Source organism: Anaerococcus sp. NML200537 (assembly GCF_026131715.1).
In the GTDB taxonomy this organism is placed as follows: domain Bacteria; phylum Bacillota; class Clostridia; order Tissierellales; family Peptoniphilaceae; genus Anaerococcus; species Anaerococcus kampingae.
In genome coordinates, this window is record NZ_JAMXSL010000014.1 from 1 (window position 1) to 50,158 (window position 50,158).

General features: G+C 36.0%; 71 protein-coding genes, 1 tRNA gene and 3 pseudogenes. 7 read left to right on the forward strand and 68 right to left on the reverse strand.

The features are described from left to right. The coding region (locus tag NH288_RS05300) for a hypothetical protein (protein ID WP_265213679.1) at positions 1-195 on the forward strand (195 nt) is incomplete at its 5' end. 120 nt (positions 196-315) lie between these two features. Here the strand turns inward: NH288_RS05300 and uvrB are convergent. The 7 genes from uvrB to mgtA form a co-directional block, all read right to left on the reverse strand. Continuing rightward, positions 316-2,274: an excinuclease ABC subunit UvrB gene (gene uvrB / locus NH288_RS05305; protein ID WP_265213681.1), complete on the reverse strand. Its 1,959-nt coding sequence runs from the start codon at positions 2,272-2,274 to the stop codon at positions 316-318. 136 nt (positions 2,275-2,410) lie between these two features. Continuing rightward, positions 2,411-4,273 (reverse strand): heavy metal translocating P-type ATPase, encoded by a 1,863-nt coding sequence (locus NH288_RS05310; protein ID WP_265213683.1) that lies wholly within the window; start codon positions 4,271-4,273, stop codon positions 2,411-2,413. Beyond that, positions 4,274-4,498 (reverse strand): cation transporter, encoded by a 225-nt coding sequence (locus NH288_RS05315; protein WP_106461547.1) that lies wholly within the window; start codon positions 4,496-4,498, stop codon positions 4,274-4,276. A gap of 13 nt (positions 4,499-4,511) precedes the next feature. Continuing rightward, positions 4,512-4,850: an ArsR/SmtB family transcription factor gene (locus tag NH288_RS05320; RefSeq protein WP_106461546.1), complete on the reverse strand. Its 339-nt coding sequence runs from the start codon at positions 4,848-4,850 to the stop codon at positions 4,512-4,514. A 176-nt stretch (positions 4,851-5,026) separates the two neighbouring features. After that, positions 5,027-6,334, reverse strand: a complete 1,308-nt coding sequence (locus tag NH288_RS05325; RefSeq protein WP_265213684.1) for an aspartate kinase — start codon at positions 6,332-6,334, stop codon at positions 5,027-5,029. A gap of 215 nt (positions 6,335-6,549) precedes the next feature. Then, positions 6,550-7,323: a hypothetical protein gene (locus NH288_RS05330; protein ID WP_265213685.1), complete on the reverse strand. Its 774-nt coding sequence runs from the start codon at positions 7,321-7,323 to the stop codon at positions 6,550-6,552. 131 nt (positions 7,324-7,454) lie between these two features. Further along, positions 7,455-9,986: a magnesium-translocating P-type ATPase gene (gene mgtA, locus NH288_RS05335; RefSeq protein WP_265213686.1), complete on the reverse strand. Its 2,532-nt coding sequence runs from the start codon at positions 9,984-9,986 to the stop codon at positions 7,455-7,457. A 297-nt stretch (positions 9,987-10,283) separates the two neighbouring features. Between mgtA and NH288_RS05340 the strand changes: the two are divergent. From NH288_RS05340 to NH288_RS05350, 4 genes and pseudogenes are all read left to right on the forward strand, one after another. Further along, positions 10,284-10,391, forward strand: a pseudogene (locus NH288_RS05340) (DNA-binding protein); the annotation flags it as partial. Positions 10,392-10,411: 20 nt separating this feature from the next. Then, positions 10,412-10,540 (forward strand): annotated as a pseudogene (locus tag NH288_RS11390) (XRE family transcriptional regulator); the annotation flags it as partial. Positions 10,541-10,555: 15 nt separating this feature from the next. After that, a complete protein-coding gene (locus NH288_RS11395; protein ID WP_410035291.1) occupies positions 10,556-10,636 on the forward strand; it encodes a hypothetical protein in 81 nt (26 codons plus the stop codon). Continuing rightward, entirely contained in the window at positions 10,620-10,880 is a 261-nt protein-coding gene (locus NH288_RS05350; RefSeq protein WP_234025878.1) for a hypothetical protein, read from the forward strand. Before NH288_RS11395 ends, NH288_RS05350 begins: the two co-directional genes overlap by 17 nt. Before the next feature lie 137 nt (positions 10,881-11,017). Here NH288_RS05350 and NH288_RS05355 read toward each other — a convergent pair whose 3' ends face one another. The 61 genes and pseudogenes from NH288_RS05355 to NH288_RS05650 form a co-directional block, all read right to left on the reverse strand. Beyond that, entirely contained in the window at positions 11,018-13,138 is a 2,121-nt protein-coding gene (locus NH288_RS05355; RefSeq protein ID WP_265213688.1) for a heavy metal translocating P-type ATPase, read from the reverse strand. A gap of 19 nt (positions 13,139-13,157) precedes the next feature. Then, on the reverse strand, positions 13,158-13,607 hold the full coding sequence (locus tag NH288_RS05360) for a CopY/TcrY family copper transport repressor (RefSeq protein ID WP_265213689.1): 450 nt from the start codon (positions 13,605-13,607) through the stop codon (positions 13,158-13,160). Between the two features lie 115 nt (positions 13,608-13,722). Beyond that, positions 13,723-13,818, reverse strand: a pseudogene (locus NH288_RS11400) (relaxase); the annotation flags it as partial. 282 nt (positions 13,819-14,100) lie between these two features. Further along, positions 14,101-14,232, reverse strand: coding sequence for a hypothetical protein (locus tag NH288_RS05365; protein WP_265213690.1), 132 nt, complete (start codon positions 14,230-14,232; stop codon positions 14,101-14,103). A 134-nt stretch (positions 14,233-14,366) separates the two neighbouring features. Beyond that, positions 14,367-15,590, reverse strand: coding sequence for an IS110 family transposase (locus NH288_RS05370; RefSeq protein WP_265213691.1), 1,224 nt, complete (start codon positions 15,588-15,590; stop codon positions 14,367-14,369). A gap of 469 nt (positions 15,591-16,059) precedes the next feature. After that, positions 16,060-16,800, reverse strand: coding sequence for an SH3 domain-containing protein (locus NH288_RS05375; RefSeq protein WP_265213692.1), 741 nt, complete (start codon positions 16,798-16,800; stop codon positions 16,060-16,062). Between the two features lie 38 nt (positions 16,801-16,838). Beyond that, a complete protein-coding gene (locus NH288_RS05380; RefSeq protein ID WP_265213693.1) occupies positions 16,839-17,282 on the reverse strand; it encodes a phage holin family protein in 444 nt (147 codons plus the stop codon). A gap of 53 nt (positions 17,283-17,335) precedes the next feature. Next, the gene (locus tag NH288_RS05385) at positions 17,336-17,554 is read right to left on the reverse strand and encodes a hypothetical protein (protein WP_265213694.1); all 219 of its coding nucleotides are present in this window, start codon (positions 17,552-17,554) and stop codon (positions 17,336-17,338) included. After that, positions 17,554-17,856, reverse strand: coding sequence for a hypothetical protein (locus NH288_RS05390; protein ID WP_265213695.1), 303 nt, complete (start codon positions 17,854-17,856; stop codon positions 17,554-17,556). Before NH288_RS05390 ends, NH288_RS05385 begins: the two co-directional genes overlap by 1 nt. Positions 17,857-17,899: 43 nt before the next feature. Then, complete coding sequence (locus NH288_RS05395) at positions 17,900-18,403, reverse strand: hypothetical protein (protein WP_265213696.1); 504 nt, start codon at positions 18,401-18,403, stop codon at positions 17,900-17,902. 18 nt (positions 18,404-18,421) lie between these two features. Further along, a complete protein-coding gene (locus NH288_RS05400) occupies positions 18,422-18,919 on the reverse strand; it encodes a hypothetical protein (RefSeq protein ID WP_265213698.1) in 498 nt (165 codons plus the stop codon). A 21-nt stretch (positions 18,920-18,940) separates the two neighbouring features. Beyond that, positions 18,941-19,435 (reverse strand): hypothetical protein, encoded by a 495-nt coding sequence (locus tag NH288_RS05405; RefSeq protein WP_265213700.1) that lies wholly within the window; start codon positions 19,433-19,435, stop codon positions 18,941-18,943. After that, positions 19,432-20,595 (reverse strand): collagen-like protein, encoded by a 1,164-nt coding sequence (locus NH288_RS05410; RefSeq protein WP_265213702.1) that lies wholly within the window; start codon positions 20,593-20,595, stop codon positions 19,432-19,434. Before NH288_RS05410 ends, NH288_RS05405 begins: the two co-directional genes overlap by 4 nt. Positions 20,596-20,623: 28 nt before the next feature. After that, the gene (locus NH288_RS05415) at positions 20,624-20,800 is read right to left on the reverse strand and encodes a hypothetical protein (RefSeq protein ID WP_265213704.1); all 177 of its coding nucleotides are present in this window, start codon (positions 20,798-20,800) and stop codon (positions 20,624-20,626) included. Then, the gene (locus NH288_RS05420) at positions 20,801-20,995 is read right to left on the reverse strand and encodes a hypothetical protein (protein ID WP_265213706.1); all 195 of its coding nucleotides are present in this window, start codon (positions 20,993-20,995) and stop codon (positions 20,801-20,803) included. 12 nt (positions 20,996-21,007) lie between these two features. Then, positions 21,008-23,767: a phage tail spike protein gene (locus NH288_RS05425; RefSeq protein ID WP_265213708.1), complete on the reverse strand. Its 2,760-nt coding sequence runs from the start codon at positions 23,765-23,767 to the stop codon at positions 21,008-21,010. Further along, positions 23,768-24,598: a phage tail family protein gene (locus NH288_RS05430; protein ID WP_265213710.1), complete on the reverse strand. Its 831-nt coding sequence runs from the start codon at positions 24,596-24,598 to the stop codon at positions 23,768-23,770. After that, positions 24,588-28,580: a phage tail tape measure protein gene (locus NH288_RS05435; protein WP_265213712.1), complete on the reverse strand. Its 3,993-nt coding sequence runs from the start codon at positions 28,578-28,580 to the stop codon at positions 24,588-24,590. Before NH288_RS05435 ends, NH288_RS05430 begins: the two co-directional genes overlap by 11 nt. Further along, positions 28,577-28,909 carry a hypothetical protein gene (locus tag NH288_RS05440; RefSeq protein ID WP_265213714.1) on the reverse strand — a complete coding sequence of 111 codons (333 nt, stop codon included), beginning with the start codon at positions 28,907-28,909 and terminating at the stop codon, positions 28,577-28,579. Before NH288_RS05440 ends, NH288_RS05435 begins: the two co-directional genes overlap by 4 nt. 26 nt (positions 28,910-28,935) lie before the next feature. After that, positions 28,936-29,307, reverse strand: a complete 372-nt coding sequence (locus tag NH288_RS05445; protein ID WP_265213716.1) for a tail assembly chaperone — start codon at positions 29,305-29,307, stop codon at positions 28,936-28,938. A gap of 50 nt (positions 29,308-29,357) precedes the next feature. Further along, positions 29,358-29,876, reverse strand: coding sequence for a phage major tail protein, TP901-1 family (locus tag NH288_RS05450; protein WP_265213718.1), 519 nt, complete (start codon positions 29,874-29,876; stop codon positions 29,358-29,360). A gap of 9 nt (positions 29,877-29,885) precedes the next feature. Beyond that, positions 29,886-30,152 carry a hypothetical protein gene (locus NH288_RS05455; RefSeq protein WP_265213719.1) on the reverse strand — a complete coding sequence of 89 codons (267 nt, stop codon included), beginning with the start codon at positions 30,150-30,152 and terminating at the stop codon, positions 29,886-29,888. Positions 30,153-30,254: 102 nt separating this feature from the next. Beyond that, a complete protein-coding gene (locus NH288_RS05460) occupies positions 30,255-30,605 on the reverse strand; it encodes an HK97-gp10 family putative phage morphogenesis protein (protein WP_265213721.1) in 351 nt (116 codons plus the stop codon). Beyond that, positions 30,602-30,895 (reverse strand): hypothetical protein, encoded by a 294-nt coding sequence (locus NH288_RS05465; protein WP_265213723.1) that lies wholly within the window; start codon positions 30,893-30,895, stop codon positions 30,602-30,604. The genes NH288_RS05460 and NH288_RS05465 overlap by 4 nt, the downstream gene beginning before the upstream one ends. After that, entirely contained in the window at positions 30,892-31,227 is a 336-nt protein-coding gene (locus NH288_RS05470; protein WP_265213725.1) for a phage head-tail connector protein, read from the reverse strand. The genes NH288_RS05465 and NH288_RS05470 overlap by 4 nt, the downstream gene beginning before the upstream one ends. Before the next feature lie 19 nt (positions 31,228-31,246). After that, positions 31,247-32,128 (reverse strand): hypothetical protein, encoded by an 882-nt coding sequence (locus NH288_RS05475; protein WP_265213727.1) that lies wholly within the window; start codon positions 32,126-32,128, stop codon positions 31,247-31,249. 11 nt (positions 32,129-32,139) lie between these two features. Then, entirely contained in the window at positions 32,140-32,736 is a 597-nt protein-coding gene (locus tag NH288_RS05480) for a DUF4355 domain-containing protein (protein WP_265213729.1), read from the reverse strand. Between the two features lie 70 nt (positions 32,737-32,806). Continuing rightward, a tRNA-Trp gene (locus tag NH288_RS05485) sits at positions 32,807-32,883 on the reverse strand. 84 nt (positions 32,884-32,967) lie between these two features. After that, positions 32,968-33,180: a hypothetical protein gene (locus tag NH288_RS05490; RefSeq protein WP_265213731.1), complete on the reverse strand. Its 213-nt coding sequence runs from the start codon at positions 33,178-33,180 to the stop codon at positions 32,968-32,970. Positions 33,181-33,211: 31 nt separating this feature from the next. Beyond that, entirely contained in the window at positions 33,212-33,388 is a 177-nt protein-coding gene (locus NH288_RS05495; RefSeq protein ID WP_265213733.1) for a hypothetical protein, read from the reverse strand. Next, positions 33,388-34,305, reverse strand: a complete 918-nt coding sequence (locus NH288_RS05500; RefSeq protein ID WP_265213735.1) for a minor capsid protein — start codon at positions 34,303-34,305, stop codon at positions 33,388-33,390. The genes NH288_RS05495 and NH288_RS05500 overlap by 1 nt, the downstream gene beginning before the upstream one ends. Further along, positions 34,244-35,674 carry a phage portal protein gene (locus tag NH288_RS05505; RefSeq protein WP_265213737.1) on the reverse strand — a complete coding sequence of 477 codons (1,431 nt, stop codon included), beginning with the start codon at positions 35,672-35,674 and terminating at the stop codon, positions 34,244-34,246. The genes NH288_RS05500 and NH288_RS05505 overlap by 62 nt, the downstream gene beginning before the upstream one ends. Next, a complete protein-coding gene (locus NH288_RS05510) occupies positions 35,671-36,936 on the reverse strand; it encodes a PBSX family phage terminase large subunit (RefSeq protein ID WP_265213738.1) in 1,266 nt (421 codons plus the stop codon). Before NH288_RS05510 ends, NH288_RS05505 begins: the two co-directional genes overlap by 4 nt. Beyond that, positions 36,920-37,390, reverse strand: coding sequence for a terminase small subunit (locus tag NH288_RS05515; protein ID WP_265213740.1), 471 nt, complete (start codon positions 37,388-37,390; stop codon positions 36,920-36,922). The genes NH288_RS05510 and NH288_RS05515 overlap by 17 nt, the downstream gene beginning before the upstream one ends. A 70-nt stretch (positions 37,391-37,460) precedes the next feature. Beyond that, positions 37,461-37,652 (reverse strand): ribbon-helix-helix domain-containing protein, encoded by a 192-nt coding sequence (locus NH288_RS05520; RefSeq protein ID WP_265213742.1) that lies wholly within the window; start codon positions 37,650-37,652, stop codon positions 37,461-37,463. A gap of 1,063 nt (positions 37,653-38,715) precedes the next feature. Further along, complete coding sequence (locus NH288_RS05525) at positions 38,716-39,180, reverse strand: hypothetical protein (protein ID WP_265213744.1); 465 nt, start codon at positions 39,178-39,180, stop codon at positions 38,716-38,718. Then, positions 39,180-39,518: a hypothetical protein gene (locus tag NH288_RS05530; RefSeq protein ID WP_265213746.1), complete on the reverse strand. Its 339-nt coding sequence runs from the start codon at positions 39,516-39,518 to the stop codon at positions 39,180-39,182. Before NH288_RS05530 ends, NH288_RS05525 begins: the two co-directional genes overlap by 1 nt. Further along, positions 39,511-39,864: a hypothetical protein gene (locus NH288_RS05535; protein WP_265213748.1), complete on the reverse strand. Its 354-nt coding sequence runs from the start codon at positions 39,862-39,864 to the stop codon at positions 39,511-39,513. Before NH288_RS05535 ends, NH288_RS05530 begins: the two co-directional genes overlap by 8 nt. Continuing rightward, positions 39,865-40,239 (reverse strand): MazG-like family protein, encoded by a 375-nt coding sequence (locus NH288_RS05540; RefSeq protein WP_265213750.1) that lies wholly within the window; start codon positions 40,237-40,239, stop codon positions 39,865-39,867. Beyond that, positions 40,236-40,430, reverse strand: a complete 195-nt coding sequence (locus NH288_RS05545) for a hypothetical protein (RefSeq protein WP_265213752.1) — start codon at positions 40,428-40,430, stop codon at positions 40,236-40,238. The genes NH288_RS05540 and NH288_RS05545 overlap by 4 nt, the downstream gene beginning before the upstream one ends. A gap of 2 nt (positions 40,431-40,432) precedes the next feature. Beyond that, positions 40,433-40,627: a hypothetical protein gene (locus NH288_RS05550; RefSeq protein ID WP_265213754.1), complete on the reverse strand. Its 195-nt coding sequence runs from the start codon at positions 40,625-40,627 to the stop codon at positions 40,433-40,435. Between the two features lie 2 nt (positions 40,628-40,629). Further along, positions 40,630-40,839: a hypothetical protein gene (locus tag NH288_RS05555; RefSeq protein WP_265213756.1), complete on the reverse strand. Its 210-nt coding sequence runs from the start codon at positions 40,837-40,839 to the stop codon at positions 40,630-40,632. Further along, positions 40,836-41,000, reverse strand: a complete 165-nt coding sequence (locus NH288_RS05560; protein ID WP_265213757.1) for a hypothetical protein — start codon at positions 40,998-41,000, stop codon at positions 40,836-40,838. Before NH288_RS05560 ends, NH288_RS05555 begins: the two co-directional genes overlap by 4 nt. After that, positions 40,993-41,406, reverse strand: a complete 414-nt coding sequence (locus tag NH288_RS05565; protein ID WP_265213759.1) for a YopX family protein — start codon at positions 41,404-41,406, stop codon at positions 40,993-40,995. Before NH288_RS05565 ends, NH288_RS05560 begins: the two co-directional genes overlap by 8 nt. Continuing rightward, positions 41,407-41,763, reverse strand: a complete 357-nt coding sequence (locus NH288_RS05570; protein ID WP_265213761.1) for a hypothetical protein — start codon at positions 41,761-41,763, stop codon at positions 41,407-41,409. A gap of 206 nt (positions 41,764-41,969) precedes the next feature. Then, complete coding sequence (locus NH288_RS05575; protein WP_265213763.1) at positions 41,970-42,320, reverse strand: DUF1064 domain-containing protein; 351 nt, start codon at positions 42,318-42,320, stop codon at positions 41,970-41,972. After that, complete coding sequence (locus NH288_RS05580; RefSeq protein ID WP_265213765.1) at positions 42,320-42,517, reverse strand: hypothetical protein; 198 nt, start codon at positions 42,515-42,517, stop codon at positions 42,320-42,322. Before NH288_RS05580 ends, NH288_RS05575 begins: the two co-directional genes overlap by 1 nt. Beyond that, a complete protein-coding gene (locus tag NH288_RS05585) occupies positions 42,517-42,678 on the reverse strand; it encodes a hypothetical protein (protein WP_265213767.1) in 162 nt (53 codons plus the stop codon). The genes NH288_RS05580 and NH288_RS05585 overlap by 1 nt, the downstream gene beginning before the upstream one ends. Continuing rightward, complete coding sequence (locus NH288_RS05590; RefSeq protein ID WP_265213768.1) at positions 42,675-42,863, reverse strand: hypothetical protein; 189 nt, start codon at positions 42,861-42,863, stop codon at positions 42,675-42,677. The genes NH288_RS05585 and NH288_RS05590 overlap by 4 nt, the downstream gene beginning before the upstream one ends. Before the next feature lie 15 nt (positions 42,864-42,878). After that, on the reverse strand, positions 42,879-43,340 hold the full coding sequence (locus NH288_RS05595) for a single-stranded DNA-binding protein (RefSeq protein ID WP_265213770.1): 462 nt from the start codon (positions 43,338-43,340) through the stop codon (positions 42,879-42,881). Continuing rightward, the gene (locus NH288_RS05600) at positions 43,333-43,506 is read right to left on the reverse strand and encodes a hypothetical protein (protein ID WP_265213771.1); all 174 of its coding nucleotides are present in this window, start codon (positions 43,504-43,506) and stop codon (positions 43,333-43,335) included. The genes NH288_RS05595 and NH288_RS05600 overlap by 8 nt, the downstream gene beginning before the upstream one ends. Then, positions 43,503-44,255, reverse strand: a complete 753-nt coding sequence (locus NH288_RS05605; RefSeq protein WP_265213773.1) for a phage replisome organizer N-terminal domain-containing protein — start codon at positions 44,253-44,255, stop codon at positions 43,503-43,505. The genes NH288_RS05600 and NH288_RS05605 overlap by 4 nt, the downstream gene beginning before the upstream one ends. Beyond that, positions 44,256-45,149 (reverse strand): recombinase RecT, encoded by an 894-nt coding sequence (locus NH288_RS05610; protein ID WP_265213775.1) that lies wholly within the window; start codon positions 45,147-45,149, stop codon positions 44,256-44,258. Between the two features lie 9 nt (positions 45,150-45,158). After that, the gene (locus NH288_RS05615; protein WP_265213777.1) at positions 45,159-45,398 is read right to left on the reverse strand and encodes a hypothetical protein; all 240 of its coding nucleotides are present in this window, start codon (positions 45,396-45,398) and stop codon (positions 45,159-45,161) included. Next, positions 45,391-46,326: a YqaJ viral recombinase family protein gene (locus tag NH288_RS05620; RefSeq protein WP_265213779.1), complete on the reverse strand. Its 936-nt coding sequence runs from the start codon at positions 46,324-46,326 to the stop codon at positions 45,391-45,393. The genes NH288_RS05615 and NH288_RS05620 overlap by 8 nt, the downstream gene beginning before the upstream one ends. Beyond that, complete coding sequence (locus tag NH288_RS05625; RefSeq protein WP_265213781.1) at positions 46,323-46,586, reverse strand: hypothetical protein; 264 nt, start codon at positions 46,584-46,586, stop codon at positions 46,323-46,325. Before NH288_RS05625 ends, NH288_RS05620 begins: the two co-directional genes overlap by 4 nt. Beyond that, entirely contained in the window at positions 46,583-46,768 is a 186-nt protein-coding gene (locus NH288_RS05630) for a hypothetical protein (RefSeq protein ID WP_265213782.1), read from the reverse strand. The genes NH288_RS05625 and NH288_RS05630 overlap by 4 nt, the downstream gene beginning before the upstream one ends. Positions 46,769-46,848: 80 nt before the next feature. Beyond that, positions 46,849-47,109: a hypothetical protein gene (locus tag NH288_RS05635; RefSeq protein ID WP_265213784.1), complete on the reverse strand. Its 261-nt coding sequence runs from the start codon at positions 47,107-47,109 to the stop codon at positions 46,849-46,851. Between the two features lie 8 nt (positions 47,110-47,117). Continuing rightward, complete coding sequence (locus tag NH288_RS05640; protein WP_265213786.1) at positions 47,118-47,339, reverse strand: hypothetical protein; 222 nt, start codon at positions 47,337-47,339, stop codon at positions 47,118-47,120. A 13-nt stretch (positions 47,340-47,352) separates the two neighbouring features. Then, on the reverse strand, positions 47,353-48,132 hold the full coding sequence (locus NH288_RS05645; RefSeq protein WP_265213788.1) for a phage antirepressor KilAC domain-containing protein: 780 nt from the start codon (positions 48,130-48,132) through the stop codon (positions 47,353-47,355). Positions 48,133-48,198: 66 nt separating this feature from the next. Then, positions 48,199-48,414 carry a helix-turn-helix transcriptional regulator gene (locus tag NH288_RS05650; protein WP_265213790.1) on the reverse strand — a complete coding sequence of 72 codons (216 nt, stop codon included), beginning with the start codon at positions 48,412-48,414 and terminating at the stop codon, positions 48,199-48,201. Positions 48,415-48,586: 172 nt separating this feature from the next. Between NH288_RS05650 and NH288_RS05655 the strand changes: the two genes are divergently transcribed. Further along, positions 48,587-49,192: a LexA family protein gene (locus tag NH288_RS05655; protein WP_265213792.1), complete on the forward strand. Its 606-nt coding sequence runs from the start codon at positions 48,587-48,589 to the stop codon at positions 49,190-49,192. Positions 49,193-49,238: 46 nt separating this feature from the next. Next, entirely contained in the window at positions 49,239-49,856 is a 618-nt protein-coding gene (locus NH288_RS05660; protein ID WP_265213794.1) for a DUF5067 domain-containing protein, read from the forward strand. Positions 49,857-50,158: the final 302 nt, after the last annotated feature.

Genomic DNA, 50,158 nt, shown 5'->3' on the forward strand with positions numbered 1-50,158 from the left:
CTTGCTAATTTATTTAAACTTATTTCGCCTTCTTCGTATTCTTTTATTACTTTTTTCTTTAATTCTAAACTATATTTTTTCATTGCAGCCTCTTTTCTAGCTACAACTTTTGGGGAGTCCTACACCCATGCGAAAGGGTCCTTGGCTCTCCCCCTTTGGCGAAGTCATCAGCTTGATGACAAACATTTATTTTAAGACAAAATTACGAAGGATAATAGTAAATAATAATCTCATATTGTATAAGAAAAGAAGGGGTTCTAGGGGAAAATCCCCTAAAATATTCTAATCTTGGATTAGAAATATTCTTATCTTGGATTAGAAATTCTCTCTCATTTTTTTAATTTGGTCTCGTAATTTTGCTGCTCTTTCAAAATCAAGCTCTTCTGCAGCCTTGTACATTTCTGCTTCCATGTTTATTAGGATTGTTTCTATTTCTGCCCTGTTTATTTCTTGGATTTCTTCTACATCTTCTGCTTTTTTGGTTACTTGGATTATTTCGCCTATGTTTTTCCTGATGGTGGTTGGGGTAATATTGTGTTTTTTGTTGAAGGCTTCTTGAATTTTTCTTCTACGCTCTGTTTCATCTATTGCCTTTTGCATGGATCCTGTGATGCGGTCGGCATACATTATTACCCTGCCTTCTGAGTTACGGGCGGCCCTTCCTATGGTTTGTATTAGGGAGGTTTCGCTTCTTAAAAAGCCTTCCTTGTCGGCATCTAGGATTGTTATTAGGGATACTTCTGGTATATCTAATCCCTCTCTTAGGAGGTTGATGCCTACTAATACGTCAAATTCTCCCAACCTTAGCTCTCTTATTATCTCGCTTCTTTCGATGGTCTTTATGTCTGAGTGGAGGTATTTGACCTTGATTTGCTTTTCTGTTAAATAGTCTGTGAGGTCTTCGGCCATTTTCTTGGTTAGGGTTGTGACAAGGACCCTGTCTCCCTTATCAATTGTCTTGTAGACTTCATTTATAAGGTCATCTATTTGATTTTCTGTTGGTCTTATTTCTACAAGTGGGTCTAGTAGTCCTGTTGGCCTTATTATTTGCTCTACAATCTTGCCCCCTGTTTTTTCCATCTCGTATGGGCCTGGTGTTGCTGAGACGTAAATTGTCTGGTTAATTAGCTTTTCAAATTCTTCAAATTTAAGCGGCCTATTATCTAGGGCTGAAGGTAGTCTAAATCCGTAATCTACTAGATTTTGCTTTCTGGACCTATCCCCTGCATACATACCTCCTACTTGAGGAATTGATACGTGGGACTCATCTACCATTAGGACGAAGTCTTTTGGAAAATAGTCGATTAGTGTGTAAGGCCTTGACCCCCTTGGTCTTTGAGATAGGTGGGCTGAATAATTTTCAATCCCTGAGCAAAATCCGATTTCCTTGAGCATTTCTATGTCATATCTGGTTCTTTGTTCAATTCTTTGGGCTTCTAAGAGTTTATTTTCGCTTTCAAATTCCTTGATTCTCTCTTCTAGCTCTTCTTCAATTGTAACTATTGCCCTTTCAGTCTTCTCGCTTGTGGTAGCGTAGTGGCTGGCAGGATATATATAGCCGTGGGAAAGCTTTGATAGAACCTTGCCTGTTAGGGGATCAAATTCTGAAATCTGATCGATTTCATCTCCAAAAAATTCAACCCTGATAGCCTTTTGGTCAAAACCTGCTGGGTAGATATCAAGGATATCGCCCCTAGCCCTAAAGGTCCCCCTGTCAAAGTCCACGTCATTTCTCACATATTGGACGTCAATAAGCTTTTTCATTACCCCTGCCGGGCTTATTTCTTGGCCAGGTCTTAGGGATACGACTAGCTTTTTGTAATCAATCGGATCTCCCAGACCATAAATACAGGAGACAGATGCCACAATTATAACATCTCTACGCTCAAAAAGAGCCATGGTCGCAGAGTGGCGCATCTTGTCAATCTCATCGTTGATGGATGAATCCTTGGCAATGTAGGTGTCAGTTGCGGCCACATAGGCCTCTGGCTGGTAATAATCATAATAGGAAACAAAATATTCTACAGCATTGTCTGGGAAAAACTCCTTAAATTCTGTAAAAAGCTGGTAGGCAAGGGTCTTGTTGTGGGCAAGGACTAGGGTAGGTCTTTGGACCTTTTCGATAATGTTGGCCATGGTAAAGGTCTTACCAGAGCCTGTTATCCCTCTTAGGATCTGGTCCTTCTTGCCAGCAAGAATCCCATCAGAAAGCTCTCTAATAGCCTCCGGCTGGTCTCCACGTGGTTTGTATTCTGAATTAAGCTTAAATTTCATAACATCTCTCAATCTTTATAAAGGAAAAGACCTAAAAGGCCTTTAAATTTCATACATTTATACCCTTGTATTATACTAGGAAATAGGAAGTTTTCAATGATTGAAAGACTTAGCTCTGTGGTCAAAAAAAGAACCCTTAAAGGTTCTTTTTAAGTATCCTCATAGCCCAGAGGATGGCGGCAATTGACACTCCCACATCTCCGATTATGGCTAGCCACATTGAAGCATATCCAAATAGGCCCAGGATTAAGATTAAAATTTTAACTGTCATTATAAATACAATATTTTGCACAACTGTCAAATTGGTTATATTAGCTATCTTCATCAGCCTTTCAAGTTGGCTAAATTGTCCATTTGCTATAAGGATATCTGATGATTCTATGGCAAGATCTGATGCAGTTTCTCCCATTGAAATACCTATATCAGAATTTTTAAGAACTGGTGCATCATTTATACCATCACCAACAAAAACGACCTTGTGGCCAGCATCCTGGTAGGCCTTCATAATTTCAAGCTTATCTTTTGGCATAACCTCACCATGGTAAATATCAATATCAAGTTTGTCAGCCAAGTCTTTTACAGCAAAGACGCTATCTCCAGATACAACTCCAACTTCCTTAAACTGACCCTTAAGAAATTTAATAGTCTCCTTAGCACCTTTTTTTATCTCATCTTCTACGATAATCTTTGCAGCAAGCTTACTATCTATGGCTAAAAATACAGCCCTATCGGTTACATCGCCCTCATAGGCTACATACCTTGCTGATCCAATTTTTATTTGTCTACCATCCTTAGTCCTAGCTTTAATTCCAAGGCCCTTTTCATTTTCAACATCTTCAAATAAATCAGGATTTTCTTCACGATTTAGAGAAGCAACTATGCCTTGGGCAAGAGGATGGGTCGACATCTTTTCTAGATTATAAATAAAATCTAAAAGCTCTTCCTTATCATCAACATCATAATAAACTATGTCCTTAACTACAAATTCTCCTGTAGTTAGAGTTCCTGTCTTATCTGTAAGGAGAATATCAGCTGTCTTTAGGTCTTCAAAATATTGGCTGCCCTTAACCAAAATTCCATCACGACTTGCTAGTCCCAAGCCTGACATAAAGGAAAGTGGCACTGACAAGACAAGGGCACATGGACAGGACAATGCTAAAAAGGTCGCTGCCCTAAAGAGATAGTCTGACCAGGACCCACCCATGAAAAGTGGTGGAACAATGGCAACTAAGCCTGCAAGGGCGACTACAATTGGTGTGTAAATCCTGGCAAATCTTGTAATAAGCTTTTCGCTATCAGATTTTGCTGTATGTGAATCCTCAATAAGTTCTATAATCTTGGCAGCTACAGAATCGTCAAATTCCTTCTCTGCCCTATATTTTATAATCCCATCTGTGACAATAGATGAGGAAATAATTTCGCTACCTGGCTCAATTTCAACAGGCATAGACTCACCTGTCACAGAAGAAGTATCAACCAGGGCCCTGCCCTCGATTACAAAGCCATCGACACCGACCTTCTCACCATCACGAACCATGAGCACATCGCCCACTTCTACATCATCAAGGTCAATCTCTTCGATAGATCCATCCTCCAGAACCCTATTAGCAAGATCAGGCACTAGGTCTAGGAGGTCCTTGATATTTTCCTTAGAACGGTGGGTAGCAATCTCTTCAAATAGCTCTCCAAAGCCATAAAAAACCATAACGGCAATGGCCTCGATATAATCTCCTATGATAAAGGCTGTAAGGGTAGCGATGGTCATAAGGAAATTCTCATCCAAGGCCTGGCCCCTCTTAATTCCCTCAAAGGCAGCCTTTAAAACATCAGCAGCCGCTATTAAATATAAGAGAAGAAAAGCTAAAAGCACACCCCAATTAGGATGACCAATATCATTGTGCTTATGGCCTGTCGCAAAGGTAAGCCCAAAACTAGCAAGGCCAATAAGAATCAGCTTATAAAGCTCTTTCTTATGGTCCTTAGTCATTGACTTAAACATCTATTTCTCCTTAATCACAGACCCTGGTTCAATCCTATCGGCAATCTCATTAGCCTCTTTAAGGAAAGCTTCAAGGTCTATATCATCAGCCAAATCAAGCTTAACCTTCTCAGTCAAAAAAGACACGCTAGCAGAATTAACCCCATCCATCTTAGAGATGGCCTCCTCAATCTTAGCTCCGCAATTAGCACAATCCAAACCTTCAATAATATATTTCTTCTTCATAAAATCCTCCTAATTATTCTTCACAAATTTCTTCGCACTCTGCACAATTCTTATCATCTTCACAAACATGGTCAAGGCCAGTCGCAATGATAATCTTGACATGGTCATCAGCCAAGCTATACATCATAGACTTGCCATCCCTCTCGGCCTTAACGAGATTATTCTCCTTAAGATTTCTAAGCTGGTGGCTAATAGCTGACTGGCTCATATCAAGACTTTCAGCAATATCCCCCACACTCACAGGCCCCTCAAAAAGCCTATACATAATCCTCATCCTGGTAGAGTCTGAGAAAATCTTAAACAAATCGGCCAAATCAGCCAAAATGTTATCCGAGATATTTTTAATATTCATATTAGTCACCTTTCATATGTTTGTTTGTTCATATGAATATTATAGCATATATAAAATAAAAGTCAATAGAAAGACAATAAAAAATCCCCCATCCAAGGCTAAAATGGTCTTAGTGGGGGTAGTTAAAATTTATTTAAAACTAATCAACTATATACGAAGACAAATTCTAAATTGTCTTACTTTTCTCCATAAAATTCGTCATAAATAGAGCGGATTGCCCTTTCAAAATCTTGAGTTTCTATGCCGATAATAATATTAAGCTCGCTAGAGCCCTGGCTAATCATCTTGATATTAACACCTTCTTTAGCAAGAGCAGTAAAAGTCCTGGCTGAAACACCCTTTTCCTTAATCATGCCTCGGCCAACTACTGCAATAAGAGAAATATCCCTCTCCCAAGATAGGCTATCAACATCCAAATAGATTTGTAATTCTTCAAGGACCTTATTTAGCTTAGGGGTAATATAGGAATCTGCCACAAGAACAGAAACCGTATCAATACCCGAAGGCATATGCTCGATTGAAATATCGTTAGACTCAAAAACAGTAGTAAGTTTCCTAAAAAAGTCCTTCTCACTGTTCATATTTACCTTCTCTAGGGTAATAGAAGTAAAGTCCTTCTTGCCAGTAATACCTGTAAGGATGTTTTTATTTTTGACATCACAGGTTGAAACAATAAGAGTTCCTGGCTTATCCGGTTTATTAGTATTTTTAATATTAATTGGAATATTTTTATCCCTAAGAGGGAAAATCGCCTCTTCATGAAGGACATTAGCCCCCATATAAGATAGCTCCCTAAGCTCCTTGTAGGTAATGGTGCCAATAGGCTTTGGATTTTTGACAATCCTAGGATCAGCAACCAAAAATCCAGACACATCAGTAAAATTCTCATACATCTTACAATCAACAGCTGAAGCAATAACAGAGCCCGTCACATCAGACCCTCCACGAGAAAATGTCATAATCTCGCCATTTTCCTGACCATAAAAACCAGGAATAACAGCCCTATCATGCTTAGCCAAGATATCTTTAATGTAAGCTTTAGACTTATCCAAATCCAAAATCCCATCATTAAAAGTAATCAAATCCTTGGCATCCACAAATTCATAGCCAATAAAAGCAGCCAAAACCCTAGCACTCATATACTCCCCACGACTAACAACAAAATCATAAGAAGCCCCATTTGTAATCTCTTCCTTAACCTCAGCAAGGATCGCGTCAATATCAATATCAAGGCCCAGGTCATCGACAATATTTTTATAAACATCCTCAATAATCCTATAAACCTCATTAAAATTTAAGTCATGGTCACTTAATTGGTGGCACATAGCCAAAAGGTCAGTCACCTTGTGATTGTTATTGACACCCTTGCCAGGCGCAGAAACAACAATATATTTGCGATCACTATCTGCAAAAATAATATCCTTAACCTTCTTAAGCTGAGTAGAATCAGCCAAAGAACTTCCCCCAAATTTAACAACTTTCATCATCTTCCCCTTTATATAAAAAATAATTTAATCAAAATTAAAATCATACATCCAAATAGTATGATAAAGCAATTTAAAAAACTATACATTTATAATTCCACTTGTCAATTATTAGATAACTTTGATAAAGTGGTGAAAGGGTTCTTGTATTGGAAGACAATAATAAAAAATCTTACAGAAAAAACCGGTGAAAATCACCGGTCCTTAGCAATTTTTTAATTTATATTTCTAAATATCTTCCAATCAATATCATTAAATTCACCAAGAACATAGTCTATTTTACAAATAGACCAGGCTTCATGCATAGTCTGTCCAAATTTATTAAAACATAACTTATCATCCAAGCAAAATACAGCATGGACAGGATTTTCATCATATAAAATTAGTACATCATTTGCTTTTATCAAATTAAGGTCTTTTATTTCACCTATTTTTTCATAGCCTTTAGCTTCTAGAAACAATAACAAGCTATCAGCAAATGCCCACTCATTAATCAAATCCTCTTTTTTTGAAATCGAATACATGACACTTGCAAAACAATTAGGGCCATGACTATTTGGAAAAACATTATGAAATTTCTTTAAATAATCAAAACCTTCAATATTATTAATATTAGTATCTACAAGCTCATCATCATTATCTTTAAAAAAATTTTCCTTAAGACCAAGATCAAGAGACTTCCATGTTTTCTTAGTAAGGAGAATATCCCCACATTTAAAAGCATCTCCATTATTAATAGTCTCTTCCTTTAAATTTTCTCTAAATATTTCAGGAAGAGCTTCAAACCAACCTTCTACTCCAATAATCACATAATCAAAATCAATCCCCCAAGTCTCATGATTGCTAATATTATTCACATTTCCATACTTATAATGATTAAAAAAATCATCCTCTGTAAGGACTAGAACATCCTTTAACATATTTTTATTGGACTTGTAGAAGTCTTTTTTGATAAAAAATAAATCATAGTTAATTCGTAAATCTCTCATAGATATCACCCCTCATATAAACCTTTCTTTAATAATCTAAATTGATTTTTGCCTTAGCATCTTCGTTATTGTATATAATTGATTATTCATTCTGCAACAGCCCCTGTAATTATACAAAGATTCCCTTACCCCTATTTCCTAGAAAAAGAATTATGCTTATAGAATTTTCTCTTCAAAACTTCTGCAAATAGGGCATATATTATGGATATACCTAGCATGGATAGGAGTGCTTTTAGTGGTAATTTTACTAGGCCCAGGTAGGAGTTTATTGGACTATATATTATTGAAACTAATAATATACTTACGCTTAATATTGCTATTAGTAGGCCCTTGCTTGGTTTGCTTTTTATTACTGGTCTTGCTGTTCTTACTATTAGCATGACTATCATGGCTGAGATGACTGATTCTAGCATCCAGCCTGTTTGGAAGAGTTTCTCGTCGGCTTTGAAGATGAAGATTAAGACGAAAAATGTTAGGTAGTCAAAGAGTGATGATGTAATGCCAAAAACTATCATGAATTTTTTGATAAATTTCATATCCCATTTCACTGGCTTTTCTAACCAAGATTTATCTACTGAGTCTGAGGCTATTTGCAAGGATGGGAAGTCTGTCAATAAGTTTGTTAGAAGAATTTGTTTTGGCAATAGGGGTAGGAATTTTAAGAAAATACTCGCCCCTGCCATTGAAAACATATTTCCAAAGTTCGCACTTGTTGCGACGAATATGTATTTCAAGGTATTTATAAAGGTTCTTCTTCCTTCTTTTATTCCAGATAATAATACTCTTAGACTATTTTGTAAAAGTACAATTGAGGCTGCATCTTTGGCAGTGTCGGCTGCTGTATCTACTGATATGCCCACATCAGCTTGCTTTATGGCTGGTGCATCATTTATGCCATCTCCCATATAACCTACGATTTCTCCAGCTTCCTTGTAGGCTCTTATTATTTTTTCCTTTTGATTTGGACTAATTTCTGCAAATATATCTATGTCTAGGACTTTTTTGTTTAGCTGGCTTATAGAATATGAACTTAAATCTTGACCCAGCAAGATTTTTTCTGGATCAAGGCCTATCTGGCTTCCGATATTTTTGGCTATTTCACAGTTATCACCTGTTACCATTTTTAGAGCGATGCCTAGGTCATTCATCTGACTTATGACTTCTTTGATATCTTCCTTTAATGGGTCAATAAAGAGCAAAAATCCTTTAAAAATCATGTCTTCTGCCTTCTCATTTTCAAAATCAGACTCACCGCTTAAATCCTTATAAGCAAGACCCAAGACCCTGTAGCCCTGGCTTGAGAACTTAGAAAATAAGTCAAATATTTGGTCTTTAATCTCATCAATTTTTCCAACAGAACCGTCGGCCTTCTCATAAAATTTGCTTATATTTACAATGCTTTCAAAGGCTCCCTTAGTTACCATAAGATTTTTATTTGATAAATCAGGACCAGTTTTTACTAGTATACTTAATATTTTATTTTCAAAAGAGTAGGGTATTTCAAATAGCTTCTTGTAGGCAGAAAAGTCTTCTTTGTTCGCACTTAAAATAGCCTGGTCAATCGGATTTGCATAGCCTTCTTGAAAATATGAATTTATGGCCGCAAATTTACTTAAATCTCCTGATTTTTCTCCATTGAAATTTAAGGCCCTATCAAGCTTGACCTTTCCCTTTGTTATTGTCCCTGTTTTATCAGAGCACATAATAGTCATTGACCCGAAATTTTCTATTGCATTTAATTTTTTGACAATGACACCTTCCTCAGACATCCTCTTGGCACCTTGGGATAGGTTTACACTGATTATAGCTGGCAACATCTGAGGTGTGAGGCCAACAGAAAGAGCCAGGGCGAACATAAAGGATTCTAAGAAAGGCTTATTTAAAATGATATTAAATATAAATATAAGGCCAATTAAAAGGCTTGTGACATGCAAAATTAAAGATCCAAAATCCTTTATCCCCTTCTCAAAGTCTGTATCAGAGTCCTTTTGGCTTAGGGATGCAGTAATCTTGCCAAATTCTGAATTTTTTGCCAAATTCACTACTACAGCCTTGCCAGATCCACTGATTACATGGGTGCCCATCCAAAGGACATTTTTCCTCTCAGATAAAGTAGTGTTAGCAGGGATTTTCCCGCTTATCTTCTCCACTGGGAAGGTCTCCCCTGTCAGGCTTGATTCGTCAGTTGAAAGAGAATTGCCCTCAAGGAGCAAACAATCAGCCGGAATCATATCTCCAGTTTTAACGCTAATAATATCACCAAAAGTCAAATCTGCATTATCAAGCTCAACAAATTTCCCATCTCTTAGGACTGAAGAAGTAACACTTACCGAAGAAAGGAGCTTTTTTACAGCATCCTTGGCCTTACTTTCGTGAAGATAGCTTAAAATTGAAGAAATCATTATAATAATCAAGATAATAATCCCATCTGAATAATCCTTCATAAAAATCGACAAGATAGCCGCAAAGATCAAAATCATTGTTATTGGGCTTTTAAATTGAGACAAGAAAATCATAAATTGAGATTCCGACTTCCTCTTCTTAAAAACATTTTTCCCATAAGATTCAATTCTATCAGAAGCTTGCTTGCTTGATAGGCCAGCCTCACTTGAATCTAAGCTTTTTAAAACATAATCTTTATCATATGACCAAAAATCTTTCATACTGCCTCCTAGTTAATTAAAATATATTCCAAAGGCAATAAAAAGCAATTAAAAATACCAGTTTAGCTTTAGAACTAAGCTGGTATAGTTTTATATTTTTTAGATTATCACTAAATCCACCTAATTATAGGACGTTTTCAAATTTTTAGTCCCTACCCAGTCCCAGTACCGGAGAAATATTGTTTTAATATAATATCTGTTAATCTTGTTTATCCAGTTTTCAAATTAATCTCACTTCGAATTTACTTCATTTTTACTTTTTGATTTGTGGGTTTAAATCTAAATATATTACTTGGTAATTATCCAGCCTATGGATATAAGACAAAAGATTTAGAGAATATAAAGAAAGGAGATTTTGTTAAAATATTTGGTCAAGTAAAAACAAGCATTGATAACAAAGGTAAAATATAGAATTGAAAAATGATATGGGATTTTCATATAACAAATTATGGAAGTTATTAATATAAAAATATGAAAAAACAGACTTACAATGTTCAATCGCAACAACACCAAAGACAATAGCAAAAATAGGAAGAGACGAAAATGTAAGTCTATAAACATTAGGAAAGATTTGTGAGTATTTTCAATGTGATATTGGAGATATTATTGAATATAAGTCAATGGGAATCAAATATGATAACGGAATTTGATAGTATTCCATATTCCAATGATGGTAGAGGGCTACAATGCTTATTAAAAACTGAGCTTGCTTTAAATAATATTAATACAAATAAAGATAAAATAATTTTAATTGAAGAGCCAGAAAACCATTTGTCATATTCTAACATGAATAATTTAATTGATATTCTACAAGAAAATAGGATAACAAGTTATAAAAGTGTTGAAATAGGTGCTTTTATGATTTTAAAAGAAATCAATTCTATAATAAATTAAAAATCGTGTTGGTAGAAAAATCGTCTACTTCTACCAACACGATTTTACAAAGAGCCAGTACTTACATCTCTTTTTCTCCTGTAAAACTATTGTATCTTGATACTTTAAGGAGTTTCAATTATTCTATATGTTAATTGTCATTTTTTCGGATCTAATTTTAATAAAATAGCATTAATTGCAACTAAGACTGTTGACACAGACATTAGAATTGCTCCTACTGCAGGACTTAATGTGAAGCCAAAAGGAGCCAAAATTCCTGCAGCTAGAGGGATAGCTATAAAGTTATAACCGGCTCCCCAAAAGAGGTTTTGTTTCATTTTACGAGTTGTTTTGTGTGCTAGTTCAATGAACGATTCAATATCTCCTGGATCAGATTGAGTCAAGATGACATCAGCTGAATCCAATGCCACTTGGGTTCCAGCGCCTACAGCTATACCAACGTCTGCTAAGGCAAGAGAAGGAGCATCATTGACACCGTCACCTACCATGATAACTTTCTTTCCTTCATCTTTAAGTGTTTTAACTAACTCATATTTGTCTTGTGGTGATTGATTTGATCTATATTCAATCCCTAAGTCTTCTGCCGCTCCTTGAGCCGCTTTTTCATTATCACCTGTTGCCATAATTGGCTCTATATTGTTATTTTTAAGAGCTTCTATTAGCTCTTTACTGGTTGCTTTTAATTCATCCCCCAAAGCTACAGCACCAATGGCATCATCGTTTTCTACTAAGACACTGAGGGTTGCTCCTTTTGGAATACCCATATCTATATTACGTCCGTATGCTTTTTGACTGATTAATTGGTATTGGTGCCCATTGGCTTTACCTTCTACGCCAGCACCGGAAATTACATCAATGGAATCAAAGGATACTGGACTTATACCTTCTTGGTCGGCGAAGCTTATAATTGATTGAGCAATAGGGTGACTAGACCCTCCTTCAATACCTGCCAATAGTGAAATGATTTCTTCTTTTGTATATTTTTCATTAAGAAGTTTTACATCTAATACTTTAAACTCACCTGTTGTTAAAGTACCTGTCTTATCTAAAATCATCACATCTGCATCTTGAGCTATTTCTAAAGATTCTCGGTCTTTTACTAGTAAGCCACGACTTGCCCCTAAGCTTGTGCTACGAGCGGTGACCAATGGAATAGCTAGACCCAAAGCGTGAGGACAAGCTATAACTAATGTTGTGATAGCAAATTTTACTGCCGTTGGGATGTCCGCTATAAGCGTCCATACTACAAAAGCTATTAGTGCGACAATGACCGCAATATAGAAGAGCCATCCTGCAACCTTTTGAGCAATATTTTCTGCTCTGGAAGGCTGACTTTGAGCTTGGCTGATTAAATTCTGAACTTGAGAGATGAAGGATTGATCACCTGTCTCATTCACTTTAATATAAAGAACCCCTTCTCCATTTGTTGAGCCTCCGATTACTTCATCGCCAGGACCTTTTTTAACTGCTTTTGATTCTCCAGTCAAAAGAGCTTCATTTAGACGTGATTCGCCACGCTCGATAGTTCCGTCTGCTGGCACATTTTCTCCAGCTTGAACTCGAATTAAATCACCTACCTTTAAGTCAGCAACTGGACGTATTTCAATTGAATCGTCTTCTAACACAACGTGAGCATCTTTCGGCACTAACTTAGCCAATTCTGCTTGTGCGTCTCCTGCTTCTCCAATAGCTTTCATCTCAATCCAGTGACCTAATAACATGATTAATAGTAATGAAGCAAATTCAAAGAAAAAATCCATAATTTGTTCACCTGTTACGTAGCTTGCTATTACAGTATAAATACTATATAAATATGAAACACTTAAACCTAAAGAAACGAGAGCCATCATTCCAGGTTCTTTTTGTTTAAATTCGTCAACTGCCCCTTGATAGAATGGACGTCCACCATAAATAATTAATATAGTAGATAAAATAGCTACTACAATATCAGAATATGGAAAAGTAAACTGGAATGGTAGGTCAAACCCAGCCATAGGGGATAAGAGCATAATAATGATTCCTAGTGGCAATGATTTTAAGAAAAGTTCCTTAAAGTTACCGTGATGATGGTGGTCATGCCCACTATGCCCGCTGTGATCATGCCCACTATGCCCACTGTGGTCATGACCAGCATGATGGTCGTGATGTTGATTTTTATGGTCTCCATGTTCATCTGTGATTCCATGCTCATGTTTTGAATGATCCATGTCGCCATGATTATGGTGACTGTGGGATGAATGTTTGTTGTTATTGTTCATTTTAAATTCCTCCTTATTCTTAATGATGATGTAAATGACATTTGCATTGTCCTTCTGGACAATTGCAATCCACTTCTTCTACTGCGAAAGATTTTTTCATCTCTAATATTTTTTCTAGTCGATCTATATCATCGAAGCTTAAAACATGATCTTCAATGATGCTTCCTATTACATTTCCGACTTTCTTATTGCAAATACGATTAAAAATATCTTCTGCATAATCCCTTACGGCTTCTTTCTCTTCAATATTGGCAGTGTAAATAAACTTTCTACCTTCTTGCTCTGTATTTAGCACGCCTTTTCCAACTAATCGTCCTAAGATCGTTTTGATAGTGGATTGTGTCCAGTCCATTTTTTCTTGCAATACGGAAATGACTTTTTTACTAGTTACTCGATCATTTGCCCAAACTACACGCATGACTTCCCATTCTGCATCTGTGATATAAGTATTAAGTTCTATTGTGCTCATTTTCCTTTCCACCTCCTAGTTTACAGATGTAAACAAATATGCTCAAAATAAGTTTACCATTATAAACGAATTGTGTCAAGTCTTTTTAATAAATGTAAGCAACGCTTATAGCTTTTTATCTCTCCACTTCATTTCCATAATAATTTTCATAGTTTTTTCTATATTAAACAAGGTCTGAAAATTGCTCTTTATTCAAAGAATACTCTTGCATAAAGGCTCATTGAATTAGGGTTTTTAGAAAACTTATTTAAGAGTCTTTAGGTAGCAAGTAGAAAGGCTATGAGTTTAATGCTCATAGCCTTTTTTGCGGGTCTGTAAATAATTTTGTGTATCAACCTAAATCCTGATATAAGGGTAAGGGTTGATAATTGGGATAAGATTTGATCCCAGCCTCGTATTCTATATGTCCATATGATGATCTAACTGTTTTTTTACTAGTACCATTTCTTGTATTTAATGATAGTGGTTTTTCTCCATATTCATAGTGTAAATGCTAATCTAATTCTGCTTCCATTGTATCGCCTAGAAGGTCTTTTAGAGCTTCTTGAATATCTTGTGCGCTTTGAGGCTGATATTCTTCAATTAACATTTTTGCTTCTTTTTGTTTCTGATCTTTTTTTGGCATAAAAACCTGCTAACAAAAGTCAAGTAGAAAAGCAAATTAATTTTACTTTTCTACCTGCTATTTAGAGTTTAAATTTGAGCATGGCAAATAAGCCGGTTACAATCGGCTTGTTTTAGCTATTGTTGTTCTTGATTCTAAGCTGCTTTTAACAACTTGTTTTCTTGTTTTGATGCCATAACTTTTGCATAGTATATTCTTAAGAATTTATTTAGTCCTGCAAATTTACATATTTTTTTAGCTTTTCCATCTTTTTCTTTTTTTACCATATATTGATATATATCATTTTCAGGATCTTTAGCGCTCATCATACATTTCATAGCTTGGTAACCTACTTTTCTTAGTATTGCATTGCCTCTTTTTGTTATTTTTCTCTGATCTGCTTTAAAATTCCCTGACTCATATGGCGGTGAATCTATTCCTACAAAGGATATCAAACTTTTTTTGTTTTTAAATTTTGATAAGTCGCCAAATTCTGCTGTTATTTGTACTGCTAATTTATCTGATATTCCTGAGAATTTCTTTGCTTCTTGATATTCTTCTAAGGACTCGGAAATTTCTATCATTTGTGATAAAATAGTATGTAGAATTTGATTTATATGTTTTATCAATTCTATCCCTTCTTGTATGCTAGTCTTTATATATGAGCTATTAGAAGGTTGAATTGAGATACTTTCCTCTGCGAGCTTGTATATGGATTTAGCTTTATCAGCATTAGGATGGTATCTCTTTTCTTTTGCCCAGTTTTTAAAATCTTCTATGAATTTTTCTTCTGGTTTTTCTAATACTAGGTTTTTATGCCACCATATTTCCAAGAAATCTAATAGTTTGTCTTTTGAAAAATCATTTGATCCATGTGGAATTAATTTCTTTATTCCTGGAAATGTTTGACTTATTGTTTGATCTATGAAGTTCATTTGATTGATTCTTAATTCCATGTAGTGCTGATAGGATTTGTTTAATTCTTTTAGGACTCTGAAACTTTCTGCATCTACTTTGTATTCTTGTAACTCTTTCCAGTACATCAAACCATATTCTGCTATTTGTATGGCATCTATATTATCATTTTTTGCTTTTCTAAAGTTGAGTACTCGACAAAACTGTTTCATTTTTAGAGGATTTATTACAGTTACAAAGTATCCTTTGTCTTTTAATTCATAGAGGATTGGAAGATGATATTTTCCTGTTGCTTCCATGACTATTTTCACTTCTTCATTTAACGTATCTAGTTTCTTTAAAAATTCCTCTACTTTTGTTTTCTTAAGATGAATATCAAAAGGCTTCCGAATGATTTTGCTACCTTGTTCTAGTGCACAAACTGTAAACTTTTCTTTTGCTATATCTATTCCTATAGATATCATTTTATTACCCTCTTTCTTTTAATTTGTAGTTTCTACCTGCACCATTACACTCATTTTAGCTCGTGACACGGACGTTTTGCCCAACCTGCTTAACCGAATATGAATAATGAAGAGGTAGCTGACAGTTTTTGTGACGGATGTTTTAACCCTAAAAGACCCTCGTCATACTACTTTTTCATTATACAAAAATAGTGCAAGATAGAAATTACTTTCTTTCTTACACTATTTATGGTACTAAAAAGACCTACCCCAGCACAAGAGTAGGTTTTATGTTATAGTATAAGATTTCAATATTTATGCTGTCTTTAAGTCCGATTCATCGACTCAAATCGGAAAGCAATTTTTGCACGTCAACGTGAGTCGAAAATCATTTGGACTTAAAATCAAACTTTTTTTAGATTTTGATACCACTACATCAGTAGTTTTTTTTATTTACTAGTATTATACTTCTTCTCGTGTACTTTTTATCCTACACTCTTATCCAAGGAGTAGTATCCCCATACAATCTCCTATAAGCTACATATTTTCTTTGGCCACTATATGAAATATAAGATAGCCATCTATAACCATCACCTTCCCATACTTGGTCATAATTTATCCTATCACCTTTTCCATACTGAGCTACAACTGGAGCACTCACAGATGGGGCACTTCTTACATTGCATACCGCTTGGGTAATTCCATACCAATGTTCAGTTTTTATAAACTTGCCTTGGTTAGGGCTAGAGGATTGAGCATTTGAAGTTTTTACCGAGGTATTATCTCCAACAAATCTGAGTACGCAGGTCCATGGGTAATTTTTATACCAAGATACACATATCTCTCTGCCAGTCTGATCTCCCTTTCTTCTTCCCACTATGCCACCTACTTCATCTATTTTAGCTCCTACCATTTTGCCGTTACCAATATAGATTTCTGTATGCCTTCTAGGATTTAATAAAATATCCCCACGTTTAAGACCTGCACCCGTTCTTAGGTTAACTAATCCGGTCACATCTCTGAATCCACACTTTATGAATACGCTATACATGTTGCCTGTATATGTCGCTCCATTAGTTTTGACAGGTATTCCAGCTCTCTCACAAACATATATTACTAATCCTGAGCAATCATAATCAGGGTTACCCCATCTGTTATATTGTGAATAACCGTGTCTGTTGTCATTAGCAATATTTATAGCTTCTTGTACAAATTGTTCTATCTTTGTCATAATTTCTCCTTTTAAGCATAAAAATAGACTAGCCTTAGCTAATCTTTATTAATTGTTATATTCTCATCATCAGATACATCTATCTTTATTTTTCCATCATTTTTAATTTGCACTAAATCATTATCTTTCATTTGTTTGAAAAACTGCCTAAACTTCTCAGGATAAGGCACACCTATGATGTCCAGGTTCTCTAGTAGGGATAGGCCATATGACCCTATAAACCCAAGACATATAAAGTAACTTATAAAAACATAATCTAATGCCCTTGCATATACTCCTATTACAGTCATTAACATTAGGACTAGACCGTGTTTAAGCCAGCCGTTAGTCGATACCTTTGAGTCAAAACTCTTAGTCTTAAAAGCTTTTACATACCCAGCTATTATATCAAAAACTATTAGCCATAGTAAGCAATGATAAAGAGGACTAGTGATTAAGTCCCCAATCTGAGCATGCAATAAATCAATTGTTATTTTAACCATTTGTTTCCTTTCTTCTATAATCTATTATTCTTATTTAGCCAAAAACCCAAGACTCATTTCTTCAAGTTTGCCAAGGCTAATTTCATCTTAATCTTTTCTATTTCATATTTATTTTCTTCCAGATATACTTCTAAACTCTCTCTTAGTTGGTCTTTCACCTCCTTATCTAGCTTGGATAGCTTTTTTAGAAGTGAATCTATTGTTTCACCTTGGTAGATAATTCTCCTTGCTAGACTTCTAGTTAGTACCTCTAGTGCATATTTTGGTAGCATTATATCTCCCCTCCTAATTCTTCTAGGCCCATATCCTTAAGCATAAGCATGGAGATAGAATCCTCTACTGACTTTAGCCTTGTATCCATTGCCTCAAATTTACCCATGAGATCTTTAAAGGCAAGGCTTGGGTCAAATTCCACGGATAACTTGGCCAAGGATGTCTGGGTTATTTCTTCATCTGATAGGCCTTCGATTTTACCTTCAAAACTTACCACAAAATCCCTATATGGTTCATCTTGGGTTAGTCTTACGTCTGTTACATTCTTTCCTTCAAAATATTGTTTTTGTATTTTGTACATTTTTTCTTCCTTTCTTTGTAATAAAAAAGAGAGTCCAGGCTCTCTATAGTGGTGTTATTTCCTTGTAGTTTCCTTCTGGTGGGAGTAGGGGTTGCTTTTCTTTTGATAGGGCAGTTATATTTGGTAGGTATATATCTGCAAAACCATCCTCTGTAACTGTAAAATTAATTATTTTTATTTCGTATGATTTACTATACTCATCAATATTTGGAATCTTAATCCAGGTACAGAATCCATCAGCTAAATTTTTTCTTGATATTTCAGTATATTCACCAGGTAGTAAAGTTATATCACTTTGTTTAACGTTGTTTTTATAAGGCTCATTGATAACAATGGGACTCTCTCCAGTATTTTTTATTATTAACTTAGAGAAATTATTTTTGTAGTTTTCATAGTAATATCCGAATATATATGGCGTTTCTGGCCTTTTTACTCCCTTGAATGATATAATATTATTTTTATAATTAATATCATAATTCTTAGCTTGTGATGTACTATGAAATAAATTTATTAATGGTAAATCTAATAGGTTGTGCTTAACTAACATAAAGCACCCCCTCTAGATCTAATCTGGATAAACCTCTTTGAACGTACCCCCCCCGATAAAATACTGACGTTTAGCCATTTCTAGGGTGTTTTCGTTTGGAATGTATGGAGTTACTTCGTCTTTCTCCAGCTTCATTTCTGTAAATCTAAAGACAACTTCATCGTCATGGAATATTCTTACTTGAGCTTGATTATATGAGTTATTTTTATCTCCTATAGCTTCAATTCTATTAACACCGATTTCTGACACTAGTAGATTGCTAGTATTAAATCCATTAAAATAAATTCTAGCATTTTGACCTTTTATTAATTCAAACTTTCCTGAAAAAGCTACTTTTGAGCCTATAGTAAATTCGTCAAACAAATTTACATATATGAGACCAAATTCAAATCCTTTTTTCTTTTTTATCTTGATAGTATTCTCGTCTATAAAACTGAACTCTAGACTATTTTTATATACTTCTATATTATTTTTATTAAACTCTGATTTAGTTGACAAGTTAGGGTTAATTAACATAAACTAACCCCCTTATATCCTCTATAGAGGGTAGACTTCGTGATACCCCCCCCCGATAGGGAAAATGGCTTGATTTTCAGGTTTCATGTCTTCTTTATGTGGTAAGTATACAATTTCTTCACCATTCTTATCAAAGTATCCATCAACTATAATCATATCCTTTATCTCCGCTCCCACTCCTCTAGTTTCTCCTGACACATCTGTATATATCAGTAAATTCACAGTAATACCAGCTCGATAAGTGAAGTTAAAATAAAATCTTCCATCGATAACATTTAATCTTGCACCACCAGCAGACTTAATGTTGTTTTTATCGAACAGCATTATTGAAAATATTCCGCTTCCATTAAACTGTTTAAAACTAAAGCAAAATGTATATTTTTGATTTTCTTCAAGTGTAGTTGGAATTGTTATTTGTCGGTAATTGTAGTTATCCGATGCAACCCCATTATTTAATGCTTTAATTTTATGAGTGCCTCTATAGCCTTTTAGCAAATTCTCCTTTACTTGCATCATAACCACTCCTCTCTAATCAATCTCAGCTTCTCCTCAGGCATTGTAACATTAGTTACCACCAACTGCCCTTGGAATTTTTTACCAGGCAGGCCATCTTCTTTTCCTCTAAAGTCTATGATGTAAGAATTTAGGTTATTATCGACTTTTACCACACACCTTGTGGCCTTTTCTGTTTCATTTGCTACATATTTTAATTCAGGGTGGGCTGGGTCGTCATAGTCTGGCTTGCCATATAAAAGTATATGGCCGTCGGCTTCTGACTTTAATTTTATTTTTAAGATTTCGCCTGTGAAAGAGAATTCATAGAAATCGTTAGTTAAGATTTTCCCTATTTCCACATAACCTATTTTTACTTCATTACCTGTGATACTTGGTTTTAGTTTTATAAGTTTATCTCCAACCTCGTATGCTCCTAGACTTGCTAGGTCGCTTAGGTGGTTGTTTTGTTTGGATTTAACCTTATCTATGGAATCATTAACTTTTTTAAAGGATTGGTCTATGTTATCTAATTTTTTCTTGTATAAATTAGAAAAGTTATTGTCAGATAAGCCCTTGCCTACTTCTTTTAGGACTACTTCATCTTTGCTTGGTGATCCTAATTGGTCTCTGATTCCCTTTTTTTCTTGGGTGCTTAGCTTTGAGATACTAGCTAGGTTTATTTGGCCATCCTTACCTGGTGGACCTTGGGGACCTGTGTTTCCGTCTTTGCCAGGGTCCCCTTTTTCACCTTTAAGCGTAGTAGCACCAAGCTCTTTAACCGCTTTTATAGCTTCTTCTTTTACTAATTCCTTAGTAGATTTTTTAGCTAATTCAGCAGTTTCTTTATCATCAAAATCATCATAGCCTTTTTTGACATCTATTATAAATTCGTTATCAGACGGGAAGACATAACCATCGCATGATATTTCTAGAATGTATAGGTCATCTTTAAGATTACCAGGCATCTCAAATTCAATTGTAGATTCCTTAACACCTCTTGTTGTTTCCCAAAATGTATTATTTTTAGGGCTTCTTAAAGATATAAGAGCTTGCTTTCCATCAAGCGGTATTTCTTGCCCCTCTACATCTACTAAGACAAAAGAAAAAGGAGTGGACCTATCAGCCTGCTTGATAGTCCTACCCCCTTTGATTTGTTTTAAATTTAAAGAGTTAAAAGTCATAACCCCTCCTTACTTTTTTACATAATGATTAATTTTCTTTTTTATTAACCTTATCTACTTCAGGTAACCTCGCATACTTATTAAAGTATTCTCTAACCCCATAAGTCGCTTGGTCAAATTCACCCATAGTAAACTTATATTTTCTAACAATTTCAATCATCTCTTTTGCTGCATTTTCGATATTGGCGTTTTCTTTATATTCCATTTAATTCTCCTCTTTAGTTTCGTTTACATTGTAATCTATGTTATTATTATCTAAAAGCTTTTTAAGTCTCTCCATTTCTTTTTCATCTTCAGATATTCTTTTATTAGCCTCTTCTAATTGAGTTTCTAGATAAAAGCTGTCATAGATTTTTTGACTTGTTAAGTTTACATATTTTTGTATTATTTGTTCGTTCATACATGCTCCTGTCTATTCCAGATATAAAGATGCCGACCTTCCAGAGTTTACATCCTTAAACCTTACATAACTACCCCGGTGCTCTATTCTTATTCCATCTGCAATTAAGTAACCCTTGCAATTGATGTCTCCACCTGATGTAATACCTCCTACAAATTCCCCTCCTGCTGCATATATGGTATCCGCGAAATAGACTTTTTTATAAAAATTTATAGGTTGTTTTCTTTCGGGATATCCTCTTCTTGCACCGACATTGTACTCATCAAAAAGTACATATGGATAAAAAACATTGTTACCCCCGTACGATATACTCAAGGCAGATTCTCTTTCATGCCTCCAATCAAGCCTATAGGACCTCTCGTTATAATTTTGTATTATTCCCAGTGTCCCAAGCTTGGTGTTTCCTGAGTAATTTTGATAAAAATCCAGTTCCTGGTCGTGCAAGTGAACCGATTTACCGTATCCGTTGTAAGTTTTAAATTCTCCTGTAAGATTCATATTTCCACTAAAGTCAATCTGACTAGCCTTGAAAGTAAATTTACTAGCTTCCTGCTTAAAGATTGACTCAGCTTGGCCACTAGTAACCTTAGTAGATAACTCACTAGCTGTCTGTGATAGCCTACTAGACAGGTTGGATATCTGACTATTTACCCCGCTAATTTTGGAGCTTACTTCACTTGATATCATGCTAGATGTCTGAGTTTTAGTGGAGTAATTATCAGCTACATAAGTCTTAATCTTGCTAGATTCGTTGGTCAGCAAGTTATCTACCTGGGTTTTAGTAGAGTAGTTTTTATCAACATAAGACTTTAAGTTACGATTCTCATTATCTACCTTGTTATTTACCGTCTTTATCTGACTAGCAACCGACTGAGTAATCGAGCTTTCTGTTTGTTTGATTTGCGATTTTAAACTTGCAATCCCACTCATATTTGTACTTATACGCTGGTCTAGATTTTTGAAATCCATCTCTATATCAGCATTTAGCTTATCAATTTTGGTATTTATAGTTGACTCAAGCCTGCCTTGACCTACCTTAAAATCCTGCTTAATGGTCTCAATGCTTCCAGTAACATTGGTAAGTCTAGCATCTACTGAGCTTCCTAGACTTGTTACCCTGCCATCTAAATTAGAAACTGCATTATTTACCTTGCTTACAGATTCATTAAAATTGTCTTCAGTTTCTTTGATTTGCTTATTAATATTTTTTATATCGTAATTGTTAGATAGGTCGATATCTACGTTCCTCAAGTATAAGGTAGACCCATCCCAATACATGGTATACTTATCAACCGAATCACCGATAAGAAAAGTGCCATCATCAAGATTCCACCTGACTTTACCGCCTCTAATCATGCCAGCGATTATAAGGTCAGCTACAAAGCCATCACCAGTGCCAAAGGTCTTAAAATCCCAATCGCCATTAGATTTTTTAGAGTTAGCAATCGCCATAGTCCCAGCACCGACATATATAACCTTGCTAGGATTATCATCTATATCCCTATCAAAGCTATAATAGCCTGCTGGCAAGCCATATTCATTGCCCTTTTTAAGCTCGTAATTGTAGCCATCTTGATTAAACATCGCCTCAGTCATAGCCTTTGTAACCCTATTTCTAAATGATAAGGTCATATCTCTTTGTTTGCTTTTAAGGGCTTCAATATCGACTTTTAAAGACTTTTCTCTTTCAAGCTGGCTTTTTACAATCTTATCTCCAAATTCTACTTCTACATTTTTTGTAATCAGATTTCTTCTGACCTTAAAAATCCTGGTCATGTAGTAGATGCCTAGGTCTTTTCTTATAATCCTAACTATATCACCTACACTAGTCCTAGACTCTTTAAAAACCTTGCTTTTAAACTGGACTAAAGGTCTTGAGATATTAACTAAAAAGTCATATCCAGCCTTGATTAAGTCTTCAGGCTTTTCTATATCCTCAAAGACTTGCACCTTGGTTCTTGGCGTCCCGTCTGAGTAACCAAACTTCTTTGTAGCTTCTTCAAGCTCAAGATATTCTTGACCTAGAGGCTTATCTATAGGGTCTCCCTTGCTTTTAGACCAGGCTACTTCATCAATTTTTATCCTGCGTCCAAAAGTATCCTTACTTTTTCCATCTTCATCAAACTTTTCTTCGCCCCTACCTCTAGGGATAATTCTTGTATAGATTTCTGACTTATCAATCTCAGCCACTACTTCAAGGGCATTAGACCCATAGACGAACCTTTCGCCTGTGTCCTCGCCCCTGTTAGATACTAATCTTACATATCTTCCAGATATCTTTGATCCGTCAAAAGTAAGATAAAAATCTAAATCCAAGCCCCAAATATTTATGACCTTGGATAAGGCTTTAAGCCTGCTCAAGTCATAAAAGTTAGTAGTTAATAGGTCGCTATCATCACAAGCCCCCACCTGCCACCTAGAGCCTTGTAAGACTGCCTCTAAAGCAGCACTAGCCTTTACTTGCTTAAGTCGCCTATCCCTTATATATCCATAGGATTTTAATTCATCAAAAAGGATATGGATAGCCTGATAAGACACATAGGAATCTTCAGAAATGGAGGATAAGACCTTATACATTTGGATTCTGTTAGGATTTTCCACATCTTTATGGGCTACAAACTCAACATCATCCATAAGGTCTATATCCTTAACCAAAACACCAAACTCTAAAATCATCAAGGAGTTTAAAGACTCAGTCTGTATAGGTGATACAAGGCTATCAGAGTTAATTTCCCTTAATAAATTTTCTTTTTTATCAAAACAATATAACATCTAAAAACTCCTAAACCTGTACTCAATTTCATAATCACACTCAGTATTAAGGCTTATAACTTCCTCACTTTGAGCGTTAAAGTCTTCCTTATCACTTATAAGATTAAGGGCAGTCATGCCATTTAGGCCATTGATTTTTACATCCTTATCAGGGGCAAAGTTTATCACATTCCCCGTCTTAAAGTTATAATCTAAAATAACTCTTAGTTCTTGGTTATAATTAACCATCATAATTTTATCAGTAGCCCTTTTAGGCATTAGTTTTATATTTAAAATCTCGATTACATCGCTAGTTTTAGGCATCTGAATTTTACTTCCAGACCCCTTTATAGTCTTACTTTGCTTGCTATACTTCATAGGGTCGACACAAACTATCTTAAAGCTTGATTTGTAAGTGTTTGAGTCTTCTACAACTTTTCCCATTTCAGTAAGCGTACCTACATAGTAATAAAAAGGATCGTCAGTCCAAGCCCACTTGCTTTCTTCCTCCAGCAAGTTTTTAGTAAGCCAGGTAAGATACTTTCTAAAAAGCTCATTATTTGGAGCAGTAAGCAAAAATTCGACTTCAATAATCACGTTTTGGACAGTAGAAGATAAAAACTTATTAGCCTGCAAACTAGCATTATTAGCCCTAGTAGCCTTGCTTCCAGCATTATTTTTCGAGCTATATTGCAAAGTTTCTATATCCCTAGCAATTATAGACCTGCCAGAAACATTAAGCGTCCTAAAGCCATCTAGATACCTATCTAGATTAGTTCCATTTACTATAGTTTGGATAGAGGCGTAACTTTTAAAAGCTGCCTCATTTGTATCAACAAACTTATATGTCAAAGTTAGCCTCCAATCTTAAATCCTTTCCTTGTTCTTGGGTTATATCCCTCGACATAGCCCTAAATTCGTTCCTACCCATCTTTAAGTTGAGTACTATAGGAATAGCCTGTCTATTTGATTCAAAGCCCCTATAGCTTGAATTAAAGCCAGTATTCACGCCTTGTATGCTATCACTCAATCCATCTACAGCCGAATTGACATATCTTTTAGACTTTTCAAGCCCGATTGCCAGTCCTTCGCCTGCATAAGAGCCTAAACTCATCATAACCCTAGATGGAGAATGAATATTTAAAGCACCTTGAATCCTGCTAGCAACATTATTAGCTATGCCACTTGCCATGCTATAAATCGTATTTTGGGTAGCTGCTAGACCGTTATTAAAGCCTATACCAGCGTTATAACCTAGGGTATACATGCTATTTTCAAGCCCTCTAAAGGAATCTACAACACCACTTGCTATGTTAGAGCTTGCACTTCTCATACTATTTCCTGCCTGAATAAAGGCGTTAGCCATCCTGCTAGCTCCTTGATTTGTAGCTGATATTATCCCATTCCACATGCTAAAAGCCTGTGATTGTACCCTGCTTGAGTGGTCAATATATATCCTGTTTGTCTTGTTAAGGGTTATATTAAAAGTGCTGTAATACCTATTTAAAGAGTTATTAGCCACACTTATAAAGTTATTCCACATAGTCCTAGTCATGCTAGTAAGCCTGTTAAAAGACTGGGTAAAGGATGAATTTAGCCTGCTATTCATATTGTTTATGCTAGCAATTATCCTGCTTACCCCCTGATTAACAGTATTAGCAATACTATTAAAGGACCTGTTGAAATTAGCCCCTAGCTTGTCTAAACCGCTATTTGCATTAGAATTTATCCTACTTAAGCTCGCATTGATATTGTTTGTGATATTATTAAAGGACTTACTAACTTCTAGATCCATATTATTTGCAGACCTAGTCATGTTTCTAGATAAGTTTTCATACTCCCTAGCAGTCGCATTGCTCATCTTACCAACATCAGCAGGTAATTTTCCCGATAGCTCGCTAGAAGACCTTTTGACATCATCGACACCCCTACCATATTTGGAGGACATATCATTTTGAATGCCAGAAAACTTCTTAGCCACATCACTACTTATATCACCAGTAGCAGATAAGACGTTTGTTTTCATATCAGCCGACTTGCCACTAATAGTTTTAGTCCAGTCTTCTACATTTTGGGTAGTTTTGCCTGTCATCGCCAAGATATCGCCCATAGTTTGGACTTTCATATCTCCAACATTACGTAAAACATCATCTTTTCCGATGCCGATATTTTTTCCCATGATAAGGCTCATATCAGATGTCTTGCTATCGATATCAGCAATCAAGTTATCCATGGTCTGATTGATATCTTTACCAGTTTCATCCGCCTTTTCCTTACCAGGGCTAAAAATACTAGTAAAGAAAGTTTTTACGCCACTTACAAGTGAACCAGTTAGAATTTTAAGGGTTTCAAGGATTGCAGTAGCTAAAGCCTTTACGATTTTAGCCCCTGCCTCAAGGATTGCAGGTAAATTCCTGATTATTCCTTTTACGATTGCTACAGTAAATTCAACACCGCTTGATATAATCTGAGGAAGATTTTCATTTATTCCTTGTATAAAGGTGATTACGACTTTAGCTGTAGTCTCCATCATTCTTGGGAGGTTATCCAGTATCCCTACAATCATATTTTGGAGTAACTGTAAGCCAAGTGATACTAATTTAGGTAAGTTCTCTTTGACTCCACTTAAAAATGACAAGACGACTCTAGTAGCTACCTCTAAAATTTTAGGTAGATTGTCAATAATTCCATCGCCTAAATTTAAAACCACTTGCATACCTGCAACAGCTAGCCTTGGCAAGTTATGGACTATGCCCTCAAGCAAAGACCCTATAAGTTCTAAAGCACTTCCTATAAGTTTTCCTGAGTTTTTGCTAATACTCTCAGCAAAGGATGATACGACCTCAATTCCTGCCTCAAGCAATCTAGGCAAGTTATTTGCTATACCTTGGATTAAGGTATTGATTATCTTCAAAGCTGAATTAATCAAGGAGTCCATGTTATTTGCTACACCTTGGGCTAAAGATACAAGGATATCAGCTCCCACCTGTATGATTGCTTTTAAATTAGCTGCTATAGCATTTGACAGATAGCTCACCATTATGGCTCCATAATCGATTAAATCAGGAAGTTTACTTGTAATGCCATCTCCAAGCTTTTTAATTATTTCAGGCCCTTTAAACCAAGCAGTTTCTATAAGCTTATCTATCTGCTCACCAAACTTGGAGTATAAAAGACCAAGACCAGCTATAGCAATCCCCACCACCGAAGCACTAAAAAGGGACTTCATGGCCACATTTGCTATAGTCACGCCTGCATTTACAGCAGTCCCAAATCCTTTCATGTTTGGTGCGACTATGCTTGTAAAACTAGCAAAAGCATTGCCGACTTGACTTAACACGCCGATTATAGGGCTAAAAGTTTGCACCACCTTACCCCCTACCACTAAAGCAGGACCTAGTGCAGCCACTAAAGCCCCAACCTTAAGGACCATTTGTCCTATAGCTTCTCGGGTTTCTTCTGATAATTTATACCATTTCCTACCCAGGTCATTTAGCTTTGTTACAAGTTCCTTGATAGTAGGTGCAACTGTACTAAAAATATCCTTAGCAATATTGCCTAAAGTACTACGTAACATTTTAAGTTTAGAACTTAAGGTATCCCAAGCTTGGGCTGCTTCTTCAGCAAGGTCGTTGCCATACATATAAGCGTCATTTGCTTGCATGATGGCATCCGCCAATAATTCATTATTTTGTGCTAAAGATTTTACGGCATTAGTCTCCCTTATTCCTCTGATTCCTAATTCGTCAAGAACCTGAGACATCTCGCCGCCTGATTTTTGTAAGTCATCTAGACCTTTCATAAAGGATTGGATAGCTATCATAGGATCCTTACGCCAAGCCTCAGAAAACTTATCAGCACTCATGCCAGAAACCTCTGCTAATTTTTTAAGCTTCATCTCACCTTCTGCTGCTGCTATAACCGTAGACTTAAGTTCTTTTTTAGTCATGCCAATTTTATTAGCAACACCATAAAGAAGCTCGCTAACATTGTCTCCGCCTCTATCAATCAAATCATAGAGTTTTTCTATAGTGTATCCGCTACCCTCAAGTTTTTTGTTTAATTCATCAATCCTGCCTTTGTTTCCAACTGCATAATCACCTAGTTTTTTCATGATGGTAGACATAGCAGTACCGCCTGCCTCAGCATTAATACCTACTGAAGACATTGCGGTTGCAAGGGCTAAAACACCAGGGGTAGTTACCCCGACTAGCCTTCCTGAAGCAGCTAGCCTCTTAGACATCTCCATAATTTCGCCCTCCGAAGTAGCAAAGTTATTTCCAAGTCTAACTATGGCATTACCTACCTGCCTGACATTTTTACCTACATCTAGACCCATGATATTTGCAAATCTAGCAAGGGATTTCGCCCCCTCCTCACCTGCTAAGTTAGTAGCTGAACCCATCTCAGCCATAACCTTAGTAAATTCTAGCAAATCACTCTTACCATGGATACCAAGCTGGCCAGCAGTCTCAGCTAATTGTAACAAGTCGGTAGTAGAAGCAGGAATTTCAGAAGACATCTTCGATATCTCATTTCCAAAATCCTTAAGATCTTCACCAGCAAGGCCAGTAGTCTTTCCAACACCTACTAGCCCCTGCTCAAAGTCAGCAAATTTTTTACCAGCTGCTGCAAAGGCAGCCCCTAAAGGTAGTGTAAGCCCTTTAGTCAATCCAGAACCTATTTTTTCAACTCCTGCCCCTATATTTTTGCTAAAATCGCCAACCTTACTAGCCTGTTTTTGCAGTTTTTCAACAGATTTTGTAGCCTTATCAAATTGGGCAGCAAATCCATAATCCACCGCCGAAAGGACAGCTTCAACTTTATAACTCATATTCCGCCCTCCTTCCTTTTAAATTCTCTAAGTCTAAGAGCAATCTGCCTTAATCTATCAAATTTTTCTTCATCTTCCTTTACGCCTAGAATTTTTTTCTCAGCCTCTTCATAATCAAAGATTTCTTTTACATCCTTGACTACATAATAAGTTTTTTTGCTTTTTTCCTCAGTCGCTTTCAAAGCCCTTTTTACAAACTCAAGCTCAATAGCTTCTTTTCTTTCATCAATTTTTCTAAGAGCATAAGCCTGCATTAAAAGCTTATATTCGACAAGTGTTAGCCTCTCTAAGCTCCTTAAATCTATATCAAGGTATCTAAGGCCATCCAAAAGCAAATCACGATAATATACAGGCTTTACTTCGCTTTTTCCTCTTCCTCCAAAGCTCCCTTTAGACCTTGATAAACTTGTAGGGCTTTCTTCTTGGTCGCTGGTTGCTCTATCAATTGAGATAAAAAATCATCACACAAAGCCCCCAAGTCTTCATGATTATCTAAAAATTCTTCAATTTCCTTATCACTAGGCTTTTTCTTACAGCTTGCAGTCGCTGCCTTAACTAAATCAGGTAGGATAAGCACATCCCCTGTATAAAGGGCAGATACTGCATTTTCAATTCCTAGCCTAATATCAATACCATTAGTATTTTTTGACCTGTCTTTTGATATTTCCGCACAAAATTTTAGTCCAAAGTTAAGTTCATAGTCGTTTCCATTGATAATTAAATTCATAATTGCTCCTTACTTAAAAAATATAGGACACTAATTAAAGTGCCCTAGCCTTATCTACTTGTTCCTTCTGTATATGGGGTAACATCCCTAAATGTGTATAGTATTGTTTGCTTATCGCTTTCAGATATAGTCGCAAAGCCTTTTTGTGGTTTGCCATCTATCTTCATAGATGAAGTAATTTCAGCTAAATCTTCAACATTTGCTGGAAGTTCCCATGAATCAAGCTTGCCTTGCATATAAAGGGCAGGATATTTCTCCCCTTGCTTCTCTCCAGCTAGGTTGATTTCCCATACTTCTAATGTTTTTTGTTCATCTACAGACCTCATAAGCATTTCATTTACTTCATCTTGACTAGCTACAGCAGTTAGATCAAGTGAGTACTCAACACCACCATCAGAATTAACAGCCCCATCCTTTGTTTTGGTAGTATCTACACTTCTTTCAGCCCCTATTTTATGCTCAATTTGGAGGGCAAGTTTGGCTGCAGATTTTTTGCTAGCTTCATCTAGAAGTCTAAACATTAATATTTTATCTTTACCATAAATTGGCTTTAATATTGCTTCGTTCATTTTCACTCCTTAATAAAATTTATAATTAAAATCCATGACACCATGCCAAAGCATTTGATTGGTCGTATCATCGATTAAAATCCTAGTGTTACTTTCAAACATATAAAAAGAGTGCAGTTTCTCTAATTTCCCGCACTCTTCTCTAATTTTTTGGCATATCTTATTACACTCAGCCCTAGACCTATCACTAGTCCATACATGGACAAAAATTGATATTTCACCCATCGAATAAGACTTGGTCATCATAGGCATGATTTGTGTCTCTCCTACAATCACAAAGGGGTATTTGCTTCCTTTCCTTGGCAAAGATTGGTAACAGTCATACCCCAGTTTTTTTATCTTGCTAAAAATTAAATCATAAAGTTCCTGCTCCATTTATCACATCTTTTCCAAATCTTTTAAGAATCCATTTTTAACATCATTCAAGGCAGGTTTTACAAAAGGTTCAGCCTCCATCTTCCTAGTACCAAACTCCACATAAGCTGCATATTCAGTATTAGGAGCTACAACAGCAGTTAGACCGCCATTTTCAATATCAAGCTCGATAGACCTTTTAGTCTCTCCAGTCGAATATCCTTTTACAAAGATAACTCCAGGGGTTGCATTTTGCTTCATCTTTTTTTGCAATAAAGCCCCATGCTTTTTAACAGTCTTTCTAGCAAATTCTAGGTTTTTGATAGTCTTAAGTTTTTTTACCAGCGTATCACCGCCATTAATTTCTATCCTCATATTTCACCTACCATATAGCCTGTCTTAGTCCTAAAGATTTCTTTAGCTAGAACCTTGTATCTCTTGCCATCAATTTCTACTTGGTCGTAATCCTTACCTAGACCCTTAATAACAAGACTGATTGCCCCTACATCTATTTTAGATAGGAGTTCATTCTTAAGCTCCACACCTAAAGCCCTGCAAGAGCAATATTTTTCATCTCGTATCTCGATAGGCTTCATCCCACCAATTTCAGAATCGTACTCATCTCTAAGTGTCCTAATAAAAATAGCTTTCTTGTCAAATCTCATAGGAGTTTCACCTCCCATTTATTAGAAAAAGAAGTCCTATTTTTAGCATAATCAAGACACTTTTCCAAAAGCTTATCCTCATACTTTGTATCGTAAGTTTCAGACCCAGCGGTCTTGGATTCTTTGCTCATGCCCTCAGAACCTATAGTGTTAAATCTGTAGATTGTAAGTTCTACAAGCACATAATTAAGTTCATCAGGCACTTCCTCGAGGACTAGAAAAGGACTCATAACACCAAGCATTTTAGCCTTTTGCAAAGCTTCAACCGACATTATCAAATCCCTATCTATATCCCCTATTAAATTTTCATAGGTCATGAGATTATCAATCATAATCCCACCTCCTTAACTTTTACGCTCCAGCTCCAGCAGGTGCTTTAATAGCGATTTTAAAGACCCCGTCAGTTCTTTCAGCAAATAGCTTGAGGGCATACATTGCATAAGTAGAAACTGATATTCTATCCAGTCCAGCTTCTCTGGCAACACCTATAATTCCAGTTTTATCAGATACAAAACCAAATCCAGCCTTGGCAATTTCACCACCAGCAACATTTGCATAAACAAGGTTTAAGTTTTCAGGTGCAGTAGTGTATATAGCTCCTTTTGGTACTAGAGAGGTAACGATAGTGGTTGTAGTTCCCATAAATCCAGTTAGGTATTGTAGACCAAAAGCCTGTTGGACTATAATGTTGCCATTTGCTAAATAATCAGCTACATCAAGAGGGTTTACAAATACGATTGTGCCTGTCCCCTCTCCTGCAAAGGCGGTATTTACATTGCCCCACGCTTGGGCAAAAGCATCTTTCACGCTTTTTGCAGTAACTGATTTCTTAGTAGACTTTAATTGTGTGAAAAAGTCATTTCTGATATTTTCTTGCATTTCTCTTAGCATTAAGTTATCTGATTTAATAACCGCTTCGGTAAATCCTCTTTTTTGGATTTCCTCAGCTGGTACTAGCTTTCTATACTTTTTGTACTCAAGTGTATATTCTTGGTCTGGTTCCCTTTTAGTGGTAGATAGAGGGATTATGTCACCAGGTGCAACATTCCCATCTGCTAGGGTAACACTTGACTTATAAGTCTTGATAGTATCACCAATATTAAGTTTTTGTGCTCTTTGAATTCCTAGCATTTCTTGTAGGGACTCAATTTTATTTCCAAAAATATTTACAAAATCAATATCTGCAACTTTAAGATAATTTGCAGAAGTCATTGTATTTTCTAAAACAGCCATATTTTCTCCTTTTACTCAAATAATTCTAGATTTTCAGCAATTGCAGCCTGTCTTTTTACTGAGTCTTTAATCCCCAGTATTTCAGCCTTAGTTGCACTTGCCGACTTTGTTCCGCTTGTCTTAACTTCAGGACTTTTGCCCCTCAAGGCCTCGGTGATTCCATTTTCCACCGCCTCCTTAAACTCTTTAGCAAAGTCCTTAACATTTTCCTTAGTAGATTCAGCTTCATCTGTAATCAAATTAGCTACGAGTCCATCTGAGACCTTGATTCCCTCTTCAAAAAGCATATTTTTAGCAACCTTGGCCATAGCGTTCTGATTTTCCCTTTGCTTATATGCTTCAAGCTCTTTTTCATACTTTTCAAGCTTGTACTTTAGCTGGTCTTCCTCATTCATCTTTTCCAGCTTTTGGGCTTCTTCAAGTTCCTTGATTTTCTCTTCTTGCTGTTTTTGCCACTTAGCTTGCTTTTTCTTAACGATCTCATCAACATCTTGGTCTGAATATTTTAATTCAGCTTCTTTCTTATCCTCAGTCGCTTCTTTAGTGACATCCTCAGCCTTAACTTCTTCTTGCTTCTCATCAATTACAGCTTTTTTCTCTTCTGACATAATTTCCTCCATAATTTTAAGTTGTAATGCTTAACTATCCTTAGCTTTTAGTGCCTTCAAAGCTTGGGCATGGCAGAGCTTAAAGGATTTGAACCTTCATCTTCCGGATTTGGAGTCTGGTGTTTTCCCTGATTAAACTAAAGCTCCATAAAAAAATCGCACGATAAACGCACGATTAAATTATTGATATTTACTTGTTTTGTGTGTTTTTTTTACACGATTAATTCACGATTATTTCTTAACTCCCTTGTTTACATTGTAGTATCTTTGCTTCTTCTTAAGCTTCTTAAATTCTTCCTCAGTCAAAAGCCTCTGCATAGCAATCTTGTATTTTTTGTTATAGGGATATTTCCCACAATCAATTAACTTCCTAACATTTTCAGCGTCTTTCTTGCATAAAAAATGAGCGTGTTGCTCATAAGCACCGCCCTCTCGTATCAACATCCACTTTCTTTTAGGTAGTTTAGGATAATATCTAATTGTTAATTTCATATTTATCAAGAATTTTTTGTAAATCTTCTAGTCCCTCATGTAGACCTCTCATCATTCCTCGTAAAAAGGTTATGATAAAAGGAGCTAAAACAAAATACCAAGGCCAAGAAATATAGCCTAAAACCTTTAATACAATCAAAATAATTTGCAATAAAACCATCATTCCTCCTTAAAATGTGCTACAGTCGTACATCTACACCTTGGATGCCATAAAGGAATGTTATCCCCCTCGACTGCTTCTGATATCTTTACAATCTTGCCATCATGTGGGCTACAGTGCCTGCAAGCGGTAGGCTCGGTCATGATTTCTAGGTACTCATATCCTCCCTCCCTGTAGGCGTCCATCTGGGTCTGAATCCAAACCCTACCCGACTCAGTAAAGGCTAATCTTTCAGTAGCACTTTTAATATTTTTAATATCTTTACTCACCAAATCAGTAAGCTTTTTAGCAAATTCTTTAGGATTCTTACCTTGGAGGACAACCGATTCGATATTCCTTTCAAGCCTTCTAGAAAGCTCCCTAGTATCACGCCAAACCCTATCAGAAAAGCGGGCATTGTGGTAATCTTGATTGACTATAAATTCTGCACGCCTGATTATCCTTTTTTCGCTTATATTAAGCCCCAGGATGCCCGCCTGCCTTTTGTATTCATCGATAGAGCCTTGGATTAGATGTTCTTTCAAAGAATTTTCTATCTTAGATCCAGCACCTATAGCATGGACTTTCAAAATCTCACTCAATAGTTCCAAGCGATTAAGCCTCATCGTAATATTATAAAGCTTCATTTCTCGATTAGCTCTTGGAGAAAAATCCTTATCCCTCACATACCTCTTAGCTAGGGCTTCATAATCTTTGACATCAGCCTTGCTAATTCTTTTTCTTGCTTCTTCAATCGAGATGCCCTCAGAATTAGCAAATCTTAAGATACTTGAATTAATTTCTTTTCTTAAATTCCTTAAAAGTTCATCATAAATATAAGAAACTCTTTCTTTTGCGAAAGCTTCATCTCTTTGTTTAGACTTTAGCAGGTTTTGATACTCTCTCTGCTTCCAATAATCCTTGCTTGCTATAGACATCTATCATGCTCCAATCGTCCCCGTGGCCGTGTGGTATATCTGTATCAAATTCATCCTCTTTTTCCATCTTTTCGATTTCCTCTTTTGCATTATCGACAATTGATAAATAAGATAAGGCAGTTTCTTGACTGACCAACCCATTAAGAGAATTTACCACCTGTGCTTCCTCTAATACGTTCTTAGGGGCGTTTCTGGTAAACTGGTATGAAATACCCTTGTAGTCATCTTCTTTCCATTTAGGCAAATTGCAGAGCATTTTATACCTAGCATTAAGACCAGCAGTAAATTTACGCTCCTTGGCCTTACATAAGTTATCCAGACCTTGTAATTTATAAGCTAACGCCACTCCAGAAGAATTTCCAAAGGTATCATCTGACAAGTTAGGCACCATCGCCAATTGATATATCTTTTCTTCAAGGCGGTTCAATAAATTTTCTTGAGTCTGGTCTGCATCAGGTTTAGATAAAAATCCAACATCAGGTTGAGTAGAATCAACCTCAGAATTCTTCTTAAATAAATTCCAAATCCTGTTTTCTTTTAAATCTTTCAAGTTTTCCTCATCTAGTTCTACACCAATAACTTTTAAATAGGCGTCAGCGAAGTAATCAACGTCATTAGCCTTTTCACTTACAACCTTATTAGTCTGGTTAATCAAGGTATAAACCGACTCAAAGGCCGCTTGGCACTCCTCAGTCTCCCTATACTCGATGATAGGACAAGCCCCGAAATAATGTTCAGTCCCCTCATCAATTACAAGTCCTTTTTCACCCTGCCTAAAATAATAAATCTTTTCAGAATCTGAAAAAGTCCCTTTTAAATTCCCGTCTTGGTCTGTGTAGTAATGGACTCCATACTTAATCCTCTTTCTAATCGAATTATCACGAATTACAAAACATTCCAAAGGATTAAGGTGCATAATATTTTCCTTTGCATCTTCATCCATATAAAGCATTTCATAGCCTACACCAAAGATAGACATATCTTTTGCCAGCTCGTACTGCTCATCATCTAGGTTATTAAAATCAGCAAGGTCAACAAGCTTTTCAGTAAAAGCTTCATCATCATGATTGATTTTAATAGGAATACCTAAAAAATACCCGTTAAGGGTATCCACAATATACTTAGCAAAGTTCATCACAATTCTATTGTCAGGCTTATTCAAAGGCTTAGGCACTTGATATAAAACTTCATGCTGGCCTTGATACATAGCCAGTAGAGGCTTAAACCTACTTCTTACCATGCTTTTATGCTTCATGATAAAAGTCTCAAGCATATCAGCGTCAATCACATCTTCTTTATCAATTATAAACTCCTCAAAACTAGTAGGAATCAATCCATAAGCTATATAATTCCTCTCATTAACTATCATATAAAATCACCTCTAAATACCTTAATTCCATTTCCTTTCCCAAACTGATATTCCTCAGTCGCATATCTAAGAGCGTCCAAAAGGTGGTTAAAATCATCAATAGGCTTATTAATCGATTTGCCAAACTTGTCTTTATCCCATTGATAATTAGAAATCTCAGTAATAAAATTTACACACCTTGGATGGATAACAATTTCAAATTCTTGTAAATAAGTAACTCCATTCATAATAGAGTCCTTGCCTTTTTTAGCTCCATTAACTCCAGCAAGCCCTAAAGTCCTCAACCTATCATTACTTTTTTGCTCCGCAGAGTCAGCAATTATCTTTTCCTTGCTATAACCTAAACTTTTAATTTTTTTAGCTATAGCTTCATTAGTCATAGCTTTTTCATAAAACTCATCCCAAATATAAATCTTATGGTCTTTAAAATCCACAAAAGCTACAACAAAGGCAGTTGGATCATGAACATATCCATAATCCAGACCAAAAACAGATTGAAACTCTCTCACATCTTCTAAATCAAATTTTTCTTCACGCCAATTTTCAAAAACAAGGCCATCAACAATTCCCCAATTACCAAGTCCAGCAACCTGGTATCTTCTAGGATTGTTTTTCCTCATCCTCTCAAATACTTTTTTGTCTGATTCACCTAGCCATTCATTGCACTTATAATTAGTGGTTATAGCTAAGATATCTTCATCATTTTCTGAATCAAAAAAACGCCTCTTTATCCAGTGGCGTTCATTCCACGGGTTAAAAGACAGCGTTATTTGCTTAAAAAGTGGTTCTGGCACTTTACCCCTTATAGACTCATCTAAGGTATCAAAAGAGTCCTCATCCATAATTTCATAAGCTTCTTCAATCCATAAAAAGCAAAGGTAACCCTTATCTACTGTTACCGAAGTAATCTTCAAAGGGTCATCAAGCCCCCTAAAAAGTATCTTCTGCCCAGTAGGTAAAAAAGTAAGCTCCAAAGGGCTTGTAGTCGCTTTCCAATACCTATCGACCTTAAGCCTGTGAATTGCCCACTTAAGCTGGTTAAAACACGAATCTTTAAGAGTCCTAAAAGTCTTTCTAACAACAAGAGCGTTTGAATCTGGATACTCCATAATCCTATAAATTAAATTCATAGCAGTAGTGGTCGATTTTTTACTAGCCCTAGAACCTTTTACAACCCTATACCTGCCCTTATAATTCCAAAAAGTGCCATAACCCTTACCGACAACATCAGGCAAAGAAACATTGTTAATCTTCAAGTTCATCAGCCCCCGATATAATAGTCGGCAAATCCAAAGTCATATCAACCTTATCAGTCCATAACTGATATCTTTTACCTAAAAGCTCCCATGCTTTAATAGAATCTTTATTTTGGGTAGGAATTTCAACCGTTTGTGGAGTTTGCTCCATTCCTAAAAAATTACCATTGTCATCATATATTGGTTTTTGTATAACCACAACTTGATACTCTTTTTCCTCACGTCTAGCTTGTCTTGTAAGTCCTTTTAATATCTCCTTTTGGTCAGCAATAGCTTCTTCTTCAAGCTTTTTCATTCGCTCTTCAATATAAGCTTTTATTCCAACATTTTCCAACAATTTACTAGATTGAGCCTTAGCATAATTTTCACTATAACCAGCATTTATAGCCGCCTGATAAGCATTTCCAAGTTCGATGTACTCATCAGCAAATTTTATCCATTGTAATCTTAATTTCTTCAAAGCACATCACCTCGCTTTCTAAAATAAGTACAAAAAAAGACAAGCCTTTTACAACTTGCCTTAATATAAATTATAATTTTTCTTCTAGTTCCTTAATAACTAGATCAATGCCTTTTCTAACAATCTTTGTCTTAGTGGTATTAAGTTTGTCAGCAAGATAATCTAATTTATCATTAGTATCTTCATCAACCCTAATACCAATCCTTGTAGTTTTAGGCTTGCCAATAACAGGCCTGCCCATCTTCTTTTTATCTTTAGACAAAATACTTGCCTTTCTCTTACTCTAACATATAATGTTAGTACAAGGGGCGAGTAAGAACCCCTGTACTATTTGTTTATTTAGAAGACTTTTTGTTAAGCTAGAAGGTCTTCTATTTTTTTTATGGTTTCTTCTTTAACACCGTCATCTTTTAGAATTTGAATGATAGCTTTCATCAAAGTTTCAAAGATTTTATTAGTCATTTTTTCTTCCATAATCTCCCTCCTCTTACTCGTATTCAGTAATCTCTTACTGTTAATTATATCATACATTAATGTTCGACATAAGTCAAGGACTTTTTAAAATTTTTTTATTTTTTTGTATGCAAAAAGGAGAGCGACTGAACTCTCCTTACTGCTGGGCTTTAGCTAAAAGCTGGGTTGAGGTTTAAGATGAGATTGAGGATTGCAAGTTCTCATTCATTCATACATAGATTCTACCGTAAAATCTACCTCTAAATTGTGAAAGGTACTTTCATAGTATCTCCTACTAATATTCTATCATATTTGGTTAAAAATACAAGTTTTTTAAACAGGACAACTAGATCATCTCTCGCAAATTTATTTTCTTTTAAGGAGGTGACGGTAACACCCAATCACTTCAACACCTGCTAAAAAACTAAATTAAAATCATATTACTTGTTATTTTTAAACCATTCGTAAAGCTTCACCATAGAGTAAACACAGCCAGGTAAAGCTATGGAGATACTAATTACTTGAAATAGTTCTTGCAACTATATATCCTTTCACAGCAAAAACCTTGTTGATTGTCTCCATAATAATCTTTTTTTAACAATTAGTCAAGCCATATTTATTTAAGCCTATCAGCCAGACCACCAACAACCAATGAAAAACAAACATATTAACGACATAAAGTAGCACTATCCGGGTAATCAAAGTTTATAAATATAAGGAGGGCGTTGGCAGCCTGACTCATAAGCTTAAAGGCATAAAAAAAGACGGTATCGCTACCGCCTGTAATTATAGAGTTAAACAGTTTTTTAAAAATTAGTTACACTTTAACATCTTACCTAAATTATATACTTTTTAGGTGTTTTTGTCCACCCCTACTCATGAATCATCTTGTAAATTCTTAGCAAGGCCAAATCAGACTTCTTCCAGATAGCCGACTTAGACAAGCCATATTCAGCCCCTAGAAGCCTCATAGTAGAAGTGCCATGTATCCATATCCTAAAGACGATACCTATCATTTTAGAGTCATCTAGGCTCTTAATAGCCCAGTCTAAATCTTTATACTCACCCTTGATATCCTTGATAAGTTTCTCCCTGCTATGGATCTCATCCATCACCTTACAAATCTTACTTTCTTGGCTGCTACCACCCCCTTTACTTGGATTAGTATTAGCAAGGCCAGAGCCTACCCCTTGGATACTCTCCCTCTTGATAGCAATCTCAAGCCTTAACTCATCAATCTTCTTAAGACACTCCCCATACTCCTTGAGAGTCGCCTTAGTATCAGCAATACGCTTCTTATCCTTAATCTTCTTAAGGTCTTTAATATGTTTTTCCATCAAGCAATCCTCCCCTTAATCTTATCCCTAGTCCCATAGTCAATTTTAAGTATCTGAGTAGGTTTTATAGACATCTCCTCCAGCAAATCCTCAAAAGTCACATATCCTAGATTAATAGAGTCAAGCAAACTATCAAGCCTAGCCCCGTATTGCTCAATCCTCTTTTGTCCAAAGCCAAACTCAAGCCTTAAAGCCTCCACAGTCAGGCCAAGGAACTTAATAACAAGCTCCTTATTAGCCTCCTCATTCTGCTTTCTAAAATATTCAGACAATTCGTCAATATCCGACTCCTTAAGATTGAGATTTTTAGTAAATCTTCGCTTCATCTGCCTATTCATCTTCTAACTCCTTAATCCTATTAAAAACATAATCAATACTCCCCTTAATCTCTTCTTTAGTCATCCTGTACACATCCTCAACCTCATAATCCTTAGTCAAAGCCATCATATACATCTCCTCCTTAGATGGTATGAGCATAGTAACCACAAGGGAAATTATAAAAAATACCCCAGCAACCTTTAAAAACCTTTTAATCAATTTTTCTTCAGAACCATCTAATGTTCCAGTAGTATGCAGATAAAACAATCCTCCAAAAAACAAAGCTGCCATCGATAAAAGCTCAAAGAGGAGGGAGGTATTGCCAAATTTATCCAAAAAAGAAATTAAATATATAATCTTACCCATCTACAGATCCTCCTCCTTCACAAACGTACCATGTAGAGTCTTTCCTTTCCTATCCTTAATCTTATCATAAGCCATAGACAAGCACTCAACAGGGTCAACCCCAATCTGCTCACAAAGGATAATCAAGGTTACAAAAACATCTCCCATTTCATCCTTCATACTCATCCACACATCATGTTCCTTAATCGAAAAATCCTGCTCGATCTTTTTATCGTGTTTGAATTTTTTATACAAACCCCAAATATTAAATTCAGTCTTAAACTCGAAGACCTCCTCGATAAACTTCATAAACTGTTTAGGGGCATTTTCAGCGTGGAGCAAATCCTTATCATCTGCCCAACTTAACACTTTTTCTTGTAATTGTTCAAAGGTCATCTATATCTCCCATTTTCAATCTCATATAATCTTGAGTTTATATTTTTTCTAATCCTGTTTATTAACATAGCATTGATATCTGCTTTATCATCTTCTTTAGCATCTGAAGGATTTCTAAACATATTGTTTTTTAATTCTTCAAAATCAACTTCGCAAGCTGAAAGCAATTTTTCTACCTCTTTAATTTTCATCTTCAATCTCCCCATTGCATGGTCACAAAAACAGTATCGGTTTCATATAAATAATTTGTATCTGCCACATCTAAAGGGGTGTAAATTTCTTCGCAGCATCCTAAATTGTCGTTATATATTTGTTCAAGCAATTCAACTTTCAAGTCACTTTCAGGGTCAAAATCAGAAAACCACTCTAAAAAATCTTTTACTTTCATGTCTAAACCTCATAAATACATTTAATATCTAAAGGGTCAATATACCTTATCCCATCATCGTCCATAACTATAGCCAAAGGATATGCTCTTATTCCACCTTTGTGTCCATACACTACAGGTTCAGGTCTAAGCACTTCTGAATATTGATAAAACCCAAAGAACTCTCTATCAAGTATTTCTCCATTATTATTTTTGTACATACATTTTTTCATCTTTTACCCTCCATCTTCTCATCAATAACTTTAGTAGCCCCATAAAGAACCACCGCCCCCATTAAACAAAGCAAAAGGCTTTTCCAACCATACCAATCCATAAAAATCTTTAAAACCATCAGCCACAAAAGCCAATCGTTGATATCTCTTTTTCTAGTCATTTTTTACCTCTATATCTTGATCCTCGTAAATATTTCCTACTACATAGCAATTTCCTGCAAGCCTGGTATTTTCATCTGAAATATCTTCAAAGCTTGTATAATCCCCATCATGTTTGATATATGAACCAAAGCATCCGATAAGCACTTCACCTTTAAATGATTCTTCGCCATCTCTATACTCTATAAGGTCTCCCTCATATATATCCTTGCCTTCTTCATCTTTTAAACCTGTAGACCACATAAGATTAACTTCATCAAAACCCCTTACAATATCAAGGCTTACTTCATCTTCGTTACCTTCAAAATCATCTGCATAGTACATAACTTCTTTATTAGTAAAGTCAATATACTTAACATCTCTAACAACCTTTAAATGCTTGTCATAGACCCTACATTTTGCATACATTTAGTCTTCCTCTTCCTCTTCTTGATTCTTGTTCTCTTCAATGTTTGCTTTTACTTCTTCTATTTTTCTTTCTGTTTCTTCAATAATCCTTTCATAATAATCTTTACTCCATTGGTCATGTTCTGATTCAAGCCTTTTTTCATAATTTGCTTTGTTACGCTCCAATCTCCTTAGATAGGCCTCTTCGCTTTCTAGTGACATACAAAGCACTGGTTCAAAACTTGCTCTTATATACTTTCCACAATTAGGACATTCCACTAACTCGTCTTGTTCGTTCCCATCCATATCACAAACTTCTACTACATCGTCTGGCTCTATTTCATGGTTGCAATATGGACAATAATCACTTTCTAACATCTTAAAATCTCCTTTTGTTTATTAAAGTGCTAAGTTTCTCAACACTTATTCCCTTCTTCTCCGCTCTTCTCAACACTTACTGCGTTCTTCTCAACTCTTACAAAAGCCCTATATTTCAACATTTCAGTAAAATCTTTATAAATCTACTCAACTTTTCTCAACTTTTCTCCGTTTTACTCAACACTTCCAATTGTTACTCCTTTAATTTACATAATTTCAAGAAATTCATATTCATCGCCATATTTCAGTAAAAACAATCTCTTTTTAAGGCTATAAACTTCAGTTTTTGTAGCTACTGATTTTACATCCTCAACAATATTTTTCTTTTTATTGCAATCATAATATTTAAAATCGGCAAAATAAGATATTCTTTTTAAAGTTTCTCCCTCTCTCCTAATCGTGGGGATCAAAAGAAACTGAGGCTGGAGGACAAGGTCAGTTATAGCCCCGCCCCTCTCCAAAAGCTTAAGCTCCTTATATCTCCTAGCCTCCTTCATGCTAGCAAAATTGATACCATCGACTTTGACTTTTTTGTTTTTGTACTTGTTGTAAGCCATCAATCCTCCACCAACCTATAACCTAACTTAGTAAGGCTAATAGAAAGACCATCAAGGCTTATAGTAGTCCCCCTGCTATCCTGTGTAATCTGCACATAAACATCACAATACTTAAAATTGCCATTTGTAAAATCTACATCTTTTTCATCTAATCCCTGGACAACTTTTTTAAGCTTTATAAATTTTCTATTTTTCATTAATCCTCCAAATACCAATAAGTGACTTGGTTAAGCCTAAACATTCCAATCTGTAAATCGCCTTTAAAAACTCTTAAATAACCTGCAAATTCATCTACATCATAATCATCAGCTTCAAGAGTCCTAGACCTGCCATTAATAAGTCCAACAACTAACTTCATAACATCCTCACTTTCCAAGTCTTCCTATAATTTATCTTGACCTCACTCACCTTGTAAGCCCCTTTGTCAAAGACTGCCAAGTTTTCAGTCATATGAGAAAACCTCGCCTTGTACTTTCTTTCATCCTCTCTCATATCAGCATCAAGCCTTGTAATCTCGTACAATTGACCTTCTTTAAATTTCATTGATTCACCTCCAAATCAAAATGGAATGCGACCTTCGTCTTGTATCTCGCTAAAATCGTCCTCAAAAAACTCGTTATTTTGATTTTGATTGCCTCGGCTAGTATTTACACCTGAATTACTTTTACTTCCCTCCTGAGTCGAATTAGATAGGTATTCGACACTATCAGCGACTATATCTGTAGTGTAAATTGTCTTACCTGTTTCTCTATCTTGGTAGCTCCCAGTCTGAATCCTGCCCTCGATGGCACATTGCCTGCCCTTACTTAGATATCTAGAAGCATTCTCGCCCATCTTGCCCCAGACAATAATCCTAGGGAAGTCAGCGGTCTGGCGATTACTCGCCTCCGCCTCCTCTCTTTTGTCCTTGCTTAGCTTTCTATCAAGGGCTAGGGTAAAAGTGCAAACCGCTTGATTAGACTGTGTATATCTTAGTTCAGGATCTCTTGTAAGTCTCCCGATTAGAATCGCCTTATTCATGTAAACTCCTTACAAAATCACTGACTTTCTTGTGCAAACCATCAAATACTTTTCTTATCTTTTTAGCATCTTCATCAATAAAAAAACCATCTTCATTGTCTTGTGAAAGCTCAGTCAGAATATCATTAAGCATTTTTACTTCATCATCTGTTAAATCTATCTTCATTTATTCATCCTCATTTTCTTAATCTCTCTATCAGCCACAAAGCCAACAGTAAAGTCTTCATAATTATCTACATCTCTCAGCATCTCAAGTACATATTTAAAGCTAGAGACCTTTACTTTTCTTTCATCCCTAATCACTACTAGGGTATACAAGACATTTCTCCAACCATATTGCTCGATAGCCCTATCAAATAAAGCCCTATCATCCACACTTGAGTTGTTCTTAACCGACTGGCAGTAGCAGCGATAAGTTAATTCTTCCTCTATGCTGCTGCTCTTACTCTTATCTCTTATCTCTTGCTCTATATCTTGCTCTTGCTCTGTGTTACATTTTGTTACATCAATGTTACTTTGTAACGCTTGACCGTTACTTTGTAACTCCTTTTGTTTTTTTCTATGCTTCCTTACACGTCTTGCTGACTGGGTTTCAGACCCAATCAAGGCTGGTACTTCATTTAGAAAAACATCATCATTTACATATTCAATAAGATCATTAGCATTACAGAAAGCTAGAGTCATTTTTATATCGTCAATTTCTTCATCGATATCAAGGGCTAATTGGTGATAAATATCTTCATCAGTCCCCTCAAACTCGATAACCCCCTCATTATTTATGCTTAAAAGCTGGAGTTTAAGGTAGATGATGGTGTAAGTATCACCACCAGCCACCTTTCTTAGTTTTTTCATCTTTCGACTATCAAAGAAATCATCCTTTAATTTTAGCCAATAATACCTCTTATTATCACCCAATTAGACCTCCTTGACAGGCTCAAAATCATCACCAAAGAGTCCAGACTGCTTGTCTACCTCGATAATCTCGCCCGTCTCCTTGTCGACATTAGCTGGAGCTTCCTTTTCTTCTTCCTCTACTACTTCAGGCTCAATCTCATAATCGACTTGGTAGACTCTTTCGCCGCTTTCAGCCTTGCTAGTCTTTTCAAAGTTAGCATTATCAAAGTTTGTCGCTTGGACTAGTGCCTGACTTTCTATTGCCTTAGGTGCATATTTTAGAACCTGGATCAGTGCAGATTTTTTGGCCATGGAGTCAAAGTTAGTCTTCCAAGGCCCGCTATTATATGATTTTGAATAGGTCTTACCATATTTCTGGGCATCAGCCTTTGACATATAGAAGACATCCTGACCCCCGTCCTTGGTTTGATAGATAGCATAGTAGCCTATGACATCTCCACTATCACCAGTCAGGCAAGGTTTATGAGAAATCTCACCACTACCATAATCGAAATCAAAGTCTTCATTTGCTCTTACCTCACGGGCAGTTATCCTCTTAAATTGCCCTGTATTGTAGGCTAATTTTAATAATCCTTGATATCCTAGCTGGAAGTTAACTGTTTTACCATAAGGGATAAGGTAAGCCTCCCCAAGTGGTGTATTAAATTCAAGACCAAGCTGGGCAGAGTTCATAATTGCCGCCAGTAAAGACTCCTGACTACACTCAGCAAGCTTAGGATTAGAATTAATAGCGGTAAGGGCAGTCCTAATAAACTTTTCAACAGTTAGGTAAGAAGGTAAAGCGTTTTGAATCTCCCCCTTCATTGCCATCAATAAGCCTCTAACGGTATTGTTTTGTTTTTTTGCTGGTGCTTTGTTTTGTGTGTTCTTTAGTGCTTGTTTTGCGTTAGTCATGTAATCCTCCTAAAAAGCTTCGTCTGGTTTTTCTAATACTGATATTTTTTTCTCAAGTTTATCTGTCATTTGATAGTATTTATCCCTTTGTTCTCTAGCTAAATCTAACTGCCCTAAAATCTCATGTTGTTTATTTATAAGCTGAGCCTTTTCAACTCTCAGCCTAGTGATTTCATTTTTTAAAGTCTCTATATAATCTTTTGTTATGTCACTTAAAACATCAGCGTAATTTTTGTTTCTTTTATTCACTCATAATCTCCTTTAAATTAAATCTCCTAGACTCAGTAACCTTTGAAAACTCCTCAAAAATCTCTGGTCTTTCCTTCTTTATTCTCTTAGTGTCAATCCTAGTAGTAACAACAGGCTTATAAGTAACCTGTAAAAACTCGCTCCTGCCATAGTCGTGGTCTCCTAACTGTAGCTTGATTTTCTGTTCAAACTCCTTATTATCAGCATCAAGGGTCTTGATAAGGTCTTTTCTATCCTTGTAGGCCTCATAGTCTTGTTTATTTATTTCAAGGTCCAGCCCCTCTTCAAGACCACCCTTAAACCTATCTTTTAAAGCTTGGTCATACTCATCCGATCCATCTGGAGCTGGCATCTCTCCCTTTTCTACATAGTTAGTCCAAAAATCAATCTCCTGTGCTTCTAACATCTGAATCACTTCTTCATCCCTTTCTATCTCCCTGATAATAAAATCAGTAGAGAAAATCAGGCAAGCTATATAACACTTCTTAGCCCCAGTAACCATCATGTAGTGGTGGCATTGTAGCTCGTAATTTATAGGAATAGCCCCATCTGCCCACTTATCTTTTGCATAAGGGCTTGTAGTCTTGCACTCAAGGATTGCATCCTCCCCAACCACTTCCCTATCTATGTCAGCAAACATGAAAGGATAATCCTTTCTTGCCATCATAAAGTTATTTCTTCTTACCTTCTTACCAGTAGCCTCTGTAAATCTCTTAGCCACATAATCTTCAAGGTCTCGACCCTGCCTTAGGATCTCATTATCAATATCTTTTACAACCTGACCAGTCTTTTCAAGGTATAAGCTAGCCTTAGATTTCCAAGGATTAAGACCACAGGCGGCCGCTGCATCTGACCCGCCTATGCCCTTAGTCCTCATCTTAAGCCAATCCTCCCTGGTCAATTCAGTTAAATTAGCAATCTTTTTCATATTAAATCCCTCAAATATAAGCTTTCTTGAAGGGCCATATCCCTCCTATACTCATCATCAAGTTCTTCTTCGTAAGCTTCATCTTCAGATGATAACTCTGTATCTAAAATCTCAATATCATCAACATAAGAGTCGATTTCTTCGGCATCACTTAACATAGCCTTAACCGCCCTATCAACACTTCCATCATAAAGTCTGTCAAGCTCGACCTTATCTATAAAAACTTCGTACTCTTTAGTAAGTGCAAAACTAATCCTCATAATTTATCCATATACCTCCTATGTCTTTCCCTGCTTTCAATTGCTATATCTACATGCTTAAGCTTGGTCATGTTATCATCTGTCATCTCCTTGCTTAACAGTATTTCTCTAACCTTTTCTAAATCATCATCAGATAGTGTCTGAATGGATTCACTAAATTCCACTTGATCTTTCGCTTTCAAAACTTGTCCTTTTTTCTTAAAACTTGTATAATTTTCATGAGTTAATTTCAATTTTGCCTAGTTCCAGCTAGGCAATTTTTTTATATCATCCATAAACCAATCACTAGGCTTATAATTGCAAAAGGTATGCCCCAAATCTGACAGTAAGGAGTCTTGCCATACATAGCAATCATCAACCATATAAAGGCTATTAGGGTTGTAATCATTTTTTCTGTGATTCTATTTGTTACGAAGCCCTCAATTTCTTTAAGTGCTAAAGATTCCTCAAGGTCCTTAGCTCCACACTTAATAAGCTCAATTCTCTTCTTTCTACTCCTAGGGATTCTTCCTCTTTCTTGCATAATTCCTCCTATAAAACCCATCCACCCTTAAAAGGTGAAATCTTTCCTTCTTCCACTAACTTCAAACTAAACATATCAACATAAATCATATCTTCGCTCCCTTTTCCCAAGAAAGTAGCCCCGAAGCTATACTTATCAGCCTTAAGCCCGCAGACAATCGCCTGCTCAGTAACTCCAAGTATCTTTGCCGCTTCCTTAACTCCTTCTTTCTTAACTAATCTTTTCTCCACCTATAAGCACCTCCTATCCTAAAAACTTATTAACAAAGTATATCTGCCCCTTGCCTGTGACCTTGGTAGTAGTAGTTACAACATTTGCCCCGCTGCTATCTACATATGAACCCTTCTTCATCTCGAATAATCCTTGCTCGATGTATACTTGCTTAGGCTGGTTCTTTCTTTCGCCACCCTTGCACAAATATCCATTATTCCTTAACCAGGCGAATAAGTTATTCTGGCCAATCTTCTTTTGAGCCTTGCCCGTCCTAATAGCCTCTTGGCTTATCATCTTAGCTAGTTCACCAATCAAACATGACTTGTTAGAAGCTGAAACAGTATCAGCAAATAGAACCTTAGGCTTGTTTTTCTCAATCTGTGCCTCTGCTAAAGCCCTCTTGGCCTTCTCTTCCTTGAGGTTAGTCGCAAGCATAATCAAATAGTCAGGATCTGTAAGAGTTCTTTCAATGACTCCATCAGTCATATAAGCCCCGTGCTTTCTAATCGCTGGTAGGACCTCTGAGGTAACCCAATCCGCAAATCTTTCTGCCTCTGGTTTTCTTGACTGGAAAACTAGTTTGTATAGATTAGCTTCATTGATAAAATTAGCTAATTGAGTTCTTCCCATACTATCGATGACCTCATTACTAATGACCCCATCTTTATTAAGTCTTGACTTTGCTTGACTAGGATTGTTTATCTCTAAAATCCTACAAACATCATTGAGTGCAAAATATGGTTCATCATCAATAATCGATGTTCTCACTTCTCCAAACTCATTATTTTCAAATATCTTTAATTCTTTCATTAATCCTCCTTAGACACTTTAAGTTGTTTATTATTATAAAAAAGCAACTATTAGTGTTATTTTTAATTAAAAAAATAATTCATCTATGCTTTTATCAAATAACATAGAATATTTGATCTTTATATCATCACTAGGTGTTCTTCTACCTTGTTCATACATACCAACCGCAGATACAGTCAATCCAAACATATCCGCAAGTTGTTTTCTACTCATCCCTGCATTTATTCTTAATTTTCTTAATTTATTCCCTAATTTTCTATTGATAGCTTCAATATCTACCACCCCCTCAATATCTTATCTTGATACCATTATAACACTTTTAGTGTTAATGTCAAGATTTTTTTGATATTTTCTTTAAAATTAACACTAAATGTTGGGTTTAACCTCTTTTATTTAACACAATTTGTGTTATAATAAAATAAAAGAACACAAAGCGTTTTAGAAAGGAGAAACCATGAGTGTAGGAAATAGATTAAGACACTTAAGAAGTCTATCAGGAAAGACCCAAGGCGAACTAGCCAAACAATTATATGTTACAGCTTCAAGCATAGGCATGTATGAAAGAGATGAAAGAACGCCAAGCACAGATGTATTAAAAAAATACTCACAGTTATTCGATGTGTCCCTCGACTACATTCTAGGTAACGAACGCCCAGTAGAAGGCCAAGACTACATAACAATCAATGTTTACGGCAGCATACCAGCAGGAATACCGATAGAAGCAATAGAAGAAATAACCGACACCGAAGACCTATCCCTAAAAGAATACGACAAAAACAAGACCTATCTAGGCCTAAAAGTAGATGGTGATTCCATGTATCCCAAATACCTAGATGGTGACACCGTAATAATAGAAAAATGCCCAGACTGCGAAAGTGGCACAGACGCAGCGGTTTATGTCAATGGCTACGAAGCCACTTTAAAGACAGTTATAAAAAATCAAAATGGCACAGTAACCCTAAGACCAATAAACCCAAACTACTCCCCTCAAACCTACGGCCCAGGAGACGAACCCGTCAGGATCCTAGGAATAGTAAAAGAAATCAGAAGAAAAATATAGGTATCTAGCCGCAAGGCTTTATATATAAAAAATATAGGAGGAAATTATGAAAAAAGCATTATTAGTGCTAATTGCAGCAAGCTTATTAGCAGCATGTGGGAACGAAAAAAAGGAAGAACAAATCCCAACCCAACCTGAGGTATCTGAAGAAAATCAAATGGAACCTGAAACAGAGGCTGTTGAAGAGGCTGAACAGCCTATAGAAGAACCAGTAGAGGAACCAGTAGAGGAAGAAGTAAAATCTAGTCAAATTATCCAATCTCAGCCAGGAGAAACACAAAAAGAAGATTATTTTGCATGGGAAACAGACGATGGAATTTACAAACAAACTGGAGACGCTTTTATAACTAATTCAAAATATGATGATTCTAAAATATTAGTAATCCCTATAAATTTTACAAATAAAAAACAAGATACAGCTGATCCATGGATGACTTTTATCTTTGATTTCAAAATGTATCAAGAAGATGAAAATCAAGAATATATATTAAATGGGGGCCAAGGCTCAGTTTCAGATGAATATACATCTCCAATAAGTATGAATATAAAAACAGGTGGCAGTGTGGATTATTACATCACTTATACTTTAGAATTGCCAGAAGCAGATGTAAAGATAACACCACAATTTGGAAATGGGGGATATTACACATTTAAACAACATTAAAAATAAATAATATATTGTTAACCCCAACAAAGCCCTAGGATAAGCCAACCTAGGGCTAAAAAAAGACTATCCATTAGACACTTAAAGGGTATAGAAAAGTCCTACCCACAAGGGCAGGACTCACGCACAATTACCATACCACAACCAACGGTAAAACCCGAATCATAAATAAAAAGAAAGACTAACTATTAAAAGTCAAGAGGTGAAACAAAGAAAATATAAGTAATGATATTGATAAAAACTGAATAAAAATAAGCATGAAAAAGCACCCTAAAGTTTAAGATTAAAAATAGGGTTAGTAA

Excerpts from the sequence above, each read along its gene's own strand:
- uvrB (WP_265213681.1), bottom strand. The coding sequence starts at position 2,274 with ATGAAATTTAAGCTTAATTCAGAATACAAACCACGTGGAGACCAGCCG.
- NH288_RS05310 (WP_265213683.1), bottom strand. The coding sequence starts at position 4,273 with ATGTTTAAGTCAATGACTAAGGACCATAAGAAAGAGCTTTATAAGCTG.
- NH288_RS05315 (WP_106461547.1), bottom strand. The coding sequence starts at position 4,498 with ATGAAGAAGAAATATATTATTGAAGGTTTGGATTGTGCTAATTGCGGA.
- NH288_RS05320 (WP_106461546.1), bottom strand. The coding sequence starts at position 4,850 with ATGAATATTAAAAATATCTCGGATAACATTTTGGCTGATTTGGCCGAT.
- NH288_RS05325 (WP_265213684.1), bottom strand. The coding sequence starts at position 6,334 with ATGAAAGTTGTTAAATTTGGGGGAAGTTCTTTGGCTGATTCTACTCAG.
- NH288_RS05330 (WP_265213685.1), bottom strand. The coding sequence starts at position 7,323 with ATGAGAGATTTACGAATTAACTATGATTTATTTTTTATCAAAAAAGAC.
- mgtA (WP_265213686.1), bottom strand. The coding sequence starts at position 9,986 with ATGAAAGATTTTTGGTCATATGATAAAGATTATGTTTTAAAAAGCTTA.
- NH288_RS05350 (WP_234025878.1), top strand. The coding sequence starts at position 10,620 with ATGATAACGGAATTTGATAGTATTCCATATTCCAATGATGGTAGAGGG.
- NH288_RS05355 (WP_265213688.1), bottom strand. The coding sequence starts at position 13,138 with ATGAACAATAACAACAAACATTCATCCCACAGTCACCATAATCATGGC.
- NH288_RS05360 (WP_265213689.1), bottom strand. The coding sequence starts at position 13,607 with ATGAGCACAATAGAACTTAATACTTATATCACAGATGCAGAATGGGAA.
- NH288_RS05365 (WP_265213690.1), bottom strand. The coding sequence starts at position 14,232 with ATGCCAAAAAAAGATCAGAAACAAAAAGAAGCAAAAATGTTAATTGAA.
- NH288_RS05370 (WP_265213691.1), bottom strand. The coding sequence starts at position 15,590 with ATGATATCTATAGGAATAGATATAGCAAAAGAAAAGTTTACAGTTTGT.
- NH288_RS05375 (WP_265213692.1), bottom strand. The coding sequence starts at position 16,800 with ATGACAAAGATAGAACAATTTGTACAAGAAGCTATAAATATTGCTAAT.
- NH288_RS05380 (WP_265213693.1), bottom strand. The coding sequence starts at position 17,282 with ATGGTTAAAATAACAATTGATTTATTGCATGCTCAGATTGGGGACTTA.
- NH288_RS05385 (WP_265213694.1), bottom strand. The coding sequence starts at position 17,554 with ATGCTACCAAAATATGCACTAGAGGTACTAACTAGAAGTCTAGCAAGG.
- NH288_RS05390 (WP_265213695.1), bottom strand. The coding sequence starts at position 17,856 with ATGTACAAAATACAAAAACAATATTTTGAAGGAAAGAATGTAACAGAC.
- NH288_RS05395 (WP_265213696.1), bottom strand. The coding sequence starts at position 18,403 with ATGTTAGTTAAGCACAACCTATTAGATTTACCATTAATAAATTTATTT.
- NH288_RS05400 (WP_265213698.1), bottom strand. The coding sequence starts at position 18,919 with ATGTTAATTAACCCTAACTTGTCAACTAAATCAGAGTTTAATAAAAAT.
- NH288_RS05405 (WP_265213700.1), bottom strand. The coding sequence starts at position 19,435 with ATGATGCAAGTAAAGGAGAATTTGCTAAAAGGCTATAGAGGCACTCAT.
- NH288_RS05410 (WP_265213702.1), bottom strand. The coding sequence starts at position 20,595 with ATGACTTTTAACTCTTTAAATTTAAAACAAATCAAAGGGGGTAGGACT.
- NH288_RS05415 (WP_265213704.1), bottom strand. The coding sequence starts at position 20,800 with ATGGAATATAAAGAAAACGCCAATATCGAAAATGCAGCAAAAGAGATG.
- NH288_RS05420 (WP_265213706.1), bottom strand. The coding sequence starts at position 20,995 with ATGAACGAACAAATAATACAAAAATATGTAAACTTAACAAGTCAAAAA.
- NH288_RS05425 (WP_265213708.1), bottom strand. The coding sequence starts at position 23,767 with ATGTTATATTGTTTTGATAAAAAAGAAAATTTATTAAGGGAAATTAAC.
- NH288_RS05435 (WP_265213712.1), bottom strand. The coding sequence starts at position 28,580 with ATGAGTTATAAAGTTGAAGCTGTCCTTTCGGCGGTGGATTATGGATTT.
- NH288_RS05445 (WP_265213716.1), bottom strand. The coding sequence starts at position 29,307 with ATGAATTTAATTATCAATGGAAACGACTATGAACTTAACTTTGGACTA.
- NH288_RS05450 (WP_265213718.1), bottom strand. The coding sequence starts at position 29,876 with ATGAACGAAGCAATATTAAAGCCAATTTATGGTAAAGATAAAATATTA.
- NH288_RS05460 (WP_265213721.1), bottom strand. The coding sequence starts at position 30,605 with ATGAGGATAGAAATTAATGGCGGTGATACGCTGGTAAAAAAACTTAAG.
- NH288_RS05465 (WP_265213723.1), bottom strand. The coding sequence starts at position 30,895 with ATGAGATTTGACAAGAAAGCTATTTTTATTAGGACACTTAGAGATGAG.
- NH288_RS05470 (WP_265213725.1), bottom strand. The coding sequence starts at position 31,227 with ATGATTGATAATCTCATGACCTATGAAAATTTAATAGGGGATATAGAT.
- NH288_RS05475 (WP_265213727.1), bottom strand. The coding sequence starts at position 32,128 with ATGGCTGTTTTAGAAAATACAATGACTTCTGCAAATTATCTTAAAGTT.
- NH288_RS05480 (WP_265213729.1), bottom strand. The coding sequence starts at position 32,736 with ATGTCAGAAGAGAAAAAAGCTGTAATTGATGAGAAGCAAGAAGAAGTT.
- NH288_RS05490 (WP_265213731.1), bottom strand. The coding sequence starts at position 33,180 with ATGTTGATACGAGAGGGCGGTGCTTATGAGCAACACGCTCATTTTTTA.
- NH288_RS05495 (WP_265213733.1), bottom strand. The coding sequence starts at position 33,388 with ATGGTTTTATTGCAAATTATTTTGATTGTATTAAAGGTTTTAGGCTAT.
- NH288_RS05500 (WP_265213735.1), bottom strand. The coding sequence starts at position 34,305 with ATGTCTATAGCAAGCAAGGATTATTGGAAGCAGAGAGAGTATCAAAAC.
- NH288_RS05505 (WP_265213737.1), bottom strand. The coding sequence starts at position 35,674 with ATGATAGTTAATGAGAGGAATTATATAGCTTATGGATTGATTCCTACT.
- NH288_RS05510 (WP_265213738.1), bottom strand. The coding sequence starts at position 36,936 with ATGAACTTGAAGATTAACAATGTTTCTTTGCCTGATGTTGTCGGTAAG.
- NH288_RS05525 (WP_265213744.1), bottom strand. The coding sequence starts at position 39,180 with ATGGAAAAACATATTAAAGACCTTAAGAAGATTAAGGATAAGAAGCGT.
- NH288_RS05530 (WP_265213746.1), bottom strand. The coding sequence starts at position 39,518 with ATGAATAGGCAGATGAAGCGAAGATTTACTAAAAATCTCAATCTTAAG.
- NH288_RS05535 (WP_265213748.1), bottom strand. The coding sequence starts at position 39,864 with ATGGGTAAGATTATATATTTAATTTCTTTTTTGGATAAATTTGGCAAT.
- NH288_RS05540 (WP_265213750.1), bottom strand. The coding sequence starts at position 40,239 with ATGACCTTTGAACAATTACAAGAAAAAGTGTTAAGTTGGGCAGATGAT.
- NH288_RS05545 (WP_265213752.1), bottom strand. The coding sequence starts at position 40,430 with ATGAAAATTAAAGAGGTAGAAAAATTGCTTTCAGCTTGCGAAGTTGAT.
- NH288_RS05550 (WP_265213754.1), bottom strand. The coding sequence starts at position 40,627 with ATGAAAGTAAAAGATTTTTTAGAGTGGTTTTCTGATTTTGACCCTGAA.
- NH288_RS05555 (WP_265213756.1), bottom strand. The coding sequence starts at position 40,839 with ATGAAAAAATGTATGTACAAAAATAATAATGGAGAAATACTTGATAGA.
- NH288_RS05560 (WP_265213757.1), bottom strand. The coding sequence starts at position 41,000 with ATGACTAGAAAAAGAGATATCAACGATTGGCTTTTGTGGCTGATGGTT.
- NH288_RS05565 (WP_265213759.1), bottom strand. The coding sequence starts at position 41,406 with ATGTATGCAAAATGTAGGGTCTATGACAAGCATTTAAAGGTTGTTAGA.
- NH288_RS05570 (WP_265213761.1), bottom strand. The coding sequence starts at position 41,763 with ATGTTAGAAAGTGATTATTGTCCATATTGCAACCATGAAATAGAGCCA.
- NH288_RS05575 (WP_265213763.1), bottom strand. The coding sequence starts at position 42,320 with ATGGCTTACAACAAGTACAAAAACAAAAAAGTCAAAGTCGATGGTATC.
- NH288_RS05580 (WP_265213765.1), bottom strand. The coding sequence starts at position 42,517 with ATGAAAAATAGAAAATTTATAAAGCTTAAAAAAGTTGTCCAGGGATTA.
- NH288_RS05585 (WP_265213767.1), bottom strand. The coding sequence starts at position 42,678 with ATGAAGTTAGTTGTTGGACTTATTAATGGCAGGTCTAGGACTCTTGAA.
- NH288_RS05590 (WP_265213768.1), bottom strand. The coding sequence starts at position 42,863 with ATGAAATTTAAAGAAGGTCAATTGTACGAGATTACAAGGCTTGATGCT.
- NH288_RS05595 (WP_265213770.1), bottom strand. The coding sequence starts at position 43,340 with ATGAATAAGGCGATTCTAATCGGGAGACTTACAAGAGATCCTGAACTA.
- NH288_RS05600 (WP_265213771.1), bottom strand. The coding sequence starts at position 43,506 with ATGAAGATAGATTTAACAGATGATGAAGTAAAAATGCTTAATGATATT.
- NH288_RS05610 (WP_265213775.1), bottom strand. The coding sequence starts at position 45,149 with ATGACTAACGCAAAACAAGCACTAAAGAACACACAAAACAAAGCACCA.
- NH288_RS05620 (WP_265213779.1), bottom strand. The coding sequence starts at position 46,326 with ATGAAAAAGATTGCTAATTTAACTGAATTGACCAGGGAGGATTGGCTT.
- NH288_RS05625 (WP_265213781.1), bottom strand. The coding sequence starts at position 46,586 with ATGAGGATTAGTTTTGCACTTACTAAAGAGTACGAAGTTTTTATAGAT.
- NH288_RS05635 (WP_265213784.1), bottom strand. The coding sequence starts at position 47,109 with ATGCAAGAAAGAGGAAGAATCCCTAGGAGTAGAAAGAAGAGAATTGAG.
- NH288_RS05645 (WP_265213788.1), bottom strand. The coding sequence starts at position 48,132 with ATGAAAGAATTAAAGATATTTGAAAATAATGAGTTTGGAGAAGTGAGA.
- NH288_RS05655 (WP_265213792.1), top strand. The coding sequence starts at position 48,587 with ATGAGTGTAGGAAATAGATTAAGACACTTAAGAAGTCTATCAGGAAAG.
- NH288_RS05660 (WP_265213794.1), top strand. The coding sequence starts at position 49,239 with ATGAAAAAAGCATTATTAGTGCTAATTGCAGCAAGCTTATTAGCAGCA.